Origin of the sequence: Borrelia hispanica CRI, assembly GCF_000500065.1 — a bacterium.
Lineage (GTDB): Bacteria > Spirochaetota > Spirochaetia > Borreliales > Borreliaceae > Borrelia > Borrelia hispanica.
Genome location: NZ_AYOU01000163.1, coordinates 57,672 through 115,342, shown reverse-complemented (window position 1 = coordinate 115,342; position 57,671 = coordinate 57,672). Strand labels below are relative to the sequence as shown.

Annotated in this window: 51 protein-coding genes, 4 tRNA genes and 3 rRNA genes (2 of these 58 cut by a window edge); 30 read left to right on the top strand and 28 right to left on the bottom strand. The window is 29.0% G+C overall.

The window, feature by feature from the left end; all coding sequences use genetic code 11:
* The 10 genes from rplJ to U880_RS0107465 all read right to left on the bottom strand — a co-directional run.
* A protein-coding gene (gene rplJ / locus U880_RS0107510) for a 50S ribosomal protein L10 (RefSeq protein ID WP_012538868.1) crosses the window boundary here: on the bottom strand, window positions 1-308 show its 5' portion. It extends 181 nt beyond the left edge of the window; 308 of the gene's 489 nt are visible here — the first part of the coding sequence; it begins with the start codon at window positions 306-308; its stop codon lies beyond the left edge, outside the window.
* Between the two features lie 10 nt (window positions 309-318).
* The gene (rplA, locus tag U880_RS0107505) at window positions 319-993 is read right to left on the bottom strand and encodes a 50S ribosomal protein L1 (RefSeq protein WP_024655420.1); all 675 of its coding nucleotides are present in this window, start codon (window positions 991-993) and stop codon (window positions 319-321) included.
* Window positions 993-1,427 (bottom strand): 50S ribosomal protein L11, encoded by a 435-nt coding sequence (gene rplK / locus U880_RS0107500; RefSeq protein WP_024655419.1) that lies wholly within the window; start codon window positions 1,425-1,427, stop codon window positions 993-995. Before rplK ends, rplA begins: the two co-directional genes overlap by 1 nt.
* 54 nt (window positions 1,428-1,481) lie before the next feature.
* Window positions 1,482-2,036, bottom strand: a complete 555-nt coding sequence (gene nusG / locus U880_RS0107495) for a transcription termination/antitermination protein NusG (protein ID WP_024655418.1) — start codon at window positions 2,034-2,036, stop codon at window positions 1,482-1,484.
* 9 nt (window positions 2,037-2,045) lie between these two features.
* Window positions 2,046-2,216 carry a preprotein translocase subunit SecE gene (gene secE, locus U880_RS0107490; protein WP_024655417.1) on the bottom strand — a complete coding sequence of 57 codons (171 nt, stop codon included), beginning with the start codon at window positions 2,214-2,216 and terminating at the stop codon, window positions 2,046-2,048.
* Window positions 2,217-2,249: 33 nt separating this feature from the next.
* Window positions 2,250-2,321, bottom strand: a tRNA-Trp gene (locus U880_RS0107485).
* Between the two features lie 17 nt (window positions 2,322-2,338).
* The gene (gene rpmG / locus U880_RS0107480; RefSeq protein ID WP_012538153.1) at window positions 2,339-2,518 is read right to left on the bottom strand and encodes a 50S ribosomal protein L33; all 180 of its coding nucleotides are present in this window, start codon (window positions 2,516-2,518) and stop codon (window positions 2,339-2,341) included.
* A 23-nt stretch (window positions 2,519-2,541) separates the two neighbouring features.
* Window positions 2,542-2,614, bottom strand: a tRNA-Thr gene (locus tag U880_RS0107475).
* A gap of 102 nt (window positions 2,615-2,716) precedes the next feature.
* The gene (locus U880_RS0107470) at window positions 2,717-3,568 is read right to left on the bottom strand and encodes a hypothetical protein (protein ID WP_024655416.1); all 852 of its coding nucleotides are present in this window, start codon (window positions 3,566-3,568) and stop codon (window positions 2,717-2,719) included.
* A 10-nt stretch (window positions 3,569-3,578) separates the two neighbouring features.
* On the bottom strand, window positions 3,579-4,601 hold the full coding sequence (locus U880_RS0107465) for a tetratricopeptide repeat protein (RefSeq protein WP_024655415.1): 1,023 nt from the start codon (window positions 4,599-4,601) through the stop codon (window positions 3,579-3,581).
* Between the two features lie 75 nt (window positions 4,602-4,676).
* Here U880_RS0107465 and U880_RS0107460 point away from each other — a divergent pair, with 75 nt between their 5' ends.
* The 3 genes from U880_RS0107460 (at window position 4,677) to U880_RS0107450 (ending at window position 7,993) form a co-directional block, all read left to right on the top strand.
* Complete coding sequence (locus tag U880_RS0107460) at window positions 4,677-5,981, top strand: hypothetical protein (protein ID WP_235048043.1); 1,305 nt, start codon at window positions 4,677-4,679, stop codon at window positions 5,979-5,981.
* A gap of 12 nt (window positions 5,982-5,993) precedes the next feature.
* Complete coding sequence (locus tag U880_RS0107455; RefSeq protein WP_024655413.1) at window positions 5,994-6,650, top strand: ankyrin repeat domain-containing protein; 657 nt, start codon at window positions 5,994-5,996, stop codon at window positions 6,648-6,650.
* Between the two features lie 152 nt (window positions 6,651-6,802).
* Window positions 6,803-7,993 (top strand): dicarboxylate/amino acid:cation symporter, encoded by a 1,191-nt coding sequence (locus U880_RS0107450; protein WP_024655412.1) that lies wholly within the window; start codon window positions 6,803-6,805, stop codon window positions 7,991-7,993.
* A 25-nt stretch (window positions 7,994-8,018) separates the two neighbouring features.
* Here the strand turns inward: U880_RS0107450 and proS are convergent, their stop codons facing one another.
* Complete coding sequence (proS, locus tag U880_RS0107445; RefSeq protein WP_024655411.1) at window positions 8,019-9,485, bottom strand: proline--tRNA ligase; 1,467 nt, start codon at window positions 9,483-9,485, stop codon at window positions 8,019-8,021.
* A gap of 793 nt (window positions 9,486-10,278) precedes the next feature.
* On the opposite strand from proS, the gene U880_RS0107440 reads away from it, so the two are divergent.
* Window positions 10,279-10,902: a BAPKO_0422 family outer member beta-barrel protein gene (locus tag U880_RS0107440; RefSeq protein ID WP_024655410.1), complete on the top strand. Its 624-nt coding sequence runs from the start codon at window positions 10,279-10,281 to the stop codon at window positions 10,900-10,902.
* A 23-nt stretch (window positions 10,903-10,925) separates the two neighbouring features.
* Window positions 10,926-11,687, top strand: coding sequence for a BAPKO_0422 family outer member beta-barrel protein (locus U880_RS0107435; protein ID WP_024655409.1), 762 nt, complete (start codon window positions 10,926-10,928; stop codon window positions 11,685-11,687).
* A gap of 44 nt (window positions 11,688-11,731) precedes the next feature.
* Here the strand turns inward: U880_RS0107435 and manA are convergent, their stop codons facing one another.
* Window positions 11,732-12,853, bottom strand: coding sequence for a mannose-6-phosphate isomerase, class I (manA, locus tag U880_RS0107430; protein WP_024655408.1), 1,122 nt, complete (start codon window positions 12,851-12,853; stop codon window positions 11,732-11,734).
* Window positions 12,850-14,718 carry a fructose-specific PTS transporter subunit EIIC gene (locus tag U880_RS10960; protein ID WP_024655407.1) on the bottom strand — a complete coding sequence of 623 codons (1,869 nt, stop codon included), beginning with the start codon at window positions 14,716-14,718 and terminating at the stop codon, window positions 12,850-12,852. Before U880_RS10960 ends, manA begins: the two co-directional genes overlap by 4 nt.
* Before the next feature lie 124 nt (window positions 14,719-14,842).
* Here U880_RS10960 and U880_RS0107420 point away from each other — a divergent pair, with 124 nt between their 5' ends.
* The 3 genes from U880_RS0107420 to U880_RS11975 are packed head-to-tail and all read left to right on the top strand — an operon-like array spanning window position 14,843 to window position 17,165.
* Window positions 14,843-15,523, top strand: a complete 681-nt coding sequence (locus U880_RS0107420) for a hypothetical protein (protein ID WP_024655406.1) — start codon at window positions 14,843-14,845, stop codon at window positions 15,521-15,523.
* Window positions 15,520-16,404, top strand: coding sequence for a DNA/RNA non-specific endonuclease (locus U880_RS0107415; protein ID WP_024655405.1), 885 nt, complete (start codon window positions 15,520-15,522; stop codon window positions 16,402-16,404). Before U880_RS0107420 ends, U880_RS0107415 begins: the two co-directional genes overlap by 4 nt.
* The gene (locus U880_RS11975; RefSeq protein WP_084543233.1) at window positions 16,401-17,165 is read left to right on the top strand and encodes a hypothetical protein; all 765 of its coding nucleotides are present in this window, start codon (window positions 16,401-16,403) and stop codon (window positions 17,163-17,165) included. Before U880_RS0107415 ends, U880_RS11975 begins: the two co-directional genes overlap by 4 nt.
* Before the next feature lie 17 nt (window positions 17,166-17,182).
* Here U880_RS11975 and U880_RS0107410 read toward each other — a convergent pair whose 3' ends face one another.
* Window positions 17,183-17,779: a diacylglycerol/polyprenol kinase family protein gene (locus tag U880_RS0107410; RefSeq protein WP_024655404.1), complete on the bottom strand. Its 597-nt coding sequence runs from the start codon at window positions 17,777-17,779 to the stop codon at window positions 17,183-17,185.
* Window positions 17,779-18,726, bottom strand: a complete 948-nt coding sequence (locus U880_RS0107405) for a peptidylprolyl isomerase (RefSeq protein ID WP_235048042.1) — start codon at window positions 18,724-18,726, stop codon at window positions 17,779-17,781. The genes U880_RS0107410 and U880_RS0107405 overlap by 1 nt, the downstream gene beginning before the upstream one ends.
* A gap of 218 nt (window positions 18,727-18,944) precedes the next feature.
* On the opposite strand from U880_RS0107405, the gene U880_RS0107400 reads away from it, so the two are divergent.
* The 5 genes from U880_RS0107400 (at window position 18,945) to U880_RS0107380 (ending at window position 24,124) form a co-directional block, all read left to right on the top strand.
* Entirely contained in the window at window positions 18,945-19,808 is an 864-nt protein-coding gene (locus U880_RS0107400) for a CheR family methyltransferase (RefSeq protein ID WP_024655402.1), read from the top strand.
* A 35-nt stretch (window positions 19,809-19,843) separates the two neighbouring features.
* Entirely contained in the window at window positions 19,844-21,004 is a 1,161-nt protein-coding gene (cheB, locus tag U880_RS0107395; RefSeq protein ID WP_024655401.1) for a chemotaxis protein CheB, read from the top strand.
* A gap of 23 nt (window positions 21,005-21,027) precedes the next feature.
* Window positions 21,028-22,236, top strand: coding sequence for a TraB/GumN family protein (locus U880_RS0107390; protein WP_024655400.1), 1,209 nt, complete (start codon window positions 21,028-21,030; stop codon window positions 22,234-22,236).
* 33 nt (window positions 22,237-22,269) lie between these two features.
* Window positions 22,270-22,902 (top strand): adenylate kinase, encoded by a 633-nt coding sequence (locus U880_RS10370; protein WP_038359647.1) that lies wholly within the window; start codon window positions 22,270-22,272, stop codon window positions 22,900-22,902.
* Between the two features lie 109 nt (window positions 22,903-23,011).
* Window positions 23,012-24,124: a hypothetical protein gene (locus tag U880_RS0107380; protein ID WP_024655399.1), complete on the top strand. Its 1,113-nt coding sequence runs from the start codon at window positions 23,012-23,014 to the stop codon at window positions 24,122-24,124.
* Between the two features lie 15 nt (window positions 24,125-24,139).
* Here U880_RS0107380 and U880_RS0107375 read toward each other — a convergent pair whose 3' ends face one another.
* From U880_RS0107375 to U880_RS0107350, 5 genes are all read right to left on the bottom strand, one after another.
* The gene (locus U880_RS0107375; RefSeq protein ID WP_024655398.1) at window positions 24,140-25,069 is read right to left on the bottom strand and encodes a GGDEF domain-containing response regulator; all 930 of its coding nucleotides are present in this window, start codon (window positions 25,067-25,069) and stop codon (window positions 24,140-24,142) included.
* Window positions 25,069-29,514, bottom strand: coding sequence for a response regulator (locus tag U880_RS0107370; RefSeq protein ID WP_038359642.1), 4,446 nt, complete (start codon window positions 29,512-29,514; stop codon window positions 25,069-25,071). Before U880_RS0107370 ends, U880_RS0107375 begins: the two co-directional genes overlap by 1 nt.
* Window positions 29,515-29,573: 59 nt before the next feature.
* Window positions 29,574-29,684: ribosomal RNA gene (gene rrf / locus U880_RS0107365) — 5S ribosomal RNA — on the bottom strand.
* Window positions 29,685-29,706: 22 nt separating this feature from the next.
* Window positions 29,707-32,646, bottom strand: a 23S ribosomal RNA gene (locus U880_RS0107360).
* Window positions 32,647-32,788: 142 nt separating this feature from the next.
* Window positions 32,789-33,625, bottom strand: a complete 837-nt coding sequence (locus U880_RS0107350) for a Cof-type HAD-IIB family hydrolase (RefSeq protein WP_024655396.1) — start codon at window positions 33,623-33,625, stop codon at window positions 32,789-32,791.
* A gap of 136 nt (window positions 33,626-33,761) precedes the next feature.
* Here U880_RS0107350 and hpt point away from each other — a divergent pair, with 136 nt between their 5' ends.
* The 3 genes from hpt to purB are packed head-to-tail and all read left to right on the top strand — an operon-like array spanning window position 33,762 to window position 36,958.
* Window positions 33,762-34,286 (top strand): hypoxanthine phosphoribosyltransferase, encoded by a 525-nt coding sequence (gene hpt / locus U880_RS0107345; protein ID WP_024655395.1) that lies wholly within the window; start codon window positions 33,762-33,764, stop codon window positions 34,284-34,286.
* A 9-nt stretch (window positions 34,287-34,295) separates the two neighbouring features.
* Window positions 34,296-35,579: an adenylosuccinate synthase gene (locus tag U880_RS0107340; protein ID WP_024655394.1), complete on the top strand. Its 1,284-nt coding sequence runs from the start codon at window positions 34,296-34,298 to the stop codon at window positions 35,577-35,579.
* Window positions 35,564-36,958 carry an adenylosuccinate lyase gene (purB, locus tag U880_RS0107335; RefSeq protein WP_024655393.1) on the top strand — a complete coding sequence of 465 codons (1,395 nt, stop codon included), beginning with the start codon at window positions 35,564-35,566 and terminating at the stop codon, window positions 36,956-36,958. The genes U880_RS0107340 and purB overlap by 16 nt, the downstream gene beginning before the upstream one ends.
* A 5-nt stretch (window positions 36,959-36,963) precedes the next feature.
* Here the strand turns inward: purB and U880_RS0107330 are convergent, their stop codons facing one another.
* Complete coding sequence (locus tag U880_RS0107330) at window positions 36,964-37,518, bottom strand: DNA-3-methyladenine glycosylase (protein WP_024655392.1); 555 nt, start codon at window positions 37,516-37,518, stop codon at window positions 36,964-36,966.
* Between the two features lie 166 nt (window positions 37,519-37,684).
* Here U880_RS0107330 and U880_RS0107325 point away from each other — a divergent pair.
* Window positions 37,685-37,758 (top strand) — tRNA-Ile (locus U880_RS0107325).
* A gap of 275 nt (window positions 37,759-38,033) precedes the next feature.
* Here the strand turns inward: U880_RS0107325 and U880_RS0107320 are convergent.
* The 3 genes from U880_RS0107320 to rsmI all read right to left on the bottom strand — a co-directional run bounded on the left by U880_RS0107320 (window position 38,034) and on the right by rsmI (window position 40,795).
* Window positions 38,034-38,108 (bottom strand) — tRNA-Ala (locus U880_RS0107320).
* A gap of 71 nt (window positions 38,109-38,179) precedes the next feature.
* Window positions 38,180-39,716: ribosomal RNA gene (locus tag U880_RS0107315) — 16S ribosomal RNA — on the bottom strand.
* Between the two features lie 404 nt (window positions 39,717-40,120).
* A complete protein-coding gene (rsmI, locus tag U880_RS0107310) occupies window positions 40,121-40,795 on the bottom strand; it encodes a 16S rRNA (cytidine(1402)-2'-O)-methyltransferase (protein WP_024655391.1) in 675 nt (224 codons plus the stop codon).
* A 251-nt stretch (window positions 40,796-41,046) separates the two neighbouring features.
* On the opposite strand from rsmI, the gene U880_RS0107305 reads away from it, so the two are divergent.
* Window positions 41,047-41,364 carry a hypothetical protein gene (locus U880_RS0107305; protein ID WP_024655390.1) on the top strand — a complete coding sequence of 106 codons (318 nt, stop codon included), beginning with the start codon at window positions 41,047-41,049 and terminating at the stop codon, window positions 41,362-41,364.
* A gap of 6 nt (window positions 41,365-41,370) precedes the next feature.
* Here U880_RS0107305 and U880_RS0107300 read toward each other — a convergent pair whose 3' ends face one another.
* Window positions 41,371-41,760, bottom strand: coding sequence for a DUF1893 domain-containing protein (locus tag U880_RS0107300; protein ID WP_012538183.1), 390 nt, complete (start codon window positions 41,758-41,760; stop codon window positions 41,371-41,373).
* Window positions 41,761-41,873: 113 nt separating this feature from the next.
* Here U880_RS0107300 and U880_RS0107295 point away from each other — a divergent pair, with 113 nt between their 5' ends.
* The 3 genes from U880_RS0107295 to U880_RS0107285 all read left to right on the top strand — a co-directional run bounded on the left by U880_RS0107295 (window position 41,874) and on the right by U880_RS0107285 (window position 44,113).
* Window positions 41,874-42,452, top strand: coding sequence for a YigZ family protein (locus U880_RS0107295; protein ID WP_024655389.1), 579 nt, complete (start codon window positions 41,874-41,876; stop codon window positions 42,450-42,452).
* A gap of 196 nt (window positions 42,453-42,648) precedes the next feature.
* The gene (locus U880_RS0107290; protein WP_024655388.1) at window positions 42,649-43,413 is read left to right on the top strand and encodes a ParA family protein; all 765 of its coding nucleotides are present in this window, start codon (window positions 42,649-42,651) and stop codon (window positions 43,411-43,413) included.
* Window positions 43,403-44,113 carry a hypothetical protein gene (locus U880_RS0107285; protein WP_024655387.1) on the top strand — a complete coding sequence of 237 codons (711 nt, stop codon included), beginning with the start codon at window positions 43,403-43,405 and terminating at the stop codon, window positions 44,111-44,113. The genes U880_RS0107290 and U880_RS0107285 overlap by 11 nt, the downstream gene beginning before the upstream one ends.
* On the opposite strand, the gene U880_RS0107280 is transcribed toward U880_RS0107285, so the two are convergent.
* From U880_RS0107280 to gyrB, 3 genes are all read right to left on the bottom strand, one after another.
* On the bottom strand, window positions 44,075-44,857 hold the full coding sequence (locus U880_RS0107280) for a ParB/RepB/Spo0J family partition protein (RefSeq protein ID WP_024655386.1): 783 nt from the start codon (window positions 44,855-44,857) through the stop codon (window positions 44,075-44,077). The genes U880_RS0107285 and U880_RS0107280 overlap by 39 nt on opposite strands.
* A gap of 142 nt (window positions 44,858-44,999) precedes the next feature.
* Window positions 45,000-47,432, bottom strand: coding sequence for a DNA topoisomerase (ATP-hydrolyzing) subunit A (gene gyrA, locus U880_RS0107275; protein ID WP_024655385.1), 2,433 nt, complete (start codon window positions 47,430-47,432; stop codon window positions 45,000-45,002).
* Between the two features lie 11 nt (window positions 47,433-47,443).
* Window positions 47,444-49,348 (bottom strand): DNA topoisomerase (ATP-hydrolyzing) subunit B, encoded by a 1,905-nt coding sequence (gyrB, locus tag U880_RS0107270; RefSeq protein ID WP_024655384.1) that lies wholly within the window; start codon window positions 49,346-49,348, stop codon window positions 47,444-47,446.
* A 249-nt stretch (window positions 49,349-49,597) separates the two neighbouring features.
* Between gyrB and dnaA the strand changes: the two genes are divergently transcribed.
* From dnaA to U880_RS0107225, 9 genes are all read left to right on the top strand, one after another.
* Window positions 49,598-51,052, top strand: a complete 1,455-nt coding sequence (gene dnaA / locus U880_RS0107265) for a chromosomal replication initiator protein DnaA (protein WP_024655383.1) — start codon at window positions 49,598-49,600, stop codon at window positions 51,050-51,052.
* Window positions 51,053-51,315: 263 nt separating this feature from the next.
* Window positions 51,316-52,476 carry a DNA polymerase III subunit beta gene (gene dnaN, locus U880_RS0107260; RefSeq protein WP_024655382.1) on the top strand — a complete coding sequence of 387 codons (1,161 nt, stop codon included), beginning with the start codon at window positions 51,316-51,318 and terminating at the stop codon, window positions 52,474-52,476.
* A 19-nt stretch (window positions 52,477-52,495) separates the two neighbouring features.
* Window positions 52,496-53,563 carry a DNA replication/repair protein RecF gene (recF, locus tag U880_RS0107255; RefSeq protein WP_024655381.1) on the top strand — a complete coding sequence of 356 codons (1,068 nt, stop codon included), beginning with the start codon at window positions 52,496-52,498 and terminating at the stop codon, window positions 53,561-53,563.
* Window positions 53,544-53,843 carry a DciA family protein gene (locus U880_RS0107250; protein ID WP_024655380.1) on the top strand — a complete coding sequence of 100 codons (300 nt, stop codon included), beginning with the start codon at window positions 53,544-53,546 and terminating at the stop codon, window positions 53,841-53,843. The genes recF and U880_RS0107250 overlap by 20 nt, the downstream gene beginning before the upstream one ends.
* A 94-nt stretch (window positions 53,844-53,937) precedes the next feature.
* Complete coding sequence (gene rpmH / locus U880_RS0107245) at window positions 53,938-54,093, top strand: 50S ribosomal protein L34 (RefSeq protein WP_012538194.1); 156 nt, start codon at window positions 53,938-53,940, stop codon at window positions 54,091-54,093.
* Window positions 54,074-54,418: a ribonuclease P protein component gene (gene rnpA / locus U880_RS0107240; RefSeq protein WP_024655379.1), complete on the top strand. Its 345-nt coding sequence runs from the start codon at window positions 54,074-54,076 to the stop codon at window positions 54,416-54,418. Before rpmH ends, rnpA begins: the two co-directional genes overlap by 20 nt.
* Window positions 54,415-56,052, top strand: a complete 1,638-nt coding sequence (gene yidC, locus U880_RS0107235; protein WP_024655378.1) for a membrane protein insertase YidC — start codon at window positions 54,415-54,417, stop codon at window positions 56,050-56,052. The genes rnpA and yidC overlap by 4 nt, the downstream gene beginning before the upstream one ends.
* Window positions 56,049-56,771: an RNA-binding cell elongation regulator Jag/EloR gene (gene jag / locus U880_RS0107230; protein WP_024655377.1), complete on the top strand. Its 723-nt coding sequence runs from the start codon at window positions 56,049-56,051 to the stop codon at window positions 56,769-56,771. The genes yidC and jag overlap by 4 nt, the downstream gene beginning before the upstream one ends.
* Window positions 56,772-56,828: 57 nt before the next feature.
* Window positions 56,829-57,671, top strand: the 5' portion of a protein-coding gene (locus U880_RS0107225) for a GDP-mannose 4,6-dehydratase (protein ID WP_024655376.1). 216 nt of this gene lie beyond the right edge of the window; 843 of the gene's 1,059 nt are visible here — the first part of the coding sequence; its start codon is at window positions 56,829-56,831; its stop codon lies beyond the right edge, outside the window.

Here is a 57,671-nt window from a genome sequence, read left to right as displayed (position 1 = left end):
GTTTTGACAAACTCATAAAAAATTTTTGCAATAACATTGGCTTCATCAAAAGCAGTAACAACAGCTGTTGGACCTAAAAGATAAGAATCAAGACCTTCAATATCTTTATCTTTTAACACTCTTTTCATTATATTGTTCTTAACAACTTTTAAAGCACCCTTTTCATCCTCAACCCTACTTCTTAACTTAGTAAGTTCTGCTACCGTTAATCCTCTGTAATCTAAGAAAAAAATATTATCCTTACCATCTAAAAACTCTTTTAACGAATTAAACATTTCAACCTTTTTAGGATTTATCTTTTTATCCATAATTCAGCTCCTAAACAAAATCAATCTTTACAGAAGGTCCCATCGTAGATGAAACATAAACACTATCAACAAAAGTACCCTTTAAATCACTTGGCCGTCTTTTAAGTAATTCTTTAATAAACTCATCATAATTTTCCCTTATCTTCTTACTATCCATAGAAGATTTACCAACAGAAAAATTAATTACACCATTCTTATTTGCTCTAAACTCTGTACGTCCCCTCTTAAGACTAGCTATTGTAGCTTTCAAATCATTTGTAATTGTTTGTGTCTTTGGATTTGGCATCAATCCCCTCTTTCCTAAAATCGGACCAAGCTTTCCAACATCTTTCATCATATCAGGCGTTGCAACAACAACATCAAAATCACTAAAACCACCCTTAATCTTATTAATAAGATCATCATCTCCAACATAAGCAGCACCAAATTCTCGTGCCTCTTCTGCTTTCTCACCTTTTGCAAAAACAAGTATTCTCTTCTCTCTCATAAATTGATGCGGTAACACAAGTGTCTCTCTAACCGTATGATTTTTCTTTAAATTAAGATTAACAGATACATCTATAGTCTCATCAAATTTAACAAATTTAATTTCTTTTAATAAAGATATTGCATCATCAATATCATAAGCTCTAAGCTTATCTACCTTAGAGAGAGCTTGAATATATTTTTTTCCACTCTTAGCCATTATTTTTCCACCTCAACACCCATAGATCTAGCACTTCCTGCAATAATTTTAAATGCAGCTTGCTCCGTTTTTGCATTCAAATCGGGCATCTTAATCTTTGCAATTTCCATTATTTTTTCTTTTGATATAACCCCAACCTTATCTGTATTTGATTTTTTAGAACCTGCTTCTATGCCAACAGCTTTTTTAATTAAAACTGAAGCTGGTGGAGTCTTAACAACAAATGAAAAACTCTTATCACTATAAACAGTAATAATAACAGGAACAACAATTCCTGGTTCCATTTTAGCAGTTCTTTCATTAAATTCCTTAACAAATTGAGGACCACTAACACCATGAGGTCCAAGAGCCTGTCCTATTTTGGCTCCTGGAGCAGCTTGAGCAGCTGGAACTTGAAGTTTAACCCAAGCAACTTCCTTTTTTTTCTTAGACATAAAAACTCCTTATGGTAAATAACGCTCTTAAAGCTCCCATTTATAAACTGATTGCTAAATTTTTTCTATATGCTGAAAATCAACTTCAACAGGAGTTGACCTTCCAAAAATTTGGACTGCAACTTTCAATTTTTTCTTCTCATAATCAATAGATCCAATAACACCCTCAAAAGAATCAAAAGGGCCTCCCTTAATCCTTACTCTCTCACCTTCCTCAAAATCATAAAGTATAAAAATAGATTTATCTGCTTTAATCTCTCCCGCAAGCATAAAGACACTCTTAACCTCTTCATCACTAATTGGAAGAGGTTTTTGTTCTTTAGTAGTACCAACAAAATTTACAACACCTGATATTTTAATAATATTAGCTACAGTACTTTTCCACTCCTGATCGGGAAGATCCAATTCAATCAATATATATCCCGGCCAAATCTTTCTCTCACGTATACGTTTTTTTCCATTTCTTATCTCTTCTACTCTCTCAATAGGAGCTTTAACATCCAAGACATTATTACCAAAAACACCTTCACTAATTAAAAGCTTTATTTCCTGTTCTATTTTTTTCTCATACTGAGAAAAAGTTTGTAGCACATACCAGGCCCTAGACATAATCTTTCCTTAAAATATATAAGTTATAACAAGATACATGATATAATCTACCGTACCTAAAAAAACAGAAATAAAAACAACCAACCAAAAAACCTGTTTTCCACTGCCTATTACTTCATTATACCTAGGCCATGTTATTTTTTTAAGTTCTAAAACACTTTCTTTAAAAAATTTAAACATTTAAAAGCCTCTCTCTGACAATAATACAGATAACAGGTCAGAAGGGAATCGAACCCCCAACATGTGGTTTTGGAGACCACTGTTCTACCATTGAACTACTGACCTATCACTTAAATCACTTTTCACTTTATTTTGCCTTCTTTATGAAGAGTATGTTTCCTTAAACTTGGACAATATTTCATCAATTCCAATTTTTCTTGAGTATTACGTCTATTCTTAGTAGTAGTATAATTTCTAATTCCTGTCTCTTCACATACTAAAGCTATAAGCCCAACAGCCCCTTTGCCTTTCTTCTTTCCCATAACAACACTCCTAAATATACAAAAGCCCTCAATCGGATTTGAACCGACGACCGCCACCTTACCATGGTGATGCTCTACCACCCGAGCTATAAGGGCACTATTTCTCTTCGGTAATAAACCCTTATACCATGTTAATTTATTATCCTAAAAAAGACAAGCCTTATTACATAATATCTTAAAATTTCAATTTAAAGTCCATCATTTAATAATAACGAACTTACCTTCTCTTAAAAGATTGATATTATTTTCATTTGAAAAGATCTTATTTATGGAATAATCATCAAGTATAATATCTGAATGATTTTTGCCATAAACCCCCTTAGCAATCAATCTTAAAGGATAGTCTCCAATCCTATCTTTATTCTTATAAGAAATATCATTTGTATATTCAAACATACCCCATTTTTTAAGGGCATCCGGATCAACCATTCTTTTGTCAAAATAAAGCTTAATATTTTCATCATAAATTTTAACAAAAAAAGCATCGGTTAATTTAACAATAGAACCAGAAGAAGATTTATAATCATCACCCGCATAAATAATAATTCCGGTATATACAAACTGTTCAACGGTTGTATTCATTAATGGAGAAAAAGCTTTATAAGGCTTACTATGACCTAAAAATAAATTTATAAAATCAGGGAAAATACAAAGCTCATACCTAACGGTAATATTTTTCAAATCTTCTGAATATTTCATATATCCCCTTTTCAAAATACTATCAAGTCCTGAAAAATATAATATTAAATGAGGATCAGAATCAAAATAGTCTTTAAAAGTAAAATCAGAATCAATTATTATTTCAAAAAGCGATTCTCTTATCAAAGTATCCTTAAAGTCATTAACACTAAACACTAATCTAGAAGTAGAATCAATACCGACTCTGCCAAATCTATCTTCATCTACTGGTTTAATAATATCAAAATAAACTATTTTAGCATCCCAATCAATTGTTCTCTTTATGCTAGATCTAGATGAAACGTCATTTATGATAGAAACATTAGAATAAAACAAAAATAAAAAATTCAAAAGACCATTAAGCAAATTCACATAAATCTCCCTATTTTTTACCTAAATAAACACCTATCCAAGCCCAACCATCATTAATTTCTGGATCTTTTGGATAAGAAATTTTTTTAAAAACAAAATACCATTCCCAAATATGTTCCCAACCACTAGATCCAAGATAAGATATATCATTACTAGAATCTGCTTCAAAAGTTTTTGCAAACTGTATACCATTCTTTCGTTTACTACTAAGCTTAATCATAGTTGTCAAAAAACTGTTAGTATTAATCGAATTACTTTTCCCACCTCTTTGATCCCAACTTTGAATAAAAAAATTATGTTTATCTCTTATACTTAATAATTTTGCAGTATTTCCTGAAAAAATATATCTCTTAACATCAGAAATCAAGTCATTCAAATTTCTATAAACTACAAAATCTGGATTATCATAATAATTAATTTTAGTCATAACAGCAGAATAATCTCTTGAATCTATTTTTAAATCTGATCTTGGTATCGAGAGTAATTTTTTATAATAAACATAAGCCTCATCATAACTTTGAACATCCTCTAAACTTAAAGCAAGATTATAATAATAATTACCTCTATCTGCATTAGTCATACTTTCAAAATTATCATTAAGTAATAATTTATAATAATTTATTTTATCTATAGCATCAATATTTAAATTGATCACTCTCTTTGCAATATCTAATTTTATAGAACTATTCTCATAAATATAATCATCAAAATTATCAACAATATATCTATAATAAGTAAAAGCTATCTCATCTTCCTTAATAGAAGAATATATATTACCCATCAAGTAAAAATATAAAGGATAATATTCCTTACTCTCATCATCAGCAATTCCTTTATTAACAAAGCTCAAAGCATCTTCATAATCTTTATTGTGCATATGAATATCAACTATTCTATCAATGATAAGAAATCTATCTAGACCTTTTTTATTTGAAGATTCTAAAAGACTTGTTAGACTCTGAATTTCACTTTGTTTGCTCTTATAGCAACTAAAAATCAGCACTAGCCCAAACACTTGAATTAATAACTTCATTGTTTTTATTATATAATAAAGGTCATGCATAACAAAATACATCTTAAGTTCAATAAAAAATACTGGAATTTTAACATGAATAAAAAACTAATCTATATTTTATTATATTTATTATTTTTATCTTGCTTTAATAAAAATGACAAATATGGTATTGTCCTAAATTCAAATAATAGAGAAAAATTACCAAACGGATCTCTTGTAACAATAGAAAACATTAATCAAGAAAAAAAAGCAACAATAAATTACAATGGAATAAAATTTATTGTACATAAATTCACAATAGAAAAATTTCAAACAAAAAAGGAAGCAGAAGAATTTCAGAACAGTATCCAACCATATATAAATAAATATGCTATAAGCAAAAAAGATCTCTTACCCTTAAGAACATCTCCAGATAATTACAGAGAAAACATAATACATAGGATACCAAAAGAAACCATACTTAAAATAATACATATTGGAGAAACGACAGAAGCAGGTTCACTTAAAGGAAAATGGCTATATGCATTAACAAAAGATGGTCATAAGGGTTATGTTTTTGACTATGCACTTGAAGTTTTTGATAATATTCCTGGGAAAATACTCACACATCCATTAGATCAAACATCACAAGAAAATGTAATTAATACATTTGAAAACATAAAATATTTAAGACCACTTTATTATGAAAAAATGATTGCAAATAACACTTATAATAACAATCTACTAAAAAATGAATATGGATTATTTTTCACTCAACAAAACAAAATAAAAATCAATATACCCGAATTAAACCTAATTTTTAAATTTGATATAGTTGAGGAAGTAAAACCTAACGGCTTTTTATTTAAATCCAAAAACTCAAAGGAAGACTTTATCCTGATAGTAAAAAGACACCAAAATTACTACAAAGCAATCATTCAAGTTAAAGAAAACCAACTTGAATCAAATTTCGTTATAATTGAACAAAACATCGAAAAAATCATACTTGAATCTGAAAGACAAAATCAAAATCTTATAAAAAAATTAACTTCTTACGAAAACTTAACAAATACACAATATGGAAATATTCAATTTAATAAAGATAAAACCTTTGTTTGGGAAATAGATAACAAAATTTACAATTTACCAAGTTCAGGAACATTTGAAATAATAGGATTTAGTCCAAATTTACAAATATCATATAAAAACGCCCTAAAACTTATAAATGAGGAAGGAAAAGAATATTTTTGTCTAATAGACTATACAAACAATGCCTTACAACTTATATTTATATCTTCCAAAAACGTAGAAAACAACTTGATAATAACAGACGATAAAGACAAAATTGCAGTTATTATATTTAATAATAACTCCTCAAATCAAGATATTATTACAAGACAGTTTCAAAAAACTATTTAAAGGTCGAAATTAATGAAAATAATATTTATAATACTCTTAACACAACTTATTACATCCCTACATGCAAATGAAACTATAAAAATAATAAAAAAGCTATCAAAAACAGTTTATAATTTTAATAGCCAAGAATACACAACACATAAAGAAAAGTTAGACAAACTGATAGAATCAATAGATATAAATAATAAAAATATCTTACAAGAATTACAAAAAATAAAAAATGAGTTTTTAATTACATCAGTATATTTCCAAAATATAAAAGGTACTCTAATAGCTCTAAATCTCTCTGCCCAGATAAACTTTAGGTATAAAATATCTCCTTTATCAATTGCAATAATTAACAATGATTTTGAAACTACCAAAATACTCATAGACTATGGTATTAAAATCAACAAAATAGATGAAACAAAATATTCACCAATATTTTGGGCAATATATCTTAACAATGAAAAAATATTTAACCTTTTAAAAGAACAAGGGGCTGATTTAAGCCTAACTCTTAAGAATGGAAAAACACCTATACAAGCTGCAATAGAAATTGAAAACATCAATTTGATTGAATTATTGCTTAAAAAAAATGTTTATATCAGCGATGAATACAAAAAAGAAATTAAAAAATCAACAAATCAAAACATAATAAATATCTTTAAAAGATATAAAATAATATAAATGTACACCATATAAATTTTCTCACATATAACATATGTATTGATATATATTAATGATAGGAAAATGCAATATCAAATTTATATTTACAAAAAATTTAGTAAAATTTATTATACTATTAATTGTGATTTTGCAAATTCAAAAAGGAACAATATATGAATGAAAAAATAAAATTTTTTCTCACCATCCCCATTGGCATATTATTTGGATTATTTCTACCATCTGAAACTTATAATGCACTCTCACATATTTTCATAAGGTTAACTTATTTCTCCTTAATTCCTTTTTTAACATTTGCAATTCCACTTGGCATAGAAAACATTATAGAAAATAAGAAATTCAAAAGGTTATTTGGCAAAATAATCTATTATGGAATTTTAATTAATATTTCAGGAGTAATAATATCCATAGCTGTGTCAACAATACATCTACCACAAAGAATTCCAATATTAGATAAAAATATTCAAAACCAATATTTATTTGACAAAAAAATATTTCTTGAAACATTCTTTCCAAAAAATATTTTTACCATATTTACAAATAGTAATCCAAATCTTTTAAACATTTATTTAATTTCAATCATTATTGGCACCAGTTTTTATTACGCAAAACAAAAAGGAAGAATCGTAAAAGAACTTCTCTTAAGCATATCCAATCTTTTTTATAATACAAACAATATTATTGTTAAAATATCCCAATTTGGAATTATTTTTATAACAGCAGCATATGCTGTTAACTTAAAAAATTTCAAAAACTATCAATATTATATAAATAGCATAATTTTTTTATCATTATGGACAGGAATCATCATTCTAATAATAATTCCAATGATTAGTTACCGATTAACTAGAAATTTCAAATTATCGTACAAAAATATATTAACATCTCTACACAATATAATATTTGCGGGCCTAACAATGGATACTTATGCTCCCTATTCTCTTTTAATAGAAAACATTAAAAATGAAAAAATAAATATAAAAAAATCCATAATTATAAACATACCAATAATAAACTTTATATCTAAATTTGGAACAATTTTCATTTCAACAATTTCTTTTTTTATTATTTTAAAATCCTACTCTAGTTTACCTATAACAATCTACGAAATAAGCTACATGAGTATATTAGCATTCATCTCTATTTTTGCATTTCCACACATTCCTAATAGTCTTATTTACATAATTACAATGCTATGCTCAACTTATACAAAAGGAATTGAACTTAGCTACTCCAACATCATACCAATACTTCCAATTCTAACATCACTAGCTATAATGATCGATTTTACCTCCAGCATTGCAATAATGCAAATAATAGACTTTAATGAATCAAAATATACTTAATGTATTAAACTCAAAAAATAAAAATTTAATAAGCCCTTGCAAATAAAACAAAATGCTTGGCTAATGTATTGCAATAAATACAAGTTACATTGTCTAAAGATTTATCTTGCAAATCTTCTGGAATACATCGTATCGTAGCCTTTGTATCATTTTTAATATTTTCTTCACAAACTTCATTTCCACACCATGAAGAGAGTACAAATCCTAAATTATCGTTAATATAAGTCTTAAAAAAACTATAATCATTCTCTTTAAAACCAATAATCTCTTTAGTATTTAAATTTCTAAACTCTAACGCTTTATTAAATAATTCACATTGCATAGTCTCAAGTTCCTCTTTTATTTTAGGTAATAAATCCTTAAATGACACTTGATACTTAGAATTTTTATCTCTATCTCTTCTTGCAACAGTGACACAATCCATCAAAATATCATTAGAACCTATCTCAATTCGTATTGGAATCCCCTTAAATTCTGAAGCAGCAAATCTAAATCCTGGTGAATTCTTAAAATCTTTATCAATCTCAACCCTAAACTTTCCCTTTACTAAAATATCAAAAATAGTAGTCGCATACTCAAGAATTTTTTTATTAATATCATCATCTTTTTTAAAAATAGGAACAATAATAATTTCGATTGGTGCTATCTTAGGAGGTAAAATTAAACCTTTAGAATCAGCATGAACCATAATCAATGCCCCAATTAACCTAGTTGAAACACCCCAACTAGTGGCAAAAACATAACTCATCTCACCGTTTTTATTTTGAAATTTAACATCAAAAGCTTTGGCAAAATTCAATCCCAAATAATGTGATGTTCCTGCTTGCAAAGCCTTTTTATCTTGCATTAACGCTTCAATTGTATAAGTAGATACAGCACCTGCAAATTTTTCTCTTTCTGTCTTCTTACCATAAAATACAGGAATAGCCAAATAATCTTCAACAAATTTTTTATAAAGATTTAAAATAAACAAAGCTTCCTCTTGAGCCTCATTAGAAGTTTCATGAGCAGTATGTCCTTCTTGCCACAAAAACTCAGTGGTACGAAGAAATGGCTTTGTCCTTTTCTCCCAACGAATAATATTTGCCCATTGATTTATTTTAATAGGTAAATCTCTATAAGATTTTATCCATTTACTATACATATTCCAAATAATTGTCTCAGAAGTAGGTCTTAAAACTAAAGGTTCTCTCAATTCTTCACCTCCAGCTGTTGTTACAACAGCAAGTTCTGGAGAGAATCCCTTAACATGCTCTTTTTCTCTCTCTAAAAATTCATAAGGAATAAGCAATGGAAAATATGCATTCTCATGTCCACTCTCTTTAAACTTATTATCAATGATACTCTGAATTCTCTCCCAAATAGCATATCCATAAGGCATAATAACCATACAACCCTTAACAGGAGTATAATCAACAAGTTTTGCCTTTTGTACTATATCCAAATACCATTTAGAAAATTCCTCTTCTCTTGAAGCAATAAAATCACCCATAAACCGCACCTTCCCTAAAAATTTAAAACTTAACTATAAAGACACAATATAATTTGAACTTAAAAGCAAAAGATCTACTTTTTATAATAAAGGATATCATATATATTAATTCCAAGATCAATATTCTCTAAGTTTTTTGACTTTTATAAATACCATAATTTTAATCAATAATGAAATATAAAATATTTAATAAAAATTTTACATTAAAAACCTATCTTATAATTACGGAAAATAACTAAAAACAATCTCATCAAATCATAAGTAAAATCTATACTTAAATTTATATTTATATTAAAAATATGTCAAACATATTTTTAATATAAATCTTTGCTGTAATATTTATTTTTATAAGCTATAAAATATGTTTGTATATTACAATAGATGTCTAAAAAAAATATGTAGTAAAATGTTTACAAATTTAACTATAATGTTATGCCAAAAATTTACGATAAAAAATAAATCTAATAATAACATAAATAGTGTTACATCTAATAATGCTCAAAAATCAAAATCAAATGTTATTTACAATCTCAACTTATTAAGATATTACATTTTAAAACTTAATAAAAATCTGATATCACTTAGCAATATATACAAAAATGATTCTGATTTTCATAATTTACAATCATCAAAAAAATGCTGATATGGACAAAATCTTAATATCAAAAATGTACGCAATATATAAAATCATAATAATATCGACGATAAACGAAAACATAAACATCTTATATTTTATGAAATATAATTTTAAAAATTATACAAATCTAATCAAACACAAGTTGGAGGAAAATTCATGAAAACACAATTAACAATACTTATGATTTTTTTAACCATAAGTTCATCTATTGCAACAACCATTGATCCAGAAGCTCTAAATAGAGTATTAAACAAACAGCATTCCAAAAAAAGTTCCTATCCATCTAATACATTTGGCATAGGATTTGGTATTGGAAATCCTATAACCAATATCATAATCAATTTTCCTTATGTAGATGTAGATTTTGGATATGGGGGCTTTAATGGACTGCATCCCAACAATTTTATACCTTATATTGTTCTTGGCACTGATATTGTATTTAAAGAAGAAGTCTATCACAATACAACACTCACTGGCGGACTTGGCATAGGCATTGACCTATCTCAAGTAAAACCAAATGAACAAGATGCCTCCAATATAACACAACAAAATAATAATGAACAAAATAAACAAGAAGAGTTTTCATTAACTTCATCCAACAATAGATTGGGCTTTACAATTAGACTTCCCATTATATTGGAATATGGTTTTTTAAAAAATGTTTTCATAGGTTTTAAAGCTATTACAACAATTGGTGTCACAATGATATTTAATCCCACATCAATGGAAGGAATAAGATTTGGATTTTTTGGTTTTGGATTCATAAAAATATACATATAAAACAACTGTACAAAGGAACATTCATGGGAAAAAATACAAAAAAAATACTTACATTATTGTTAATATTCAACCTATACAATCCTGCCTTTTCGCAATCCAATAGTATGTATTTTATAGAATGTAAACAAAAAAAGGATGGAACTATATGCACTACAAATGACAAACCTGTTGTCCCTAAAAAACCCAAAATAGAACCTGAAAAACCCAAAATAGAACCTGAAAAACCTAAAATAGAACCTGAAAAACCTAAAATAGAACCTGAAAAACCTAAAATAGAACCTGAAAAACCTAAACCACATCATACTGCAAACAATAATAAAAAATATAAAAATGCTTACTCATTTGCAGCAGGAACAGGAACCGGAAATCCTCTTATAAACCTATTGATCTCAGTGCCATACGTAGACATAGATTTTGGATATGGTAGCTTTTTATACTTCAATACAATAAACTTTAAACCCTATAATTTAATTGCCATTGATTTAATTTTCAGACAACTAATAGGAAAATCTCTAATAATAGGAGGGGGATTTGGCATTGGAGTAGACTGGTCTCAAGCAAATTTAACTTCTCCTAGTTCTAAAAAACCATCCCCTTATGACAGAATAGCAATAGTAACTAGACTACCTTTATCAATAGAATATAAAATCATCAAAAATTTATCATTAGGATTTAAAATTTACCCCACACTTGGCCCAACAATATTTTTAACAGAACCAAAAATAGTATTTGAAGGCATGAGATTTAAATTTTTTGCAATTGGATTTATTAAAATGCTTATATAAATTATTAAATATCTTTTCTTAAAATTAAAAAATCAATTCCTTAACTACAAAGAAAGCGCAATAAAGATTTCTCCATTACCATAAATTGACAATTCCTTATTACAATCACAATTCCCTATAAACACACTCTCTCCCATCTTAAGAGAAATTCTATTATTAAGCTGAACTTCTCCTTTTATAACTAACAATATCATAACACCAACCCTTTCAAAGTAGCTATCTCCATTTATACATTTGTGAAATAAACTTAAATTGGTACCTGGCAACTTAAATATATCACAACCATCAATATTTTCACTCTTTAACAATGAAAAAACTCCTTCTTCAAATTTCCCAACCTTCAACATTTCATCTTTGTCAATATGTTTAGTTGTAAAACCTGCTCTAATGACATTATCAGAATTAGTCATAAGTTCAATGCATTCACCTTTAAGATAAGCATGCACTTCTCGACTTTCAGTATAAATAACTTCACCTGTTTTTAATTTAAAAATATACATTCCCAAAAATACCAAAAGACCAATATCCATACCATAAATTTTATAAATTTCATTAAACCAAAAAGCTCTAAATTCGTCTATAAAATTTAAATTACCTAACACTTTATCAATAATATTTTCAATCTCAAATTCGTGTAAATCAAATAAGGTTTTTACAAACGATTCATGCGTCATAAAATTAAAATCCAATCCTAAACTTCTGTAAATATGGTTAATGTCATCAAGTGACAAAAAACCTTTAAGAGCATAAAAATCACTCAAAGCATAAACAAGTTCTACTTTAGGATTTTCATCCTTATAAATTCTCTTAGAATCATCAATAATTATTTTTTTATTATTTTCAAGTGCAAAGCCTTTTAAAGCAATATCTTTTGAAGGATGTATTTGAATTGACAAAGGTTTATAAACTGAGAGAATTTTAAATAAAAATGACAATTCACTCCCAAAACCTAAGAGCTCTTTATGTCTTTTTAAAAAATCAAAAAGAGAAACATATTGACCATCAACTAATATTTTACTAGAAAATGTTTTATGTGCACCAAGCCACATTTCAGCTTTTGGTAAACCATCTTCTTTTTGTCCCAAAAGGGAAGGGATGAAACTAGATCCACCCCAATCATACTCCTTAATCTCATTTTTCATCAAAAATATATTATCAATACTCATTTAGATACCTTAACCTTTAAAGATTTCAAAAAAATAACCACACTTGTTGCCACCGCAACACCAACAGCTATTGCAATAAGAAATCCAAATTTATGATCAACAACAGGTAAAACTATTGGACCCCCATGCGGAGCATGATCTGCAACCCCCCAAAATGCTGCAATAATGCTTGAAACAGCACCCCCAAGCACTATCGAAGGCAACACTCTTGCAGGATCACTGGCAGCAAAAGGAATAGCACCTTCACTAATACCAATAAAAGAAATCAAAAATGATATTTTCCCCGACTCTCTCTCTTCCTCTTCAAATAATTTTGGCATAATCAAAGTAGCAAGTCCCATAGCCATAGGAGCAACAGGAATAGCTGATGCAACCATACCCATTATTTGTGGCACACTAGGAATCATACCAACACCAAAAAGAAATGCAACTTTATTAAAAGGTCCTCCCATATCAATTGATACCATAGCACCAAGTACTGCCCCAAGTAACAACTTTCCTATAATACCATGAGCATCTGAATTACTTTGAAGTTCCTTAAGACCATTTTCAAGAAGTCCCATAAATTGGGCAATATAAACACCTCCATAAATCATAAAAAATCCAATAATAACAGTACTTATTAAAGGAATTACAAATATAGGCATTATAGGCCTAAGCCATTCAGGTATTTGTCTTCTTGCTAGCCATCTTGCAATAAAACCTGCCATAAACCCTACGAGTATGGCTCCTAAAAATCCTGCTTTAACGTCTCTGGCAAGAACTCCTCCCACAAGACCTGGCGCAAGACCTGGCTTATCAGCAATCGACATTGCAATAAATCCCGCAAGTACTGGCAACATCATACTAAAAGCCACACCACCAATATCTGTAATTGTCTTATAAAAAGGATATTGCTCAAAATTTGGCCCACCAGAACCAACCCCTGCAAGAGATATGCCAAAGGCTATTAAAATACCACCACTAGCTACAATTGGCACCATAGGAGAAACGCCACTCATTAAATATTTATAAAAGCCAGATTTACTATTATTAGAATTAACATTTAAAGTATTCATACCTTTAAATGTTAAAACTGGGGCACTAAATGCTTCTTTAATAACATTCTCTACATCGTTAATAGCCCTTGCAGTCGAAATCTTATAAACTCGCTTTCCATCAAATCTTAACTCATCAACATCTTTATCTACTGCAAGTATTACAACATCAGCAGCCTCAATATCCTCTTTTCTTAAAGGATTATCAATACCAATAGAACCCTGAGTCTCAATTTTAATGCTATATCCCTGTCTTTTAGCTTCAACTTCAAGCTTTTTAGCAGCAATATATGTATGTGCAATTCCTACAGGACAAGCACATACAGCCAGTATACTCTCTGTCCTAGAAATACTAAAATCACTCTCTAAATAATTATTTTCAACATTTTTTATATAAGAATAAATTTCATCAGAATTATTTCCATTTTTTAAAAAATTTTTAAAATCATCATTTTCAAATAATCTGGCTATAAAAGCTATTGACTTAATATGCCCAGTACCATGTTGTTCCTTTGACATACAAATTAAAAATATTAAATTAACAGGAGGATTATCATCAGACCACTTTATACCATTACCTTTTATATAAAGCAATGAAATAAAACTGACACTAACAACATCTCCTATAAAATGAGGAACAGCAACCCCATTTTCCCAAGATGTATCACCAATATTTTCTCTATCAAGCAATCCTTGCATAAATACTGATTTATCATTTGTATAACCTTTCTTACTTACTTCTTCCACTAAAAAATTAAGTGCTTCATCTTTAGAACATATTGTGGACGATACAAAAATAAGCTCCTTTTTTAAAAAATCCAAAAACATAACCTTAAACCTCCTAAGTACTTGAATTAATTTTATCACAGTACAAAGATTAAATTTGTATTCCCCATATTACTAACACTTCTTTATTTGTAAATAATTGTATATTATTTAAACTAATTTAATTATGAAAAAAATAATCTACTATTGCTTATTATTATCATGTATTAACTTATATTCATTAAATAATGAGATAAAAAATAAAGAAAATAAAACTTTAAATGAAAAAACACAAAAAAAAGATGAAATCAATAAAAAAAATTTACCTTTAAAAGAAAAAGCAGAAAAAAATAAAAATAGTATATTCTCAATAAACAGAGGTTTTATCTATGCAACAGGTATAGGACTTGGAACAGGATTCTTTCTCAATGCAGAAAACAATCACATAATATTTAGACCCTATTATACATTCGCCACAAATAATCTTGATTTTATGGCTGTTTGTATGATTTTAATGATTGAAGATTACAATGTATCTAAAAAAATCCAATTCTCAAGTACTTATATTGGTATAGGAATAAATTGGAATATCATTAATTTCTTTCAAAAACTAAAATACTTATCTACTAGTATGGGTGTCGGAGGACGATTTTACCTATCAACAAATTTAATAGGAAATTTTAGGTTTTATAATAAAATACCTTATGTAATAGAACCATATATATTTTTTGAATTTTCTACAAAAGAATCTATTTCTTACCTTAATATATACTCAAAAGTTGAATGTCTATTCCTTGACACTTTTCATGTTTCATTTAACTTTGGTATTAGATATAATCTAAAAAATAAAAAAGGAAAAAATCAATGAAAAAAAAGTCAAAAATCTTAATTATTCTCTACATATCAATTTTAATAGGATTTTTATTCCTACATCAAAACCCAAAAATCGTCAATAAAATAAAAGAAATAGCTTCAAATTGTTTAGAAGACATTAAAAATAGACTTTATAGACCTCAAATTCCAATAAAACTACAAGAAGAACATCTCTTACCACAGGGATATCTTACTACCCAAGTATTACACAAAAAATATTATTCCTTAGGATATGCTGAGCAGGCAAGACAATCAGAATGGGTAGCTTACCAATTAAAAAGAGAAATGGTTGAATTAGCTTTAATCTTAGTTAAAGAAAAAAAAATCACTCGAAGTAAAAAATTTTTTGAAGATCCAGATATCAAAGGAATTGCACCAAAATTAAGTGATTACTTACACAGCGGATATGATAGAGGACATATTGTTAGTTCTGCTGATATGTCTTTTTCTAAAGAGGCTATGATAGAAACTTATTTTTTATCAAACATTTCTCCACAAAACAGTTCATTTAACTCAGGAATTTGGTCTAAACTTGAACAAAAAGTTAGAAGATGGGCTATTTCAAAAGACAAAATTTATATTATTAGCGCAGGAATCTTGACGGAAAACAAAGGATTTATTGGGGAAAACAAAATTTTAATTCCAAAAAACTTTTATAAAATCGTATTATCCTTAAACAACAAGAGTAATAATTATGAAATTGTGGCTTTTATTATTCCAAATGAAAAAGCCAAAGATACAGATTTAAAAAATTACGTTGTGAACGTAAATTCAATTGAAAAGAAAACACAAATAGATTTTTTTGCAAAACTTGATGCTAAAATAAAAAAAATAATCAAAATGCAAAAAGATATATCTTCTTGGGAACTTAAATGAAAACATTATTTTCAAAATTAAATTTCTTTTTATTAACGACCGTCAGTCTAGGAATAATTGTTATATCAATATTTATTTATTACCTAAATACCAGCATAAACTTCTATAATTATCTTAGTAAAATATACAATACAAATTCATTAGCTTTGGTCAACAAATTTTTTATATTTAACATTGGCATCATAGGATCCATTTGGACATATATAAATTACAAGAGAACAAACAATATACAATTCGTATTTTTTTATTGTTTTATTTGTTTTTATATAATTGAACCCATTACAATTTTTAAATATTACCTTTTAAGCAATACATTGAGCCTAGAACTATATTCTTTCATGAAATTTTATCACTTAATAGTCACATTTTCATTACTAAATTTATTCTTTTTAAGTCTATACATATGTGATTTTCAAATAAAATCAATAACTTATACCATTTATTTAATTTTTACTTTCTCAATGATTTATAGCTATTTAATACCTATTAATGCTTATCAACATACAAACGACTTTTTCTCTCCAATTAAAAATAATAAGTTATACATCTATTTATTCCTAATACTAATATTAATGAACTTTCTGGTAGCATGTTTAAGGAAAAAAAATTTAAGTTATTCGCTACTATTTGTATCAACATCATTAATAGTATTAGGAACTTATTTAAATTTGATAGAAATACCCTATGCATTTATACCAATTTCAATAGGAGTACCAATATACTTACAAGAATCAGGCAAACTCTTTTTTTATTGGCTATAAAAACAAGATCAATAAATTCAAGTTAGCAACAAAAAAGATAAAGTTGCAACCCCTACAGGCAAAAACAAATTATCGTATTTTGCAAAATCAAACAGTTCAACAAGCATAGCTCCTATGCCAACAATTAACGCCATGACAAAATTGGGAACAAAATAATAGCACACTATAAAAGCAACAATAAAAACAGAAATGCTTCCTGCAAACGTTTTATTATTTACAAGTTTAAAAGATGGAATAAGCTTACCAAAAAGACTTGCAAGCCCATCTCCAATACATGCAGAAAATATTCCAATATAACTAAAAGGTTTTGCTATAAAAAAATAAGTACAAAACATACTGACTATTAAAAATATTGGAGAGAGATATATTTTACAAAAAGGTACTTCTCTAGTTTTCACCAATATTTTTGATATATTTTCTAAAAAAAATAATTTTTTTTTCATGACTCTTAATAATTCTAATATTAAGTAAATAACCATAAAAAATAAGCTCGCAACAAAACCTACCCACAAATTCACCTTATATAATAATAAAAATGCTAAAGTCGAGATATGAAAAAATTTTCTATAAAATTCATATTTAATATTTTCATCAAAAAAAACTTGATTGAACATTAATTAACTTTCCTTAAAATAATATTAAATTTTAAAAAAGAATTTGCTTTTATCATACTGGTAAAATCTCTATCTCCATAAGCAAGATTTGGTGGAATTATTATAACTCTCTCGTCCCCTTCACACATATTTGACAACATTATCTCCCAACCTTTAATCACTCTCCCACTACCAAGTTCAAACTCCATTATATTACCCCTCTCAAGAGAGCTATCAAATTTAAATCCAGTTAACAAAAAACCCTCATAATCTACTCTTACAATATCACCATTCTTAGCACATTTACCATTTCCCTGTTTTATTACCTTATATAAAATACCACTTTCATCTTTTTCAAAATCTTTGCAATCTCGATCAATTATTTCAAATTGCCAAGCCATATGTTTCTCATACTCTTTTAATTTTTTTGCTTCATAACTACTCTTTAATTTTAAAAATTCTTCATTATTAACTTTAAAAGAATTTGCATCATCTCCAACACGAATTATCCTTACTCTCTCTATTTTATCTCCACGACTTATGCTCCTCGCTGTATCCATTCCCTCAATCACCTTGCCAAAAATTGAATGCTTAAAATCAAGATATGTAAGATTATCTTTAAGAGTAATAAAAAACTGACTTCCATTAGTATCAGGACCTGCATTAGCCATAGAAACAACGCCTACCTCATTATGACTCACACCTTTAGTAAATTCATCAGGAAACATATAACCAGGACCTCCAGTACCAGTACCAGTAGGATCACCTGTTTGAATAACAAACTCATCAACAACTCTATGAAAAATAAGATTATCAAAATAAGGTTGATTTGTAACAGAATTTTCAATAAGACCTTCACTAAGACCAATAAAATTCATTACAGTCAAAGGAGCAATTTTATAATAAAGCTTAATTTTCATAGTACCTTTGTTTGTATCAATTAACGCAAATATTCCATGCTCTTCCATTAAATTTCTCCTTTTGCTAGCACAAGCTACTAGCATTAAAATCAAGATAAAAAATAATAAATACTTATTCACAAATTTATCCCTTAAACTAATATTTAAAGTAAATTCACTAATACTAATTGTACAATTATTTTGAAAAAAATATATAAACCCACTAGAAATTTACAATGGTTAAGTAATACTATTATTAAGAAAATTCATAAAATTGGACTTTATAGATGCTAAACATTAATGATGAACTTTTAACAAAATTCTGTAATTTTATATATGATAATAGCGGTATCCGTTTTGATGAAAAAAATAAAATTGTATTAAAAAGTAGAATTAACGACGCAATACATGAACTTCAAAATATCAATACACCACAACAACTATACGAATTAATAATTTCAGACAAATTTAAAAAAGAATATTTTTTAGATCTAGTTACTACAAACTTAACAAGATTTTTCAGAAATGAAGCCCATTTTAAAACTTTTGAAAAATTCATAATACCACAATTAATAAATATCAAAACAAAAGGAAATAAAAATAGAATTGTTATATGGTCTGCAGGATGTTCAACGGGAGAAGAACCATACTCATTAGCATTTGTTCTTAAGTACCATATTCCAGAAAATTTTGACTTTATCATTATAGCTTCTGATCTAAGTTTAAAATCGTTAATGATAGCAAAAGACGGACATTACTCTAGCCAACAATGTGAACATATTCCAGCAGAGTATAAAAAATACATCACATCTCACATGGATGGTTATAGGGTAGTAAATGACATAAAAAAACACATACGATTTGATTATCATAATTTAAATTTTGAAAGTGGATTTTCTAATATAGACGTTATATTTTGTAGAAATGTACTCATATATTTCGACGAAAAATCACAAATTAAAGTCTTGAAAAAATTTTATTCTTCTATGGCTATGAAAAGTTACTTATTTATCGGACATTCAGAATCACTCTTTGGTTTAAATCTTCCTTTCAAATTCTTAAAGACACCTTGGGCCATAATATATGAAAAGGATGATGAGAGTGTTACTAATGAAAAAAAACTTTCATTTCAAAACAAATACAAACTATAATTTCATGCAAGCAGACCTATAGGAGCAAATAGAAAATGAGAATAAAAATTTACGTGCTCATTATTGATTCTTCGTCTGTTAATAGAAAAGCTATATCGGATATAATAAATTCCTCACCAAAACTTAAAGTTATTGCAACTGCAGCCAATACAGACTTTGCATTGAAAAAATTAAAACAAGACCCAGATGTAATATTACTCGGCTTAGAAAAAGAAACTATAAAAGAAATTTCCCTCATAGAAAAAAAGCAAAATATCAATAATAAAATTCCTGTCATTATACTATCGTCTAACAAAGACCTTGCAATAAATGCTCTACTGCAAGGTGCTGATGACTTCATAATAAAAATTGATAGTAAATTAGATAAAATAAAAGACAAAATTATTGATTTACTTATAATTTATGGAAATAAGAGTATAAAAAACAAAATCATAACTAATATTAACTCTACAACAGAAAGATATACAGTGTCACAAAATGAAAAAGACAAAAAAAATGACCCACAAATAATAGACATAAGAGAACATAATTTAAAAACAACAAACACTAAATACATAATAACAAATCTTAATCAAAAACAAATAATAAATGACCAAGATTTTAAAAAACTTAAAAATAGAAAATTTGAAATGGTTGTTATTGGAATATCCACAGGAGGTCCTGCGGCATTAAAAATCATTTTATCAGAAATTTCCAAAAACTTCCCTATCCCAATAGTAATTGTTCAACATATGCCAAAAGGATTTACTACAGAATTTGCAAACAATCTTAATAAAATTTGTAACTTAACTGTAAAAGAAACAAAAAATAATGAAATACTTCAAAAAGGATGCATATATATAAGTTCTGGAGGATATCACACAAAAATAAACAAAATAAATGATAATTATCAAATAGAAGTTTTTGATGCAGCAAATGTTAACGGACATAAACCTTCCATAGGAGTACTATTTAAATCAATATCAGAAAATGTAAAAGAGAAAGCCATAGCTCTCATAATGACTGGAATGGGAAATGACGGTTCTAGAGAAATTGGAGATATTAAAAAAGCTGGAGGAGTAACTATTGCACAAGATGAAAAAAGCTCAGTAGTATTTGGAATGCCAAAAATTGCAATAGAAGAAAATAATGTAGACTATATAGTTTCAATAGGTCATGTGGTAAAATTATTAGAAACCATCCTTCTTGATGGTTAAATTTTTAAAGACAAGGATAACTTTTGGAAACCGCAAAAGAAAACACAAAAGACTACTTTTCACATGTAAGTACTCTTGACATCGATAATCATAAAATATATGTATTAGGCACAGCCCATGTATCAAAAAAAAGCTCACAAGACACTGCTAATTTGATTGATATATTAAAACCAAATTTTATCGCAGTTGAACTCGATGAGGCACGCTACCATGCCATTCTCAAAACAGATGAAAATGAAAAATGGCGCAACTTGGACATCTATAAAGTAATAAAACAAGGAAAAGCCTTTTTATTAATAGTACAAATTATTTTAAGTAATTTTCAAAAAAAATTAGCAAAAGAACAAGGGATTAGTCCTGGCGAAGAAATGAAAACAGCCATTTTAAAAGCCAAAGAACATAACATACCTTTAATACTTGCAGACAGAAAAGTCGAGACAACTCTAAAGAGAGCTTGGAATTGTGTGCCAATTTTTGAAAAAACAAAAATAATATCAAGCCTGTTTTCATTCTCAGATATAAAAGTCACAGAAGATGAAATTGAAAAACTTAAAGAACAAGATGCTCTATCAAATATAATGGAAGAACTTGCAAAAGAAATTCCAACTGTAAAAAAAGTCTTAATTGATGAACGAGATGAATTTATAGCAAGTAAAATACTTGAGGGATCTGGGACAATTCTTGCTGTTGTGGGAGCTGGTCATGTAAAGGGAATAATAGAAAACTTAAAAGAAATTCAAGATAATAAAAAAATTATTAACATTGAAGAACTGAACACCATACCTAAAAATAAGTTCTCAATAAGTAAATTGATATCCTATTTAATAGCTATCTCAATTATTATACTAATAGCAAGTTCATTTTACTTTAAAGACTTTGAATTTGCCTACAAAAATTTAGAAATTTGGATAATATGTAATTCTGTATTTGCAGGCATTGCAGCTATTTTATTAAGAGCCAACATTATCACCATACTAACAGCATCAATTGGTGCTCCAATATTTTCTTTAATGCCATTTATTGGAACAGGTATGGTAGCAGGACTCGTTGAAGCATATATAAATAAACCAAAAATAAAAGATTTTGAAAGATTACAAGAAGATTTACATAACATAAAAGGATATTTTAAGAATAAAGTTACAAAAATCTTATTAATAGTATTTTTTGTTAACATTGGATCTGCAATTGGAACAATCGTTGGATTTAAATTCTTGTTAAATATCTTCAGTTAAACATCAAAAATAAAAATATACAGGAGTTACATTATGAAACTTGTTTTTTTAGGTCCTCCAGGTTCTGGAAAAGGTACAATTGCAAAAATTCTATCAAATGAACTAAATTACTATCACATTTCAACAGGCGATTTATTTAGAACACACATAGCAAATAATACATCCCTTGGAAAAGAAATCAAACAAATAGTTGAAAATGGACAATTAGTCCCCGACTCAATTACAATTAAAGTCGTTGAAGACAAAATCAATACTATTGACGATAGAGATAATTTCATTCTCGATGGATTTCCTAGAAATATCAATCAAGCCATAGAATTAGATAAGTTATTAGAAAACATTAAAATAATAAATTTCGTAATTGACGAAAAACTTCTGGTCAAAAGGCTTTCTGGAAGAAGAATATGCCAATCTTGTTGCAGAATATTTAACATATATACACTTCCTACAAAAGAAAAAGAAATTTGCGATTTTTGCCAAGGTATTCTCTACCAACGAAAAGATGATACAAAAGAGTCTTTAAAAATTAGACTTCAGGAATATAATTTACAAACAAAACCATTAATAAATTTTTACTCAAACATTAATAGGCTTAATAATATAGACGCATCAAAAGATATTAATGAAGTACAAAAAAACTTAATGGATATAATATCAAAAATTTAAAAAAATTAGTCTAAAATTATAATCAAAACAATTTACTTTGTTTAAAGAAATAAACTATAATAAAAAAAATTAAAAAGGAAAAAAATCTTATATAAGCAAAGGTATTAATATGTTAAAAAAATTGTTAATAATACTCATATTTTTACAAACCGTTTCTACCTATTCAAAGGAAGAAACAAAACAAAATTTAGACACAAAAGAAAATTCAGACACAAAACAAAATTCAGACACAAAACAAAATTCAGCAACAAAAGAAAATTCAGAAACAAAACAAGATCAAACGCGATATTTTTATATCAATTTCCAAACGGCCTATTATCCACCACATGCACTTGGCACTTCAAATAGTAAATTTTCTCCAAGTTTTATAACTCCAAAATTTAAATCGGTAGACCCAAACAAACAGATTGAACCTAGTTCGTGGGGAAGTGCAAAATTAATATCACATTTTGGAATCCATAAGTTTCTCCCACTAAAAAATAATCCTGACTCAATTTTCTTCAAGAATAATGGAGTAGACTTTGATATCAATATTGGACTATCACCTATCCTAGCACTATCCCATGCAAAAATAGGACTTACTCCTATTTCATTTTTAAATATATACACAGAATCTGAATTTGGAATAGGTTGGGAAGCATTTGGATTTAAAGGCATTGGAGTACATCTCGGTAACGGGAAATATTCAAGTAAGCCTGAACTTTACTATGAATTTATTACAGGAGGTAGGCTACAATTTGATCTAAATTCAATCCTTGATGGAGAATGGACACATGTTATAACAGTAGTTGGGAATAATATAACATTAAGATATAACCCTCACGCTAATAATAATCAACTCTGGAAATATAAAGCTGATGAAGGTAAAAATATAAATGGAACTATAGTAAATCCTTATGCACTCTTAGCATACCAAATGCCAATACCCCTTAATTTAGTTGGATTCTTATATGAAGGTCAAACATATATTGGAGATGCAAGATATGTGAGCACAATGAAAGATAAAGGATGGGGAAGTGACTTCTTTTACCACAATTTTTCCTTAATTGCCAAAATTCAAGTTATAGAAAACTTAACATTAGATGTGCTATTTAAATTTTCAACAGCACCTTCCTATACAGAAAATACAGTAGGATTAGCTGATATCACAAAAAAAGTAAGCACAAACAATTCGTATGTTTATTATGACTCTATTGGATTGTCTTTAACTTATAAGATTTAACTTCTACTTTAATAGTCAATATTTAAATTGATTACGTCCCGAAATTTTAGCTTCGTATAACTTATCATCAGCAAGTTTAATAATATTAGTAAAATTGGAATCTTGCGGAACTTGTTCTGCAAGTCCAATTGAAACTGTAACAAAATGAGAAATATTACTATACTCATGAACTATTTCTAAATTTCTAATATCCTCAATTAAAACACTAACAATCTTAATCATTTCTTCTAAATTTTTATTGACAGCAAATAAAATAAACTCCTCACCACCATAACGTGCAATATCTATCTTATATTTCACAGCAATCTTATTTAAACTTTTGGCTATTAATTTAAGACATTCATCACCATTGGTATGTCCATAATTGTCATTATATTTCTTAAAATAATCAATATCTAACATCCCCACAATAACATTATCTTTATGTTCCAATGCTTGCATCCACGATTTAGCAAATTTATCTGTAAAAAACCTTCTATTAGGAATTTGAGTTAAACCATCAATTCTTGCAAGATTTTTAAAATAATCCCTAAGCCTTTTAAGTTCAAGATGAGTCTTAATTCTGGCATTAATAATTCTTCCATTAAAAGGTTTTAAAATATAATCTACACCACCAACATTAAATCCTTCAAGTTGTGCATCAGTAGAATTTCTTGAACTTATAAATATCACAGCAATATCTCTAGTCTCAGGATCATTTTTAAGTCTTCTACAAACCTCATAACCACTAACATCTGGAAGTAACACATCAAGAAGTATCAAATCTGGTTTATCAATTTCTACTTGTTTCAAAGCATCAAATCCATTTAGTGCAACTCTAATATCATAATCATTCTGCAAAATATCTATTAACAAATCTAAATTTGTAGGCGTATCATCTACAAGCAATAACTTTTGAGGTTCAATCGCAATTTCATCAAAGTTATCTAAAATTATACCTTTCATCACGATTTTTCTATCCTATTATGGCTCATCATACGTTTGATAATGTCAACACTTTCCTTAAAATTATATACCCTTAAACATTCAACAAGAGAATCAAACAACACAATATTATCATTATCCCAATGATATTTTTTAAGGGTTTCAAGAATTTTTCTATATTCTTTTGGATTTCTATTTTCTATCTCATTTAAAAGTTTTTGCATAATAATTAAAAAGTCATCGTTACTTTGAAATTCTAATTTTTCATAACCATCAATATCAACAACATTTAATATCCGATCCCTTATATTTTTAACAAGCATAACCAAATTTTGACGTGCTTTAGAATATAGTACTCTTAGTTCTTCTATTGAATCTGTACCATTTTCAATTTGTTTAAAATCATCAAATAAATTACTACGCATATTACCAAGAGCACCTGCTATTGAATGTGCTAACTCTTTTATTAATACCACATTATTTAAATTAAATGCCTCATCTAAATCATGTATAATATTATCACTCATAACAACAAACCCTCTACATAAATCAATATACATGTCATACGAAATATTCAAATCTTGCAAAGCACGATTAATATCCAAATTATTCAATTTATCTAAATTTTCATCTTCTACAATATTATTATTCTTCACCTCATCAATATATAAATATTTTTTTAATATGCATTTAATTGAATTAATGTGTATAGGTTTTGCAAGATAATCATTCATTCCACTCTCCAAACACCTATCTTTATATTCCCTTAAAGCATGGGCAGTAACAGCTATTAGCACACATGAATTTAAATTATTTTGTTTTTCATATCTTCGTATTTCTTCAGATACTGTAAATCCATTACATTTGGGCATTCTTATGTCAACAAAAGCAATATCATATCTATTAGTTTTTAAATAATCAATGGCCTTCAAACCATCATCCACAATATCTATAGAATCTTCTCTAACACCTATAACAATCAAAATATTTTTTAAAATTTTTTGATTAATTTCATTATCCTCGGCTATCAATATACAAATATTATCCTTAAGCTTAAAAATACCAGAATCATCAGTTAATGGAGCATCTACAAGTGAACCATTTAGAATCCAATCAGAATAAAAATCCCACCTTTTAAAAGGTTTTTGAATATATTCATATTTAAAATCAATACTCTCTTCATTCTTCAAATAATAGAACACAAATATTATTTTTGCATCTAAATTTAATTTTTCAAGACGTTCAGCAAATTTTAAACACTTTTGTAAATCAGCATTATTAACATTTATAAAAATAAAATCATAATAAGGATATTTACAACACTCTTCATAAGCATCCTCATAAGAATAAAAATTACATACGTTATCCTTATAATCAAGAATTTCACTTATTTCATTTAATAAGACAACGGCTTTCTTACTTGAAAATAAAGTTAAAATTTTTTTATTTCTAATCAATTTAAATTTACTTTTCTCTTTATCTTTAATCTCATTACCTAAAACAAAAGGCAACATAAATGAAAAAGTTGTCCCTTTGCCTACCTCACTCTCAACAGTAATACCAGGGCCACCCATTAAACTGACAAGCTTTCTAGATATAGCAAGTCCAAGTCCCGTTCCTTCATATTCTTTTGCATCAAAGTCATCTCCCTGTTTGAATAATTCAAATATTACGGGTATATTTCCTTTTTTAATTCCTTTACCAGTATCAGTTACTTTAAATTCAATGGCAAAAATTCTATCACCATTATCATCTTCTCTAGTACATATAATTTCATAGTTTATAATTATGATTCCTTCCTTAGTAAACTTAAAAGCATTGCTTATCAAATTAATAAGTACTTTCTTAAGTCTAGACCTATCTCCTATCAAATAATTTGTTAAATCTGATTTTGAATAAAAAATTAAATCAAGATTACTTTTTGCGCTTTGAGACTGAAAACTTTTTACAACTTCTTCAATCTCATATTCTAGATTTATTTCATTATTTTCAATATATATACCATTCATATCTATTTTAGAGATATACAATATTTCATCAATCAAAGAAAGTAATGAAGTAGATGAATAATTGATCATTTGCACATATTCTTTTTGAACACCTAAAAGATCTGTATTATCTAAAAGTTCGGTAGCTGCTATTATGCCATTAATGGGAGTACGAATGTCATGACTCATACTTGCTAAAAAAATAGTCTTAGCAACAATAGCATCTTCAATAACTTTTTTTTCACTAATTACAGAAGAATACATTTTTTTTCTAAAACCTATTTCTTGCAATAATCTGAATAAGAAAAACATTAAAATAGTTAAAACAAAAAAAACAATCGTTAAAACTAACATGCCAGACTTTTTTAATTTCATGTCTTTAGAACTTTCATGAACATTAAATACCCAATCATCAAAATATAATTTATTATTAACATTTGTGCGGAATAAAATTTTTTGTATAATTCTTCTTAAAATATAATCTTGATTATAAACAGCAATATTTAAATCAAATGATAAATCCGATACATTAACAATTTTTTCAAGATCTCTAACATTTAAATCTTCAAAATTAATAGTAGCAGTATACTCATCACTAAGAATGCCATCAACTTTTCCCCTGTATATCAAATCCAAAGCCTCTTTAAAACTCTCTACTTGTACTAATTGTGCTCCTATTTGGGTTTCCAATTTATTAGAATATAAAAAGTTAAGCACTGCTATACGATCAGATGATTTAGGAATAAATAAATTAGTTTTTTGTGAAAAAATATATAAAGGAATTCCTGAAACTGATTTAATATTAAAAACATAATCTAAATTTGCACTATCCAAATTAGAAGACAAAATATCTATTTGACCATTCTTAATTAAATCTTTAAGTTCACGCTCACGTACATTAATAATATTAAAATCCACATTTGTTAATCTTTTTATCTTTTTAATTAACCATTCATTTATTCCCTTATAACGACCAGAATTCACATAATCAACAGGATACCAATTCTTAACAGCAAGATTTAATTTTTTATTGTGTTCCAACCAAATTTTTTCTTCAATATTAAAGTTACTGTTATTTATATGGCTATAACAACTATTTTGATAATCTTCAATCTCACTTTGAGTAAACCAATTTTTATCTATCTCTAATAAAGTATCAAATAAGATATTTGATGTTAATGCATCTAGCATATACGAGAACAACTGTAATTTGCGAATATTACTAGCTAATATTAAAGGTTTTTGTACATTAAAACTTAAATCTTTAAATTTTAATATATTATTATATCCATGCAACCTCAATAAATAGTTTGTAGTAATTGAATTTTCTATAAACCCATATGAATTATTTATTATATCTGCAAAATTATTAACTATATCTGTATTTTTATCTAACCTTATGCCACTTAAGTGAAAATCAACAATTTGTGAATTGAAGATTTTATCACTATTTCTAGAATTTGTTAAGTAAAAATTAAAATCAAGCATACATATTGGATCTGTTGCTTTATATATTTTTGAAGTCAAAATATTATTATCTTCAATAATACCACCCCAAACAGATATATCTTTATCATCCAGACTCAACTTAATACTTTCCTTTGGAAATCCTACAAATTTTAAAGAAAAAGCATATTCTCTAGAGAGATCATTCCATAAATCAACTAAAATTCCTGATAATTGACCTTTAGAATTAATAAAACTTAAAGGGGGATAATCATTATATATTCCAACATCAAGATTAAATAAGTAATCTAACTCTTTAAAAGAAGCATATTCTTTTTTAGAGAGAGCTTTCATATAACTTAAGAGATCAATATCTAGATTCTTCAGTCCATTAGCAGCTTTTTTACTAATAGCAACCCGTATGCCAAAACTATAAAAATAGTCAGAATTAAATACCTTTAAAAAAGATGGATCAAAATAAATATGCCACAAAAAATACAATGATTTGTAACTTCCATATATTAGATCAATTTTGTTATCTCTTAATGCCGAAAATAACTGTTGTGTATCTGAGAATAAAACAACATTATCAATATGCCCATGCAACTTCAAAATATCTTTATATATGCTATTTTTTACAACTCCTACACGAAATTCTTTTGAAAGAAATGGATTTGTAATTTTTTGCTTTTCCTTTGAATTATAAACCAATGCCGTTACACATTTGCCAATCTCATTTTTAAAATACAGATGTTCACTTAAATCTGAATTATATGTTAATCCCAAATAAACCACATCGTCTTCTATTGTGCTTTGATCAACATAATCAATGGCCTCCACACTAATCTCATAATGATGATCTTGTGCCCATTTGTTAAGAAGATAAAAAATCATACCTGTCATCTTACCTTCTTGGTTTTTGTAATATAAAGGATAATATTGATCTACAAGCTTAAATTTTAGAGTTTGTTTGGCTGACAAACTGACATAAGAAAAAAAAAGTAAAAATAAAAAAATTTTCAAATTGCACATAATTATGCTACTTACATGTTTTAAAATACACACTAATAGTATAATAAAACGAAAAAAAACCCTGGCAATAACTTACTCTCCCGCGAACTCGCAGTACCATCAGCGAATAAGAGCTTAACTTCTGTGTTCGGAATGATAACAGGTGTTTCCTCTTTTCTTTAATCACCAGGGTATTTACAGGAAGACAAAAATATGGTCAAAGATTCGGGTAATTAGTATTAGTCAGCTTAATATATTACTATACTTACACTTCTAACCTATCAACCTGGTATTCTTCCAGGACCCTCTCAATAGGATATCTAATCTTGAGGAAGGCTTCCCACTTAGATGCTTTCAGCGGTTATCCCTTCCGAACGTAGCTACCCAGCACTTACCCTTGGCAGGATAACTGGTAAACCAGAGGTTCGTCCATCTCGGTCCTCTCGTACTAGAGATAGAGCCTCTCAAATATCCAACGCTTGTGGCAGATAGGGACCAAACTGTCTCACGACGTTCTGAACCCAGCTCGCGTACCGCTTTAAATGGCGAACAGCCATACCCTTAGGACCTGCTCCAGCCCTAGGATGCGATGAGCCGACATCGAGGTGCCAAACCCTTCCGTCGATATGAACTCTTGGGAAGGATAAGCCTGTTATCCCCGGAGTACCTTTTATTCGTTAAGTGACGGCGCTTCCACTCGCCACCGCCAGATCACTAAGACCTACTTTCGTATCTGCTCGACTTGTCAGTCTCACAGTTAAGCTACCTTATGCCTTTACACTTACAGAGTGATTTCCAACCACTCTAAGGTAACCTTTGCGCACCTCCGTTACTCTTTGGGAGGCGACCGCCCCAGTCAAACTACCCACCTGGCACTCTCCTCATATCACTATGAGTTAGAAACTTAATTAAACAAGGGTGGTATTTCAAGTGCGACTCCACTATCCCTAACGAGATAGCTTCAAAGTCTCCCACCTATCCTACACATATTTAACCAAACCTCAATACCAGGCTATAGTAAAGGTTCACGGGGTCTTTCCGTCTAACCACAAGTAATCGGCATCTTCACCGATACTTCAATTTCACCGAGCTCCACGTTGAGACAGCGTCCAAATCGTTACACCATTCGTGCGGGTCGGAACTTACCCGACAAGGAATTTCGCTACCTTAGGACCGTTATAGTTACGGCCGCCGTTTACTGGGGCTTAAATTTAATGCTTCGCTTTAACACTAACATTTCCTCTTAACCTTCCAGCACCGGGCAGGTGTCAGTCCCTATACTTCTCTTTACAGATTTGCAGAGACCTGTGTTTTTGGTAAACAGTCGTTTGGACCATTTTTATGCTACCTAATCTCTTAGGTCATACTTATCCCGAAGTTACGTATGTATTTTGCAGAGTTCCTTAACGTGGATTCTCTCGCGCGCCTTAGAATTTTCATCCCACCTACCTGTGTCGGTTTGCGGTACGGTCCCTTATAGCCTAACCTTAGAAGTTATTTCTTGGCACCTTGACTACCTACATTTCATGTTGCCAAAACAACACTCATCATCACATCTCAGCTCTTTTAGCGGATTTGCCTACTAAAATCAACACCTTAATGCTTAAACTAGGACTACCATCGCCTAGCAGTAGTTAACCTCATGCGTCACTCCAATCGAAACTATAAGAGGTACGGGAATATTAACCCGTTTCCCATCGACTTCGCTCTTCAGCTTTGCCTTAGGGGCCGACTAACCCTGGGAAGACGACCTTCACCCAGGAAACCTTAGGTTTTCGGCGAATGGGGATCTCACCCATTTTTTCGTTACTCATACCTGCATTCTCACTTCTGATACCTCCATCAAACTTCTCAGTTTAACTTCACAAGCTTACAGAACGCTCCTCTACCATTCTAATTAAAATTAGAATCCAAAGCTTCGGTAATGTATTTAGCCCCGTTACATTGTCGGCGCTCAAGTACTCGACCAGTGAGCTATTACGCACTCTTTAAAGGTATGGCTGCTTCTAAGCCAACCTCCTGGCTGTTTACGTACCTAAACATCCTTTTCCACTTAATACATTTTTGAGACCTTAGCTGTTGGTCTGGGTTGTTTCCCTCTCGACCATGGACCTTATCGCCCATAGTCTCACTCCTATTCATCATACAATAGCATTCGGAGTTTAACTGAGTTTGGTACCCTTTGACAGGCCCTAGCTCAATTAGTGCTCTACCTCTATTGCACTAAAATAAGGCTGAACTTAAATCCATTTCGAGGAGAACCAGCTATCTCCGAGTTTGTTTAGCCTTTCACTCCTATTCACAGCTCATCCCTGCCTTTTTAAACAGACTAGGGTTCGGCCCTCCACTTGGTTTCACCCAAGCTTCAGCCTGGCCATAAATAGATCACTCGGCTTCGGGTCTACCACATCTAACTAAATCGCCCGTTTAAGACTCGCTTTCGCTGAGGCTCCAGCACTACTATGCCTTAACCTTGCTAGACATGATAACTCGCAGGTTCATTATGCAAAAGGCACGCCATCACCATGAATATATCACGGCTTTGACTGCTTGTAAGTCCACGGTTTCAGTTCTATTTCACTCCCCTCCCGGGGTTCTTTTCACCTTTCCCTCACGGTACTCTTCACTATCGGTAGCTTTATAGTATTTAGCCTTGGAGAGTGGTCTCCCCAGCTTCAGACAAGGTTTCTCGTGTCCCGTCCTACTTAGGAACATCTTTAAGAAGATATTTATATTTAAATTACAGGGCTGTCACCTTCTCTGGCTAACTTTTCCAAGCTATTCTTCTATATAAATATTTTGTAACTTCTCAGCTTATTGCAGACTAAGCTCCAAGCGTCCTACAACCCTCTAAATGCAACGCTCTGCAGCTTGACACATTTAAAGTTTAGGCTACTCCCCTTTCGCTCGCCACTACTTAGGGAATCTCTTTGATTTCTTTTCCTCAGGGTACTTAGATGGTTCACTTCCCCTGGTATAGCCTCTACCACATAAGCAGTAGATAATTAGCATCTAACTAATTGGATTACTCCATTCGGTAATCTTGGGATCATAGAATGTTTGCTTCTCCCCCCAAGCTTTTCGCAGCTTACCACGACCTTCTTCGCCTTAAAGCTCCTAGGCATCCACCATAGACTCTTTATTACTTTGACCATATTTTTATCTTCCATCTCTAACTTGCCAATCGTTTATACAACATAAAATAATATATACTTTTAATTTTACTATGTCAATACCATTATTACACTTTTTATCAAATCTTTTTTTAATCTTAAAAAAAGAATAAAAACAAAAATTAATTAATATCAAGATCAAAAAATTCTATTAAAAATTTTGCAACTCCATCATCATCATTACAAAATTTTGTAAGCTCATTGTTTGGCAAACTACTCTTAATACGATCATGTGCATTTTTCATTAAAATGCCCTTACCAACATTTTTCAACATTTCATAATCATTGCCATTATCACCAAATGCCAAAATAGAATCCAGGCCAATACATTCATACAAAGAAATATTTTTAATAGCATTATATTTGCTAGCATCAACATTTGTAATTTCAAAAAGATCATTAGCAGAATAAAACATGCTTATGCCTTCAAAATTTTTCTCTCTAATTGTATTTGCAAATTCTTCAAGTCTCAATAAATCATGAGAATAATAAACTATCTTAGAACAAGAGCTTATTTTAAGCTCAGATAAATCAGTAATAATTGGTTTTATTCCCAAATTACGAATAAAATGATTCATAATTGGACTTCTAATCTCTCCATCAGAATACCAATCATGAAGATCATAAAGATTAATATCAATACCTTTTCTATTGACCTTAAAAATTTCTCTTACTATACCATAATCAATACTACATCTTAATAAAAGATCATTATTGAAAAATATTTCAGAACCATTAGCTGTTACAATATAGCTCTCATTAATTCTTAAGTCTTTAAGCTGCAGCAAAACATCTCTAATTTCATATAATCGTCTACCAGTCGCAATAATTATATGAAAATCATCTCTCAACTTTAATAAAACCTTAAAAGTTAATGGGGTAATTTCATGATTATTATTAAGCAAAGTCCCATCAAGATCAAAAACCAACATCTTATACTTTTCATAATTGGCATTCATTTTAATATCCTCTTTTTAAATAAATGATATCACATCAAATTTACGAGGCATAGTTTTGCCTTGAATTAAATCAATAAAAAAAATATAATTATTATGTCTACAAAGGTTAAAAATAGCGAGTTAAATGTAAAGATTAATGAGTGATAAGATTTCAACTCTGTTTACAGAGAAAAAAATAAAAAGCAAAATCAAAGAATTAGCTCAAAAAATTAGAAATTATTATAAAGACAAAAATAATGTGGTTTTTATATCGCTTCTCAAGGGTTCTTTCATGTTCTTTGCAGATATTACAAGAGAAATTGGGCTTAACGTAAAAATAGATTTTTTGCAAGCTTCAAGTTATGGAAACAAAACCCTATCTTCATTAAACGTGTTGATAAAAAAAGACATTGAAATTAACATAGAAAACTGTTATGTAATAATATTTGATGACATCGTAGACACTGGACTTACATATAAAAAAATAATTGCACACTTACAAACTAAAAAACCCAAAGAAATCAAAATTTGTACGCTTTTTAACAAACCATCTAGAAGACTCACAGAAATAAAAATAGACTATACAGGTTTTGAAATTCAAAATGATTTCATCGTAGGATATGGTATTGATTTTAATGAAAAGCATAGAACTCTTCGAAGTGTAGCAAAAATAAATCAATAGGAGATAGGAATGGCAATTTATGCAGTTGTTGGAACTCAATGGGGTGATGAAGGAAAGGGAAAAATTATAGACTTTCTCTCATCAAAAATAGATTATGTTGTAAGATTTAACGGGGGAAATAATGCCGGGCACACAATAGTTGTAAATGACAAAAAATTCATTTTCAATTTATTACCATCAGGTGTGTTGCAAGGAGCAAAATGTATACTAGGACCTAGCGTAGTAATTGATCCATTAATTTTAATTCAAGAACTTGAACTACTCAAAAATAATAATATCAAAACTGAAATATTCATAAGTGATAAAGCACACATAATAATGCCCTACCATATTAAATTTGATGAACTTAGTGAACAAAAAAAAGGTATCCATAAAATTGGCACTACAAAAAAGGGCATTGGGCCATGCTACGCTGACAAGATCAACAGAATAGGAATCAGAACTATTGATTTACTAAGCACAGAAATTTTTGCAAAAAAATTAAAGACAAATTTAGAAGAAAAAAATCAAATTATAGAAAAAATATATAACGATAAACCCTTAGACTATGACGATATTTTAAATACATATAAAAAATATATAGAAATACTCAAATCTCTAATTACTAATACAGAAAAAATATTACATAATGCCATAAATTCAGGAAAACACATTCTAATAGAAGGAGCACAAGGCACAATGCTTGATATTGAACATGGAACATTTCCATTTGTAACTTCAAGCAACACATTAATTACAGCAGCAGCAGGATGTGGTATTCCCATATCAAAAATCAAACAAAAAATTGGAATAATAAAAGCATTCTCATCAAGAGTCGGCTTGGGACCTTTTGTAACAGAAATATCAAATTCTATTGGAGATATAATTCGAGAAAAAGGACAAGAATACGGGTCAACAACAAAAAGACCAAGAAGAATTGGCTGGCTTGATCTCTTGACAATAAAAAAAGCAATAAGTCTCAATGAACTAAATTATCTAGCACTAACAAAATTAGACATATTAAATAATATCGAATACCTTAAAATTTGCACAGCCTATGAATTTCAAGGTAAAATATATGACTATATACCTACTTCTTGCGAAACAATTGAAAAAGTTAGACCTATATATAAAGTTTTTAAAGGATTTAAAGAAGATATCAGTAATATTAAAAATTATGATGATCTGCCTATTGAAGCTAGAGCATATATTGAATTTATAGAAAAAGAAGTAGGTATTAAAATTTCAATTTTATCTGTTGGATCAGAAAGAGAAAAAACAATTTTTAGGAATCAAGAGTGGAGCAATATTTAAACCCATTAAAATCAAGATATGCAAGCAAAGAAATGCTCTATATTTTTTCACCTAAATTTAAGTACACTACATGGAGAAAATTATGGTATAACTTGGCTTTGGTACAACAAGAATTAGGAATAAACATCAATAATGATCAACTTAATGAACTATATAAACAAATTGAAAACATTGACTTTAAACTCGTAGAAAAATACGAGAAAAAATTCCAACATGAAGTTATGGCACATCTTTATGCTTATGCTGATTTAGTTGGAGAAGATGCTAAAAAAATTTTACATCTTGGTGTCACAAGTGCATATTTGATGGATAACACGGATTTAATCCAAATCAAAGAAGCTTTATTATTAATTGAAAAAAAATTAACAGAAATTATCATAATCTTAAAGCAATTTTCAATAAAATATAAAGATCTAGCAACACTTGCATATACACATTTACAAGAAGCACAACTAACAACTCTTGGAAAAAGAAGTAGTTTATGGCTTCAAAGTCTAATTTTTGATTTTAGAGAACTTAAATTCATAATTTCAAATATGTGTTTTAGAGGAGTAAAGGGAACAGTTGGTAATCAAAGCAGTTTTAAAGAATTATTTCTCTCTAATTTCGACAAAGTAAAAGCTCTAGATATTAATCTCGCAAAAAAAATGGGATTTGAAAAAGTTTACAAAATAACTGGGCAAACTTATGATCGAAAATTTGACTCATCAATCCTGAACTTTTTAAGCAACCTAGCCCAAAGTGCTCACAAAATTACCAATGACATCAGATTTATGCAACATCTTAGAGAAATTGAAGAAAATTTTGAAAAACATCAAATAGGTTCATCAGCAATGCCTTATAAAAGAAATCCTATTTACAGTGAAAGAGTAGCTTCTCTTGCTAAATTCATAATAAGTCTACAATCAAGTGGTGGACTTATAGCAACAACTCAATGGCTTGAGAGAACCTTAGATGATTCGGCCTGCAAAAGACTAAACATTCCTCAAGCATTTTTGGCTACTGATGCTATTTTGATACTACTCAATAAAATATTTAGCAATATTAAGGTAAACGAACGAATAATTGAAAAACATGTTCAAACAGAAATGCCATTTATCTTGACGGAAGATATACTAATGAAAGCAACAAAAAATGGCGGTGATAGACAAATCTTACATGAAAAGATAAGAACTTATGCAATGCAAGTAAAGGAAAATTTATACTTAGGAAAAAACGAAAACAATTTAATTCAATTAATTCTCAACGATAAAAGTTTTAAGTTAACATCCAAAGATATAAATGAAATCTTAAATCCAAATCAAAATATAGGATTTGCACCATCTCAAGTTGAAGATTTTATAAAAGAAATAATTGATCCCATTATCAAAAATCAATAACCAAGTTAATATTTAGAAACAAATTTATTACCCTTTATATAAAATCTCCAAAGTTTATTTGCATACTCTTCACCTGCATAATGAATATTTATTCTCTTTGCACATACAATTTCAAAATTTAAAGATAAACTCTTCCTTAAAAAAAGCTTATTATCATTAAGCAAATCTATTTTGTTAAATTTTAAATCTATATTTAAAAATTTAGTAAGTTTACCAGGTCCATTAGTAAATATCCCATCAATTTTTGGAGAAATAGGCTCAATTCCTCTTATCAAAACAGCATGGGGATCATGTTCATCAGATGCCACAACATTTAACATATAATATATACCATAGATCATATAAATATAAGCATATCCCCCAACATTATACATAGCACTAGTACGATTCGTTATTGTACCACCATAAGCATGACAAGCCTTATCAATGACACCCATATAGGCTTCTGTTTCAACAATTCTTGAAATAATCTCTCTCTCATTTATTTTTCTAACTAATAAATGTCCAAGTAAGGATCGAGCCACAATAACAGCATCTTGCATAAAAAATTCTCTATTCATTAATACAATTCTAAACAAAACAAAAACCAAATTCAAAATTTATCATAATGAAAACATATGTTAAATAACAATTCAAAAAATAGCATAAATCATAATAGAAAAATAAACCGTATATTGACAAACATAATAAAGTTCAATAGAATCTTAAAGGGTAAGAATATTTTAGGGGATCATAGCTCAGGTGGTTAGAGCGCAGGTCTGATAAACCTGAGGTCGAAGGTTCAACTCCTCCTGGTCCCAATTTACTAAGACTCTTCTAAATAAGCATCCAAGTACTTAAAGTAATGTCTTACGCTTAGTAATTTACAAGTCCTAAATCCACATCTTTAAAATCAAATTAGGATCACATATCATAACTTACCATACGTCAACAACTTTACTTAATGAAAAACGTAATAAAAAATAACTTGTCTAGATAATAAAATTAGAATGGTTTTTTAACAATTTTAAACTTAGCTATAACTAACATAGCATTACCCCTAATTACAACCTCCATTTATTCGACCTAAAATAAATGGAGGTTGAGGGACTCGAACCCTCGACCCCCGGCTTGCAAAGCCGGTGCTCTGAACCAACTGAGCTAAACCCCCAAAAACAGTCTTTGAAAAGACAAAGGAAGAGTTAAAACATAATTTACCTTTAAATAATACCTTTCTCTTAGAAAGGAGGTGATCCAGCCACACTTTCCAGTACGGCTACCTTGTTACGACTTCACCCCCCTCACTAAACATACCTTAGATACCTTCCTCCCTTGCGGGTTAGAATAATAGCTTCGGGTATCCTCAACTCGGGTGGTGTGACGGGCGGTGTGTACAAGGCCCGAGAACGTATTCACCGTATCATTCTGATATACGATTACTAGCGATTCCAACTTCATGAAGTCGAGTTTCAGACTTCAATCTGGACTGAGACCTGCTTTATGCGTTTTGCTTCACATCACTGTTTCGCATCGCTTTGTACAGGCCATTGTAGCACGTGTGTAGCCCAGGACATAAGGGCCATGATGATTTGACGTCATCCTCACCTTCCTCCGGCTTATCACCGGCAGTCTCGTCTGAGTCCCCATCTTTACATGCTGGTAACAGACAATAAGGGTTGCGCTCGTTGCGGGACTTAACCCAACACCTCACAGCACGAGCTGACGACAACCATGCAGCACCTGTATACAGACCCCAAACGGGGAATAGTTATCTCTAACTACATCCTGTATATGTCAAGCCCTGGTAAGGTTCCTCGCGTATCATCGAATTAAACCACATGCTCCACCGCTTGTGCGGGCCCCCGTCAATTCCTTTGAGTTTCACTCTTGCGAGCATACTCCCCAGGCGGCACACTTAACACGTTAGCTTCGGTACTAACCTCTCGATTAACACCAAGTGTGCATCGTTTACAGCGTAGACTACCAGGGTATCTAATCCTGTTTGCTCCCTACGCTTTCGTGACTCAGCGTCAGTCTTGACCTAGAAGTTCGCCTTCGCCTCTGGTATTCTTCCTGATATCAACAGATTCCACCCTTACACCAGGAATTCTAACTTCCCCTATCAGACTCTAGTCATGCAGTTTCTAGCATAGCTCCACAGTTGAGCTGTGGTATTTTACGCATAGACTTGCATATCCGCCTACTCACCCTTTACGCCCAATAATCCCGAACAACGCTCGCCCCTTACGTATTACCGCGGCTGCTGGCACGTAATTAGCCGGGGCTTATTCATAAATTAACGTCATCACCTTGTCATTTCCTACAAAGCTTATTCCTCATTTATAAAAGAACTTTACAATCTTTCGACCTTCTTCGTTCACGCAGTGTCGCTCCGTCAGGCTTTCGCCCATTGCGGAAGATTCTTAGCTGCTGCCTCCCGTAGGAGTCTGGACCGTATCTCAGTTCCAGTGTGACCGTTCACCCTCTCAGGCCGGTTACTTATCATAGCCTTGGTAGGCTCTTACCCTACCAACTAGCTAATAAGACGCAGACTCATCTACAAGCGAAGCTTTAAAGGCTTCCTTTCATCAATTGACAGCTCAACTGACCTTATTCGGTATTAGCTACTATTTCTAATAGTTATCCCCATCTCATAGGTAGATTATCCACGCGTTACTCACCCGTTCGCCACTGAATGTATTGCTACATCCCGTCTGACTTGCATGCTTAAGACGCACTGCCAGCGTTAGTTCTAAGCCAGGATCAAACTCTTCGTTATTTTTATTTCTAATTTAAAAAATTAACAGGTTATGTATTTATTTGGCTTATTAAACCTTACTTAACTCTTCCCTTCTCTTTTCTTCCAATTTATAATATCAACTCTTACTACTTTATAACATACTCTATTCTTTGTCAATACTTAATCTTTATTTTTTATACCATTATTTCAAAGAAAATATTATCATACTATATAATTTTCCTATATATAATTAATCGATTAACTATATCAAATATTAACCATACTCGCATATCTATCATAATACTCACTTCTTAAAATTACACCCACAACATCTTAAATCCAATCTTGTTAACTAATAACATCACTTTCAACATTAAAAAATGTTTAAATTCGCCAGAAAAAAAAATTTCATCCTTAAAATCAAACCTTAGTTTAAAATAACATCAGTTTTTAGACTTTCTACTAACCAAAATTGTAAATTCTCCTTTATCTTTATTATGCCCTTCAAAATATTTTCTCAATTCCAAAGGTTTACCAATTTTATATTCTTCATATAACTTAGTCATCTCACGACCAACAAGAACATTGGCATTTAAATCTACTAAAGAAATTTCAGACAATAATTTTAAAATTCTATGACTAGATTCAAGCAAAATAAATGCATCTCCTCTATAATAAAGTTCTTCAATGCGCTTTACCCTTTTAACTCCTTTATTTGGCAAAAATCCTTCAAATACTATGACTTTATCTCTAAAAGGATTAACACTAATTACTGTATTAAAAGAGCTAATACCCGGAATAGGACACACTTTATATCCATTTTTAAATGCTGCATCAACAAGCAAACTACCAGGATCACTAAGACAAGGGGTTCCCGCATCACTAACAAAAGCCACATTGCTTCCACTAGACAAATAACTTAACAATAAATCAATTCGCTTACATTCTGTTATAGCATTACAAGAAATTAACTTTTTAACAATACCATAATGAGATAAAAGCCGCCTAGCAATTCTTGTATCCTCAGCAAATATAACATCAACCAACTTCAAAATATCAATTGCACGATATGTAATATCACCTAAATTACCTATAGGCGTTCCCACAATATATAACACATGATCTCCTTAAGAGTTTAATATCAATATAGCAAAAACCAAATTACCTTAATATTGTCTAATAATAATATTTAATACTCAATGGGATTTCATGTAAAATTGCATAAAAATTAAATCATCCGTAAAACACATAACACTGCAATAAAAATATCTAGTTTTTATATACTCATATAAGAAAATACTCATTTTTATGTTATATTTATATTATTACTTAAATTTCACAACTGAAAACTAAAAGGCGGTAAAGTTTTATGTTAAAACTTGTTAGAAAGATATTTGTAATCTATTTTTTATGCATCACGCTTGCTGGACTTGCTATGGTTTTCATTGACAGTAAATTTTCTGAAAAACAAACAATTCAAGATGGAAAAAGTCAAATTACAAAACACACAATAAGTCCAAATTTAATTATGCTTACTTCTGCAGTAGGAGGGTTTTTAGGAACTTATTCTGGAATATGGCTTTTTAATTATGAAAAAGATAACTTTTACTTAAGCTGGGGAAGTTTATTAATATTAATATATAACATAGGGCTAGTAATTTCTATATATTCCAAAACAAGGGAATAGATAAATTTAAAAATTACTCACAATAATTCCTCTTTTAATAAGATATTTATAAACTTCTTCTGGATTTTCCAAACTCTCAATTAAATTTTCTGTTTTATCATTTATCCTCTCTACCAGCTTTTTAAAACTTACCCGTATTCCTCTACTTTCTAAAAAGTCTTTAGCTGGTTGTGAAATAACACCTGCTTGAACATTTTGAAGCCCAATATTATAAATAATAACAGCGGCTGCCTTGCCTACAATTTTATCATAAATCTCTAAACCTTCTTTATTCTGAATATACTTATTAATAAAATTATCAACCTCTAAAAGGGGCTTTAAACCTCTCTCCATATTAGAGTAAAGTATTCTATGCTCTTTAAATAACCTCAATGTAGGATTTAAACCTGATATCATTTCAAAACCCTCTTAAACACTTGTACCCAAAATTAATAAAAATAATCTTTATTAATGATATACATAAATTAAAAATACTTCAACACAAAAAAGATGATATATTATTAAATTAAATGATGTTAATTCCTAAAGAAAATATTTATTCAAAAATTGAAGTCAAAAAATCAATTTTCTTATCATACATTTTCCAAGTAAGTACAAGAGAAGAAATAAATAAAATATTAAAAGAATACAAATTAAAATTTAAAACTGCAACTCATATTGTCTATGGATTTAGAATCGGCAACTTAAATTCGTTTACAAATGGAATGAGTGATGATAAAGAACCCAAACATACAGCTGGGAAACCAACTTTGGAAGCCATATTAAACAAAAATTTAACAGATACTCTTATTATTACAGTACGATATTTCGGTGGCACTCTACTTGGCAAACAAGGCTTAAACAAAGCATATTCTAAATCAGCATACGAAGTAATAAATAAAACAAATTTAATAGAAAAAGAAGAAAATGAAATATTATCTCTTAATCTAAACTACAATCAATACAATTTACTAACACGAATGCAAAACAAAATTGGAATTAAAATTATAGATGCAAGCTTTTTAGATAAGATACACACTAAAATCCAATTTAACACAAAAAATAAAAACAGTATCCTTGAATTTTTACAAGGAAATTCACTTTTATAAGTTTATTTACGTTTAATTAAATTCACTATATAATTCTATTACAATTTAGACATTTAATAGAATCGAATGCCTAAATTGTAGATATTGTTTAATTTACTAATTAACTATTTAGAAATAATTTTTCACATAGTATGATTTTTATTATTTATGTTTTACAATAGAATATTATCAAAATACACAATAAGAGAAAATTTATATGACAATAATATCAATTATCAATCAAAAAGGTGGAGTTGGAAAGACAACTAGTGCTATAAATATAGCCTATGCAATAACATTACTACAAAAAAAAGCTCTCTTAATAGATATTGACTCACAAGGAAATACTAGTAGTGGAGTCAATATTGCAAAAAAAGAAACTGAAAATTCAAGTTATGAGCTTATTTATAAAAAGAAAAAAATCAAACCTATCAAAAATTTCAACTTAGATATAATTCCTTCAAGTCTTAAATTAGCATTACTTGAAAAAGAACTAATAAATGAAATTGCAAGAGAAAATTTTTTAAAAAATGCATTAGAGCAATATAAAAAAGATAATTATGATTTCATTATTCTTGATTGCCCCCCCACCCTGTCAATACTCACAATAAACGCTCTTGTTGCAAGTAAGTACCTTTTAATACCAATAGAAACAGAATTTTTTGCATTTGAAGGAATAAATCTATTATTAGATACAATAACAGCTGTTAAACAGATTAATAAAAATCTAGAAATCGCTGGGGTATTTATAAATAAATACGATATTAGAAATAAAAGCAAAGAAAAATATATAGATTTATTACAAAAAGTATTTAAAGAAAAATTTTTAAATACCAAAATAAGAAAAAATATAAGTATATCTAAATCTCAAGAAGAAAATATTCCAGTACACGTATATAACAAAGAAAGCAATGCAGCAAAAGATTTTTTAGCACTTACAAAAGAAATAATTGAAAAAATAGAAGGTAAAAATGTCAGATAATCTAAACACCTTAATGACCTTAATGGGAAAAAAGTTAGATAAAAATCAAAACAACGACAATACTTTAACCAAACAAGAACTAATAGTCGTTCAAAATAAAAATTTTAAATATGAAAACTTGGATCAAGAGATAGCCAATTTTTTAAAAAAGAAACAATATGAAATCTTTAATATATTTAACAATACATACACAGAAATTGGAAGAATACTAAAAGAAGCACAAGAAAAATTACGTGGAAGCAATCAATATGACGGACTTTTTTATAAATGGTTTACTAGCATGGGATTTAAAAAAGACAAAGTATATTCATTAATATCACGATATGAATTGCTTGTCGAAAATTCCGATAAGCAATCCATAATAAAAAATCTACCACTATCATTATCATATGAAATTTCTAAAAAATCATGTCCTATCAATTTAAAAATGGAAGTTCTTAATGGAAAGATAAAAACTTTAAAAGAATTTAAATCACGTCATCAACAAGACAACAACAATAAAAACAATACAAAAATACAACTTAAAAAAGAAGATATTATGAAATTAATAGAATTACTTTTACAAAAATTAGAAAATACCAAAAATATTGATTTAGATCAGATAAATAACAAAAAAGAATTTCTGGTTATTTTACAAGAAATAAAACAAAATATAAAAAAATTACTTAATATTTTCAAAAATAGAGATAATTCTCTTTAAATCAGAAGATGTAAAATAACTTATTTCTATTTTTCCCTTTTCCTTGTTTCCTTTAATACTTATTTTAGTTTGTATTCTGCTTATTAAAAATTCTTTAAGACTATTTAAAAAAGGATCTCTAGAAATTTCTGATTTATCATTGATAGTTTTATAAAGATTTTTAACATAATTTTCTGCATCTCTAACAGACAATTTCTTTTTAATTATTAAAAGATAAAGGGCATATCTATCTTGATTATCCTTTAAAGACAATAAAACTTTAGCATGACCCAATGATATTTCTTTTTTATGCAAAGAATTTAATATTTCTTGTTCAAGCTCTAAAATCCTAACTAAATTGGCAACATGAGATCTATTTTTACCTATTTTTTCAGATAAAGCTTTTTGAGTTAAAGAATGTTTGTCCATAAGATTTTTATAAGCATATGCCTCTTCAACAGGAGTTAAGTTTTCACGTTGAATATTTTCAATTAATGACATAAAATCTTTATTTTTTTTAGTAGCCTCTATCTCTATAACAGGAATCTGACTCATACCTGAAAGTTTAGCAGCTCTAAATCTCCTCTCCCCTATTATTATGTTATACCTACCATTATTAGGATAAACAATAATAGGCTGCAATATGCCATTTTCTTTTATAGAAATACTTAATTCTTCAAGTTCAGCAAGATTAATAGACTTTCTAGGCTGTGATTTATCTATATCTAAAAGATTTATATCTATCATTTTTAAAGCTTCATCCATTTTATCAAAGCCCTCCTGTAATAATACAAAATTTTATAAAGTTGTTCCATGTTAATTTAACTTTAACTTTCAATTTAAACAATCACAAAAAAAAAGAATGTTCCACGTGGAACATTCTAATAATACAATTAATATTGATTTATTATTTAATAAATTTTGAAACAGCTATCAATTTATCTTCATCAAGAGATAACACCTGCATTCCTCTAGCATCCTTACCTTGTTCAGATATTTTGTCAACTAATGTTCGTAACACTTTTGAACTCTTACTTATAAGTAATATTTCATCATCTTGAGAAACTGTAATAGCATCAACAACTGTACCTGCCTTTTCATCAGACTTCTTATAGCAAGTATATCCAGTAGAACCTCTCTTAAGCCCAGTTACTTTAGACACTTCTAATCGCTTTCCATATCCATTTTCAGACATAATTAAAAGATGAGATCCTTGTCTTACGGCTAAAGCCTTAATAAACATATCTCCCTCTCTTACTTTCATTCCAGACACCCCTTGAGTTCCTCTATGTGTCAATCTAATGTCATTAGAGCTAAATGCAAAAGCATTACCCTTTTTGGAAATACAAATAATTTTATCATCTCTAGATACAATCTCCGCACTTGTAACAAAATCTTTCTCATCAAGTTTCATAATAATAACGCCCCTTGATTTAACAGTTTTAAACCCTTCAGTTTCAATACGTGCTATTTTCCCATTTGCGGTTGTTATTAATAAATAATTATCTACAGATAATTCACTGCAATTTTTAATAGCTAATATTTCTTCTTTCTCTCCTAAATTAATAAGTTCACGAATATTTTGTCCTCTTGAAGTTCTAGAAGAATCTTTAATCCCATAAGCATTAATTACATAAAGCTTACCTTCATTTGAAATCATCAATAAAAAGTCATGAGTATTTACACATAAAGCAACATTAATTTGATCGCTATCTTGTAAATCAAAAGAACCAAGGCCCTTACCACCTATACCTTGGAGTTTATATTCATCTTGTAAGACCCTTTTAATAAAACCTTGCTTTGTAAGAATAACAATAACATTTTCCCTCTGCATTAAATCTGACATACTAGTTTTTAAAACCTCCTCATCATAAATTATTTTTGTTCGGCGATCATCGCCAAATCTTAAACTTAAATTAATAATCTCATCTCTTATCATATTAATAATTCTTGATGGACTTATTAGAATATCTTCATAATCTTTTATTAAAGCTAATACAACTTTAAAATCTTCGTCTATTTTTTCCACCTCAAGAGATGTTAATTTTTGTAACTTCATATCCAGTATAGAATTAGACTGTATTTCCGACAGTTGAAATTCTCTCATAATACATTCTCTAGCATCTCTTACAAGTCTAGAAAATCGTATTATCTCTATTACCCTATCAATATTCCTTAGTGCAATATTTAACCCTTCAAGAATATGGGCCTTTTCTTGTGCTCTCTTTAAGTCAAACTCTACACGCCGTCTAAGAATATCCTTTCTATGCTTGATAAATTCAGATATAAGCTCTTTTAAATTTAATTGTTTAGGAATACCATTAACAAGAGCTAAATTATTTATACTAAAATTCCTCCTAAGTTCGGTATATTCATAAAGTAAATTCATCACAACATGAGGATCAAAACCTTTTTTAATTTCAAGAACAATTCTAATACCTTCACGATCTGACTCATCCCTTATATCAGATACACCCTCCAATTTTTCTTCTTTTATTAACAATGCAATCTTCATAAGTAGAGAAGATTTGTTAACAGCATAAGGTATTTGTGTAATTATAATAGAAATATTATCTTCCGACTTCTCTTCAATATGATACCGTGCCCGAATAACAACGCTACCTTTTCCCGTAGTATAAGCCTTAATTAAATTTTCATTATAAATAATCTCAGCATAAGTTGGAAAATCTGGACCTTTAATTATTGCTATTAAATCGTAAATAGAAACATCATCATGATCTAACATATAAATTATGGCATCACAAACCTCTCTCAAATTATGAGGAGCCATATTTGTAGCCATCCCAACAGCAATACCACTAGAACCATTGACTAAAAGAAATGGAAAAGCTGCTGGTAAAACCTCAGGTTCAAGCAAAGAATCATCATAATTAGGTTTAAAATTAACAGTTTGTTTATCTATATCTATAACGAGCTCTTCTGCTATCTTTGCCATCCGAGCTTCAGTATATCGCATAGCAGCAGGAGGATCTCCATCAATAGAACCAAAATTTCCTTGTCCACTAACTATAGGATATCGTAACGAAAAATCCTGTGCAAGCCTTACAAGAGCCTCATAAATTGACTGATCACCATGAGGATGATATTTACCAAGAACATCTCCAACAATCCGCCCAGCCTTTTTAAACGACTTATCAGACTTAAGACCCATTTCATGCATTGAATATAAAATTCTTCTGTGAACAGGCTTAAGACCATCTCTAACATCAGGAAGAGCCCTTGAAACAATAACAGACATTGCATAATTTAAATACGAAGTCCTAACCTCATCTTCTATCTTTATATTTAATACTTGCTCTTTATTATTTTCAATTGCCATTAGTGCTCCAATCACACATCTAGATTTACCACATCAAGTGCATTCTGCTCAATAAATTCTCTTCTAGGTTCAACATCATCCCCCATAAGAGTAACAAAAATTTTCTCAGCTTGTATAGCATCATCTATTTCTATTAACTTCATTTTTCTAGTAGCAGGATTCATAGTAGTTTCCCAAAGTTGTGTAGGATTCATCTCTCCTAATCCTTTATATCTTTGTAAACTTACTTTATTCCTTTTCCCAACATCAATCGACCCTAAAAAAGTTTCCTTTTCAAAATCATCATAAAAATAATACACCTTATTTTCATGTTTAATCTTATAAAGAGGTGGCATAGCTATATATACATGCTTATTATCAATCAATTCTCTCATATAACGAAAGAAAAATGTAAGAAGTAATGTTCGAATATGAGATCCATCAACATCAGCATCAGCCATAATAATAATTTTATGATAGCGAAGCTTTTCAATATAAAAAGCTTTACCAACACCAGCTCCAAGAGATGCAATTATCGGAATCAGTTTATCATTTGTAATAACTTTATCTTCTCTGGTTTTCTCAACATTAAGCATTTTACCCCATAATGGCAAAATAGCTTGAAAAAACCTATCTCTTCCCATTTTTGCACTTCCTCCTGCAGAATCACCCTCTACAATGTAGATTTCTCTCTCTGCTGGATTTTTAGATGTACAATCCGCTAATTTACCAGGCAATGCCAAACTTTCAAATGCACTTTTCTTTCTCTCAGATTCCCTTGCTTTTCTTGCAGCTTCACGAGCACGAGCAGCCCTTACTGCCTTATTAAGAATAATATCTATTTCTACAAAATTTTCATTAATAATCTTTAAAAGTCCATCATATACAATGGTTTCAACAATTTTTTTTATATAAGAATTTCCCAATTTTCCTTTGGTTTGCCCCTCAAACTGAGGTTCTGGCACTTTAATAGAAATTACTGCTGTTAGTCCTTCTTTAAAATCATCTAATGTAAGATTGGGAATATCTTTTTTGCTTATTTTTGAATCCCTAAAAGCTTCACTCATTGCTTTTAAAAGTCCACTCTTAAAGCCAGCAACATGAGTTCCTCCCTCCTTGGTATTAATATTATTTACAAAAGATAAAGTATTATCAGAATATCCTTCAGTCCATTTAAGACCAACACTAACAATAACATCATTACAAACTCCTTCAATAAAATAAGGACTACTTTGAATATTTTTATTATTATTAGTTATATAATCTACAAAAGCTTTTATCCCACCTTCAAAATAAAATTCTAAAAATTTTTCTTCGCCTAATCTCCTATCTTCAATTGAAATACGTATTTTATCATTTAAAAATGCAAGTTCTCTAAGCCTCCTTGACAAAGTTTCAAAATCATATTTTAAAGTTTCAAAAATTTCAGAATCAGCAAAAAAAGTAACTTTAGTACCAGTATTAGAACTTACTCCAACAACCTCAACTTCAGATGTCGGAATACCTTTTGAATACGTTTGTCTAAAAAGCTTCCCTTCTCTGCTAACAACTACTTCCAAGAAAGATGATAAAGCATTAACAACCGAAATTCCAACTCCATGAAGTCCACCAGAAACTTTATAAGTACCCTTATTAAATTTCCCTCCAGAATGTAATTTTGTTAAAACAAGTTCAAGTGCACTAATGCCTTCCTCTTCATGAATATCTATAGGAATGCCCCTACCATTATCATTCACCATTATAGAATTATCTGAATTTATAACAACCTCTACCTTGTCACAAAATCCTGCCAAGGCTTCATCAATACTATTGTCAACAATTTCATAAACTAAATGATGCAACCCATTAATTGAAACAGAGCCAATATACATACCAGGCCGTTTTCTAACAGCTTCAAGACCCTTTAAAACTTGAATATTACTAGCAACATAACTCATAAACCTTCCACACAATTAATCATAATATACGATATAAGCAAATTTTACATTAAAAACAATATAATATCCATTAAATGACACAAACTACGAAACACATCTAGCTTGACCTAAAAATAATAAAATTTCAATACCTATAAATTGTTAAGATCATGTTCCGGTTCATTATTATACTATATAATAGTTATACATACATATGCTAATAAATCAAAAAACTATAAAATAAAAAGCCAAAAACAATGAGGATAAGATATGCACGAAGGAAAAAACATATGGAGCTTAATTTTAGCAGCAATAAGAAAAGAACTCTCTGAAGAAGAATTCTATATATGGTTTGAAAATTTATATTTCATAGATTCAATTGGTGAAAATATCAAGATAGCTACACCAAATTCTTTTCACAAAAATCAAGTAGAGAAAAGATTTTCAAAAAGAATAAAAGAAATTCTCATAGAAAAAGGACATAATACAATTAATGTCGAATTTATACATTCACAAAATGAATTAAAAGATCATAATACAGAATCAAAAAATATTTCATTAAAAGAAATTACAACTCAACAAGACTTACAAGCAAAAAACAAAGACATCAAAACTCATCCAAAAAACATGATAAATAGCACAAAACAATACAGTATCAAAGAAGAAATTCATCTAAAATATAGAAATCCTTTTCTTAAAAAAAAATATACATTTGAAAACTTTATTATAGGAACAAACAATAAGCTTGCATATAATGCAAGTTTATCAATCGCAAAAAATCCTGGGAAAAAATATAACCCATGCTTAATTTATGGTGGAGTTGGGCTTGGAAAAACACATTTGCTTCAAAGCATAGGAAATAAAACAGAAGAATTACACAAAGAATTCAAAATACTTTACGTAACTGCCGAAAATTTTTTAAACGAATTTGTAGAAAGCATCAAAACAAATGAAACAAAAAGATTTAAAAAAAAATACCGACATCTAGACATGTTATTACTAGATGATATTCATGATTTACAAAAAAAAGAAGGTATACAAGAAGAGCTATTTCATACTTTTAATGCCCTTTATGAAGATAATAAACAAATGGTATTTACCTGCGACAGACAGCCTTCAGAACTTGTAAATTTTACAGACAGACTTAAGAGCAGATTTACAAGAGGATTAAATGTCGATATATCAAAACCAAATTTTGAATTAAGAGTAGCTATTATAGAAAAAAAGGCAGAAGAAGATGGCATTAAAGTTCCTAAAAACATTCTCAATTTAGTTGCAAAGAAAGTTACAACCAATATAAGAGATCTCGAAGCTGCTGTAACAAAATTAAAAGCCCACATAGATCTTGAAGACATAGAAATTGACACTAACATAGTAGACAAAATAATTAAGGAAATAATAGCTTATGAAAACGATAATACAAACACACCTAATAAAATAAACATTGAAAATATAAAAAAAGTTATATTAAGGGAACTAAAACTTACAAATAAAGATATTGAAGGAAATAGCAAAAAACCTGAAATCACAAAAGCAAGACATATTTATGCTTATCTTTTAAGGAATTTTACAGAACTTTCAACAATTGAAATAGGTAAAATCATTGGAGGAAAAACCCATTCAACAGTACTTTATTCAATAAATAAGATAGATAAGGATAGAAATAAAGATCTAGAAATTAACAATTTAATCATAGAACTTATGAACAAAATAAACAAAAATTAGTAAAATTGTTCAAAATCAAAAATATTTTTGAACAATTTTCAACAAATTGAACAAAAAATTCATCAAAAAATAGAAAGAATTGAACATATGTTATTGTTTATAATATAATAATATAAATAGAATTGAACAATTAGACACCTTCCTACTAATACAACTATTAAATATAATAAAAAGACAAAATAAAAAGCATGTCAAATAAAAAGAAATATTTTATCTTTATAAAAGTTAAAAGATAATAATATAATAAAAGGGAGGGTAAAAAGTTGAATGAGAAATTTATACTATGCGATACGGAACAAATTTCAGATGAGATTGATAAAGCAAAAAGCATAATCCTAAATAGAAACATAAACGATATTTGGAGTGCAATATTGCTTGAGATCGAAAGTTCCAATCTTACAATAAAAGCAACAGATAGAAACATCTTTTTTGAAAGTACAATACCAATTGTTTCTACAGATAATTTTAATGTGCTAATAAACGCTTCTAATCTTGCAGATGCCGTAAAAGCGCTGAATTTATACGATGAACTAAAAATGAAATTTAAAGAAGATGAAAATAAACTGGATATCATTGGAGAATCAAACAACAATAACGAAAATTATGCGAATGACCATTTAAGTGAACCAACTTTTTCTACTGAAGAGATCGAAAATTACAATTATGATATAAATGATGAGGTTTATAATTTTACATTCGAACTAAATCAAAAAGACTTAAAAAAAATCATAAGCAAAGTTGCATTTTCTGCATCACATGATGAGTCTAAAAATGCCTTGAACGGCATTTATTTTACAAAAGATAATAATTCTGTATTAACACTTGTTGCTACTAATTCATACAGAATGTCTATATATAAAACAGATTTGATATTTGAAGAAGATGTCAATTTCATCGTTCCTGTTAAAATGTTTAATCTTTTAAAACAGATGTTAACAGGAGAAGGAATAATAAAATTTAAGGTTTCTGATAAAAAATTTTATGTTGAGTTTAATAATTATAAAATAGCTTGTAGCTTGATTAGTGGAAACTATCCTGATTATGAGAGCATAATACCTGATGAATATACAAATAGAGCATTAATAGATGTTTCTATGTTTAAAGACAGACTTTCAAGAGTAAACTCTTATACGGACAAAAGGTCTAAAAAGGTGGTTCTAAATTTTTCCGTTAATCAGTTAAAACTTATGGCAGAAGATCCAATTACAGGACGTAAGGGTGAGTTTTTTATGCAAGGCTTCAATTACGATTATGAAGGAACTGAAGAAATTTTGGCCGTTAATAGTGTTTATATAACCGAGGCAATGGGTGTGTTTGATACTCCAAAATTAGAGATAAAATTTAGTGCTGGGGGTTTGTTAAAATTAAGTGAAGAGGATAATTGCGACTTTACTCATTTGATAATGCCCTTGATGTTAAACTAAAATTATTTTTTATTGGAAGATGGTAAAAAAGATTGAATTTTTTAATTTTAAAAATATAGAAAATCAGGTTATTAATTTTGATTTTGATAACATATACTTTTGCGGAGAAAATGGTTCTGGAAAGACTAATATTCTTGATGCTATTTATTGTCTTGCTTTTGCGTCTTCATTTTTAGTTAATACCGATAAAGAGCTTATTACATATGGTGAGAGAGAATTTTATTTGAAGTGTTTTTATCAGACTAAAGAAAAAAATGGAGAGATTAATTTATCAGTTAGAAATGGTAAAAAAGAAATAAAGGTTAACAATAGCATTGTAAAAGATAGAAAGGATTTAATATTAAATATTCCAGCAATTATTTTTTCAAATCATGATATTGATTTTATCATTGGTGCTCCGATTAAAAAGAGATGGTTTTTTGATCAGGCAATGAGTTTTATTTCTTTAAGTTATTTGGACTTGCTTAGGAAGTATCGGAAAATTTTAAAACAAAGAAATTTGATTTTAAAACAGCGTGATAAAGATTTACTTAAAATTTACAATGAAACTTTTGTTGATTGTGCTTTGGAAATAACAGAAATGAGAAAAAATTTTGTTGAACATTTTTGTAGATTTTTTCAATATTATTGTTCATTAATTTTTGATGTTTCGTGTAATTTAAAGATTAAATATTTTCCTTCTGTTACATGTTGTAGTAAAGATGAATTTTTCGAGATTTTGTGTTTAAGGGAAAAAGATGAACTTTATAGTGAGACTACTTTGATAGGTCCCCATAGAGATTTGTATGAAATATTGAATGATCACAGAGTTTTTACCGATCATGCTTCAACAGGACAAATTAGGGTACTTGCTTTGATTTATAGGCTTGTTCAAGTAATCATTTTTAATGATAAGTTTAATATGTCACCTATTTTATTATTTGATGATGTATTTTTAGAGTTAGATAGTATAAAAAGGAGAAAAGTGTTTGAAATTTTACCAAAAGATTCCCAATGTTTTTTTACATTTTTAGATGATTGTTATGATGTTAATAGGGAGAGTAATTTTATAGTATATAGGATGAATAATGGAAGATTTGAGCTTTAAAAAAGTAGCTGATGTGTTAAAAAATTATTTAAATACCAATATATGTGCTAATGAAAAGCTAAGTGCAAATTTGGTACTCTCTCAGAACTGGCAAGTTATATTTAAAGAGCTTGCAGATAAAGTAAAATTATTAAATTTGAAAGATAATAAGATATTATTTGTTGCTGTTAAGAATTCAAGTATTTTATATAATATCTCTTGTAATAAAGCAAAGATAATAGAGTCAATAAAGGAATCTACAGGCCTTGAAATATTAGATATAAAGGTTTTAATAAGGTGATTGATTTTATTGACAATTATAATTGGATAATATAACATTGTATTGTTTAAGTTATATCTTATGAGTATAGAATGTTTTTAGTTGGAGGACTTGATTGAAACGAACTTATCAGCCGAGTCGGGTTAAGAGAAACAGAAAATTTGGATTTAGGGCTAGAATGAAAACTAAAAGTGGAAGACTTATTCTTGCTAGAAGAAGAGCTAAGGGAAGATCAAAATTAACTGTTTCTGATGAAAAAAAGAAATATTAATATAAAATCCAGATTAGAGATACAAGAACTTTTTAAAAAAGGTCAATTTGTTAAGATAGAAGGGATTAACATATTTTATAGATTTACAAGTTTAGCAATCTCTAGAATACTTATTACTTTTCCTAGGGTCTTTAAAGGTGCTGTTAAGAGAAATCGTGTTCGAAGGGTTTTTAAAGAATGCTTTAGAGAATATTTTCCTTTGTTAAAGGATGGGTGTGCTGATTTTATTTTCGTAGTTTATCCTCAAAAAGCAAATATCAATTACCATGAAGTTAAGACAATACTAAAGAATATGATTGTTTATGTTATGAAGAGGAAAGTGTGAGCCCAAATAAAAGAATTTTACGAGCTGTTTATTTGTCTTTATTTTTTATAGGTATTTTTATGCTTATTGATGATTTTCTTTTTTCTCGAAAAGATTCTTCTTTGATAAATGAGGAGATTAAATTTGATTTAAATAAGGATTTTAATATTGATAATTCTTTAATCGATGAAGATTTTACTTTTAATTTAAGTGATAATTCTGAAGATATTAATGTTGATACAGATATATATCATGCTACTTTTTCAACATTTGGTGGAAATTTGATTTCTCTAAAACTTAAGAATCATTTAAATTTAGAGAAGAAGCCAACAGAAATAGTTAAGGTTCAAACACAAAATCCAAGTCTTTTTTATATTACCTTAGATAAATTAAGCAAAAGTCTGTTTTTATATAATCAAATAGATAGTCATGTACATGATTTTAAGACAAATGTTGAAGTTAATGGTAAATATTATGAATATATAAAAAGATATACATTTTCCAAAAGCAATGAATATTTAATCAAACTTGAAATTTTTTTAAATAACATTGATGTTAGTGATGATATTGGTATTGATTTTTATAAATTTGTATTAAATTCTGGGATTGAAGAATTAAGTGCTAAGGGTAAGTTGCAATATAATAATTATTTATCCCATGCTATTTATTATGACACTAAGCTGAGATATGGTAAGGATGGTTTAAATATTGCAAATCCTAAATGGGTTGGTGCTGGAACTAAATATTTTGAAGTTTTAGTTTCAAAAGAGAATATGAAGGTTGAATTTAAGCATGAAAATAAGATTTTAAATGCTTTTATTTTAAACAAATTGGATAACAAAAATGTTAGTGATGTTTTTTATATCTATGCGGGGCCTAGAGACAATAAATATTTAGATATTTTTAATCAGAGAGAGTTAAATAGTTTTGGTTTATCTAATGTTGAATTTGGAATGTCTGTAGAGAAAAGTTTATTGTATTTTCTTCAAGTTCCTATGCAATTGATAATGCAAATTTTTTATAATGTTATTCCCAATTGGGGTCTTTCAATAATATTTTTGACAATTGTTGTAAGGATACTGATATTTCCTTTGACTTTTAAAAGTTTTAGAGCTACAGCAGAGCTTTCTAAATTACAACCAAAAATGAAAGAAATACAAGTTAAGTTTAAAAGTGATCCTAAGAGATTAAATGAAGAGATGAGTAAACTTTATAGAGAGGAAGGTGTTAATCCTATTGGAGGATGTTTTCCTATTCTTTTGCAACTACCCGTATTTTTTGCTCTTTATGGTCTTGTGAATAATTTCTTTGTGTTAAGAGGAGCTAGTTTTATTCCTGGTTGGATTGATGATTTGTCAATTGGTGATAGCATATATTATTTTGGATATAAAGTTTTTGCGTGGACTGATATTAGGATTTTGCCTTTTATTATGATGATTACTCAATTATTATCTACGGTAGTTAGTTCTAATGTTAGTTTTAAAAGTCTTGGAGCACAACAGAAGTTTTTATATTTTGGTATGCCTATCATGTTTTTTTTCATATTATATGATATGCCATCAGGACTTCTAATATATTGGATTACAACCAATATTTTTACCATTTTACAACAATACTATATAAAGATGAATTTATCTGAAAGGAGGAACAAATGAGTTATGAATTTTATGGAAAGACAGAACAAGAAGCAATTAAGAAAGCTATGAGAGATCTTGATTTAAGAGAAGGTGAATTTGATGTGGAGATTTTAGATAAGGAGAAGGTTGGATTTTTATTTAAAAAAGAAATGATTAGGATAAAAGTGTCTCCCCATGCTAAAGAGGAAGAAGTAAAGTCTGACATTCAGTTTGATGAGGATATTTATAATAAAGTATTGGATTTTGTTAAAGGAATCATCGATAAAATGGGTTATTCTGTTAATTTAAAGATTGAATCTAGAGAGGGTAATTATGTTAAGATTGTTATTGAAACAGACAGTCCAAATATTTTGATTGGAAGGGAAGGTCGAAATTTAGATGCTTTGCAGCTTTTAGCAAATATTTATATATCTAGACTTATTGGAGATACTGGTAATTTTAATAGAGTAATATTAGATATTGAAGATTATAGGGAGAGATTTAAATCAAGGTTCATTAATTTAGCAATAAATTCTCTACATAAGGTAAAAAGAAGTAGACGTTCTATTTTGTTACCAACAATGAATCCTTTTGAGAGAAGGATTATTCATACTACCTTAAATCGTTATAGTGATATTAAGACTGAAAGTGAAGGAGATGGAAATTTGAAAAGGGTGAGAATTTCTTATGTTAGAAATAGTAAATATAATAATAATTTTCGAACTTATCATAAAAAGGATGCTAATTCTAAGAAATAGGAAATTTTATTCTTTTGAGTGTGTAAAGCCGGTAGTTTATAGTTTTTAGAGGTGTGTATGAGGGTATTATTAACAGGAATTGCAGGGTTTATTGGTTTTCATGTTGCTAAGAAACTTGCTGATGATGGGCATGAAGTTTTAGGTATAGACATTTTAAATAATTATTATGATCCTAGTTTGAAATATGAAAGACTAGAAATTTTAGGATTTGATCGTGAAAATATAGATAGTAAGAAGGTTGTGAATAGTCATAAATATAATAATTTAAGTTTTTTTAATCTTGATATTTTGAATAAAGAGCAAGTTTTGTCTCTTTTTAATAATTATAAATTTACTCATATTTGTCATTTAGCAGCTCAAGCAGGTATTAGAGATAGTATTGAAAATCCAGATAGTTATATTGCTGTTAATATTGTTGGGTTTTTTAATGTTTTAGATGCATGCAGGATATATAAAGAGTCTATTGAACATTTTGTTTATGCATCTACTTCTGCAGTTTATGGCTTAAATGAAAAAATGCCATCAAGTGAAGATAGCATTACAGATCATCCTTTAAATTTGTATGCAGCTAGCAAAAAATCTAATGAAGTAATAGCTCATGCTTACAGTTCATCTTTTAATATTCCGACAACAGGATTAAGATTTTTTACAGTTTATGGACCTTATGGGCGACCTGATATGGCATTGTATTTATTTGCAGATGGTATTATGAGACAATCTGCAATTAATATCTTTAATAATGGAGATATGGCTAGAGATTTTACATATGTTGATGATGTTGTAAATGGTGTTTGTAATGTATTAAAAAAACCGGCTAAGAGTGATAGTAATTTTGATACTCAAAATCCCAATTCTTCAAGTTCATTTGCTCCATATAGAATATATAATGTGGGTACTGGG

What these genes read in the sequence shown, in the direction of transcription:
- manA (WP_024655408.1), bottom strand. Translation starts at nt 12,853, where the DNA reads ATGAGTATTGATAATATATTTTTGATGAAAAATGAGATTAAGGAGTAT.
- U880_RS0107350 (WP_024655396.1), bottom strand. Translation starts at nt 33,625, where the DNA reads ATGAATGCCAATTATGAAAAGTATAAGATGTTGGTTTTTGATCTTGAT.
- U880_RS0107420 (WP_024655406.1), top strand. Translation starts at nt 14,843, where the DNA reads ATGAAAAAAATAATCTACTATTGCTTATTATTATCATGTATTAACTTA.
- gyrA (WP_024655385.1), bottom strand. Translation starts at nt 47,432, where the DNA reads ATGGCAATTGAAAATAATAAAGAGCAAGTATTAAATATAAAGATAGAA.
- U880_RS0107405 (WP_235048042.1), bottom strand. Translation starts at nt 18,726, where the DNA reads ATGGAAGAGCATGGAATATTTGCGTTAATTGATACAAACAAAGGTACT.
- U880_RS0107435 (WP_024655409.1), top strand. Translation starts at nt 10,926, where the DNA reads ATGGGAAAAAATACAAAAAAAATACTTACATTATTGTTAATATTCAAC.
- U880_RS0107305 (WP_024655390.1), top strand. Translation starts at nt 41,047, where the DNA reads ATGTTAAAACTTGTTAGAAAGATATTTGTAATCTATTTTTTATGCATC.
- U880_RS0107460 (WP_235048043.1), top strand. Translation starts at nt 4,677, where the DNA reads ATGAATAAAAAACTAATCTATATTTTATTATATTTATTATTTTTATCT.
- U880_RS0107415 (WP_024655405.1), top strand. Translation starts at nt 15,520, where the DNA reads ATGAAAAAAAAGTCAAAAATCTTAATTATTCTCTACATATCAATTTTA.
- rpmG (WP_012538153.1), bottom strand. Translation starts at nt 2,518, where the DNA reads ATGGGAAAGAAGAAAGGCAAAGGGGCTGTTGGGCTTATAGCTTTAGTA.
- U880_RS11975 (WP_084543233.1), top strand. Translation starts at nt 16,401, where the DNA reads ATGAAAACATTATTTTCAAAATTAAATTTCTTTTTATTAACGACCGTC.
- jag (WP_024655377.1), top strand. Translation starts at nt 56,049, where the DNA reads ATGAGTTATGAATTTTATGGAAAGACAGAACAAGAAGCAATTAAGAAA.
- dnaA (WP_024655383.1), top strand. Translation starts at nt 49,598, where the DNA reads ATGCACGAAGGAAAAAACATATGGAGCTTAATTTTAGCAGCAATAAGA.
- cheB (WP_024655401.1), top strand. Translation starts at nt 19,844, where the DNA reads ATGAGAATAAAAATTTACGTGCTCATTATTGATTCTTCGTCTGTTAAT.
- U880_RS0107400 (WP_024655402.1), top strand. Translation starts at nt 18,945, where the DNA reads ATGCTAAACATTAATGATGAACTTTTAACAAAATTCTGTAATTTTATA.
- U880_RS0107375 (WP_024655398.1), bottom strand. Translation starts at nt 25,069, where the DNA reads ATGAAAGGTATAATTTTAGATAACTTTGATGAAATTGCGATTGAACCT.
- U880_RS0107295 (WP_024655389.1), top strand. Translation starts at nt 41,874, where the DNA reads ATGATGTTAATTCCTAAAGAAAATATTTATTCAAAAATTGAAGTCAAA.
- rplA (WP_024655420.1), bottom strand. Translation starts at nt 993, where the DNA reads ATGGCTAAGAGTGGAAAAAAATATATTCAAGCTCTCTCTAAGGTAGAT.
- gyrB (WP_024655384.1), bottom strand. Translation starts at nt 49,348, where the DNA reads ATGAGTTATGTTGCTAGTAATATTCAAGTTTTAAAGGGTCTTGAAGCT.
- rplK (WP_024655419.1), bottom strand. Translation starts at nt 1,427, where the DNA reads ATGTCTAAGAAAAAAAAGGAAGTTGCTTGGGTTAAACTTCAAGTTCCA.
- U880_RS0107330 (WP_024655392.1), bottom strand. Translation starts at nt 37,518, where the DNA reads ATGAATAGAGAATTTTTTATGCAAGATGCTGTTATTGTGGCTCGATCC.
- hpt (WP_024655395.1), top strand. Translation starts at nt 33,762, where the DNA reads ATGAGTGATAAGATTTCAACTCTGTTTACAGAGAAAAAAATAAAAAGC.
- proS (WP_024655411.1), bottom strand. Translation starts at nt 9,485, where the DNA reads ATGGGTGATTTTATTGCTTCAAGAGAAGAGGAATTTTCTAAATGGTAT.
- rnpA (WP_024655379.1), top strand. Translation starts at nt 54,074, where the DNA reads ATGAAAAAAAGAAATATTAATATAAAATCCAGATTAGAGATACAAGAA.
- U880_RS0107280 (WP_024655386.1), bottom strand. Translation starts at nt 44,857, where the DNA reads ATGGATGAAGCTTTAAAAATGATAGATATAAATCTTTTAGATATAGAT.
- U880_RS10370 (WP_038359647.1), top strand. Translation starts at nt 22,270, where the DNA reads ATGAAACTTGTTTTTTTAGGTCCTCCAGGTTCTGGAAAAGGTACAATT.
- U880_RS0107440 (WP_024655410.1), top strand. Translation starts at nt 10,279, where the DNA reads ATGAAAACACAATTAACAATACTTATGATTTTTTTAACCATAAGTTCA.
- recF (WP_024655381.1), top strand. Translation starts at nt 52,496, where the DNA reads ATGGTAAAAAAGATTGAATTTTTTAATTTTAAAAATATAGAAAATCAG.
- secE (WP_024655417.1), bottom strand. Translation starts at nt 2,216, where the DNA reads ATGTTTAAATTTTTTAAAGAAAGTGTTTTAGAACTTAAAAAAATAACA.
- U880_RS0107285 (WP_024655387.1), top strand. Translation starts at nt 43,403, where the DNA reads ATGTCAGATAATCTAAACACCTTAATGACCTTAATGGGAAAAAAGTTA.
- U880_RS10960 (WP_024655407.1), bottom strand. Translation starts at nt 14,718, where the DNA reads ATGTTTTTGGATTTTTTAAAAAAGGAGCTTATTTTTGTATCGTCCACA.
- U880_RS0107450 (WP_024655412.1), top strand. Translation starts at nt 6,803, where the DNA reads ATGAATGAAAAAATAAAATTTTTTCTCACCATCCCCATTGGCATATTA.
- nusG (WP_024655418.1), bottom strand. Translation starts at nt 2,036, where the DNA reads ATGTCTAGGGCCTGGTATGTGCTACAAACTTTTTCTCAGTATGAGAAA.
- U880_RS0107380 (WP_024655399.1), top strand. Translation starts at nt 23,012, where the DNA reads ATGTTAAAAAAATTGTTAATAATACTCATATTTTTACAAACCGTTTCT.
- U880_RS0107250 (WP_024655380.1), top strand. Translation starts at nt 53,544, where the DNA reads ATGGAAGATTTGAGCTTTAAAAAAGTAGCTGATGTGTTAAAAAATTAT.
- U880_RS0107465 (WP_024655415.1), bottom strand. Translation starts at nt 4,601, where the DNA reads ATGAAGTTATTAATTCAAGTGTTTGGGCTAGTGCTGATTTTTAGTTGC.
- U880_RS0107410 (WP_024655404.1), bottom strand. Translation starts at nt 17,779, where the DNA reads ATGTTCAATCAAGTTTTTTTTGATGAAAATATTAAATATGAATTTTAT.
- U880_RS0107340 (WP_024655394.1), top strand. Translation starts at nt 34,296, where the DNA reads ATGGCAATTTATGCAGTTGTTGGAACTCAATGGGGTGATGAAGGAAAG.
- U880_RS0107455 (WP_024655413.1), top strand. Translation starts at nt 5,994, where the DNA reads ATGAAAATAATATTTATAATACTCTTAACACAACTTATTACATCCCTA.
- U880_RS0107290 (WP_024655388.1), top strand. Translation starts at nt 42,649, where the DNA reads ATGACAATAATATCAATTATCAATCAAAAAGGTGGAGTTGGAAAGACA.
- U880_RS0107300 (WP_012538183.1), bottom strand. Translation starts at nt 41,760, where the DNA reads ATGATATCAGGTTTAAATCCTACATTGAGGTTATTTAAAGAGCATAGA.
- U880_RS0107370 (WP_038359642.1), bottom strand. Translation starts at nt 29,514, where the DNA reads ATGTGCAATTTGAAAATTTTTTTATTTTTACTTTTTTTTTCTTATGTC.